The organism is Gordonia terrae, assembly GCF_051789125.1.
Classification (GTDB): domain Bacteria; phylum Actinomycetota; class Actinomycetes; order Mycobacteriales; family Mycobacteriaceae; genus Gordonia; species Gordonia terrae_A.
Genome location: NZ_CP196526.1, coordinates 3209345 through 3266525 on the forward strand (window position 1 = coordinate 3209345; position 57181 = coordinate 3266525).

Sequence of the window (57181 nt, forward strand, 5' to 3'; positions counted from 1 at the left end):
CGACCACCGTGCACCTCCGCAACACCGACGGAAGACGAACGGGATGACGGAAGCCCGAGATGGTCACCAGCAGGTCGTCGCCGCTGCGGCCCAGTGCGAACGAGTCCGGGTCGGGCAGACGCTGCGGCCAGGACAGGCGGAACGTCGGATCGGTGTCACCGGATCGCCCATCGTCGAATTCCTCATCGGTCCCGTTGCCCGGGTCCCCGGACACGACCGCGGCGGCAGCAGAGCCGCGCGGCACGCCGTGCGGCTCGGGAAGCGACACCGACAGTTTGCGCAGTCGGGCCACGCGGTCGATGGAGTCGGCCGACGCATCGACCACCTCGATCCGAACCGGCCCGTCACCGTCACCCGCGAGGTCCGCCTGCACCATGTCCACGATCGTCTCGGCGGATTCACGGCCGACACCGCCGTTGACCTGGATCGAGGCCAGCGGCAGACCCATCAGGTCGGCAGCGGCGAGATACTGCGGCGTGAGCCGCCGGGAACGGTCCTCGGCGGCGAGAACGAGGTGCACCGCCACCGCGTGCGGGTCCGCGAACAGCTCGGCGATGTCGAGGCAGTCTCGGTCGATGGCGTCGACCGCGGCGATGAGTTGTGCGATCACCGGCCGTTCGGAGGCCGTCGCCAACCGACGGTGCCGGGGCCAGAACCGATTGAGGGCCTGACTCAGCACCGCGCCACCACGCAGGAACTGCAACGGATCACCACAGCCGGAACAGTCGACGACGATGCGCTGCCAACGCCCGCTGACCGCCTCGTCGCGGATGCGCCGCAGCAGCAGGAAGTCGTCGATGCCGGGCAGGGAGGTGAGCTCGGCGGCATCGATCCCGGCCAGTGTCCCGACACCGGGCAGCGCCGTCTTGCTACGACTCACCGTGTGCTCGAGGACGTCGACGAAGGCCGACCACGTGCGCTCGGTGAGGTCGAGGCGGTCGAGGGTCAGCAGATGGAGATACCGCGACACCGCGACCGGTTCGTCGGGCTGCCGGTACACCCGCGCCCAGTCGTGCACCGGCGACCAGCGATCGACGGTGATCAGCAGGGTGTGGGCCTCGGTGCCGCCGATTCCCGACCTCGACGAGGTCGTGCGGGATCCTCGTGACACACCGGAGCGTTGCGTCGCGCCGGCCGCCGCGACCGTGGAGACGCCGGCACCACCGGGGCCGAGCACGACATGGATGGGTGTGAGATCGATCAGCCTTCGACCCTCTTCTTCAGGTCGAGCAGTGCGGCGTCGGTGATCGCCTTCTCCGCGCGGCGTTTGAGCTGCCCGATCATCGGGATCTGCAGGTCGACCATCAGCTCGTAGGTCACCTTGGTGGATCCCGGGACCTGCTGGGTCAACACATAGCGGCCCTGCTGATCTTTTTGCAGATCACTCGACACCAGTCGCCACGACACCGAGGTGCCGGACGGATCCCAGTCATAGGCAAGGACATACGTGTCCTGGAGTACGCCCGCGTCGAGGACGAACCGGACTTCGAGCGCGCGTCCGGCATCGTCGGTGCGCAGCACTTCGACCTCACGTGCCGCGGAGACCCACTCGGGGTAGTGGGCGAAGTCGGCGATCACGGCGAGGACCGCGTCGGCGTCGGCGCCGATGACGATGGACCGCTCGGTGTGATCGGCCATCACCGGGCCCCGGACCCGGCCGTGGCGGGATGTCCGGTGGCCGGCGCGCCGGCGGGCCGGCCGTCCTCGAGGAGTCGTTTGCATTCGAAGGACACGTCCTTGCCCGTCACGCGTCGTACCCGGTTCTCCTCGGCGAGGGCGTCGGCACGTGCACGCGGGTCCTCGGGCAGCCGGCCGGTGGGCTCGGCGTGCAGGAAGTAGTGCAGAACGAAACCGTCGAGGACCGCCTCGTTCCAGATCTCCATCGTCCCCGAGACCGGGCCGTCCACACGCCAGCGCACGCCCTGTTCCCCCCGGTCCTCGGTGACTGTCAGCCGCAGATCGGGCCACCACCGCCGCCAGTTGGCGGGATCGCCGATCACGGCGGCCGCCAACGGCGGTGCCGCCGCGACGAAGACCTCGTCGGCCACCTGGATGCTCGTCACGTCCACTAGCTTCACATACTCGCGTCGGCGCAGGGTAGTGCACCCGAAAGCGACGTCGCGAACAGGCGAATCCGGGGGCGGGGATACGATCTGCTCATTGTTGTCTACTGGAGGGTAACCACGATGGGCGAGTACAGCGTGCCCGCGACGTTCTCGATCGCCGACGACGAGAACTGCACGAACATCATCTTCGACCTGGCCCGGCGAACGCCCCAGCACATCGTGTTCCGCCAGAAGCAGGGCGACCAGTGGGCACCCGTCACCGCCGCCGACGCGGCGGCCCGCATCACCGCGATCGCCAAGGGTCTGATCGCCTCCGGGATCAATCCCGGTGACCGGGTGGCGTTGCTCTCCCGCACCCGGCTCGAATGGAACCTCTTCGACTTCGCGATCTGGTCCGCGGGCGCCATCACGGTGCCGATCTACGATTCGTCCTCCGCCGGGCAGATCGAGTGGATCATGCAGGATTCCGGCGCCGTGGCGATCGTCCTGGAAGACGACGGGCACCGCGCCGCGTTCGAGTCCATCGACTCCCTCACCGGACCGGTCACCGTGTTCCAGATCGACCGCACCGACGGCCCGGGCGCCGTCGACGAACTGGGCGCCGCGGGTGCCGATGTCCACGACGACGAGGTCGCCAAGCGCCGGGCCGGCGTCGGCGCGGCCGACGCCGCGACCCTGATCTACACCTCGGGCACCACCGGCCGCCCCAAGGGTTGCGAGCTCACCCATGCCAACATGCTGTCCGAGGTCCGCGCGGTCCTCGAAGGCGACATCCTCGACAAGGTCATCGCCCGCGACTCCAAGCGTCTGCTGATGTTCCTGCCCCTCGCCCACGTCCTCGCCCGGGCCATCACGCTCGTGGCGATCGAGGCCGGCGCCGAGGTCGGACACACCAGCGACATCCCCCATCTGGTGGACGAGTTCGCGGTCTTCAAACCATCACTCATCCTGTCGGTGCCGCGTGTCTTCGAGAAGGTCTACAACACCGCGCGCCAGAAGGCCCACGACGGCGGCAAGGGCAAGATCTTCGACGCCGCGGCCGACACCGCCATCGAATACTCCCAGGCGAGGGAGAAGGGACAGGTCGGTCTCGCGCTCAGGGTCAAGCACACGGTGTTCGACGCGCTGGTCTACAAGAAGCTGCGGGCCGCACTCGGCGGCGAGTGCCAGATGGCGATCTCGGGCGGGGCGCCGCTGGGTGCCCGCCTCGGCCACTTCTTCTCCGGCATCGGCGTCCCGGTCTTCGAGGGCTACGGCCTCACCGAGACGACCGCCGCGTTCAGCGTCAACACGCCGTCGGCGTCGCGCATTGGGACAGTCGGGAAGCCGTTGGCGGGCAATGCCGTACGCATCGGCGAGGACGGCGAGGTCCTGCTGCGCGGCGGCGTGGTGTTCCAGGAGTACTGGCAGAACCCCGAGGCCACCGCGACCGCGGTCGAGAACGGCTGGTTCCACACCGGCGACCTCGGCACCGTGGACGCCGACGGCTTCATCACCATCACCGGCCGCAAGAAGGAACTGATCGTGACCGCCGGCGGGAAGAACGTCTCCCCCGCCGGGCTCGAGGACGTCATCCGTGCCAGCGCGCTCATCTCGCAGGCAACGGTGGTCGGCGACGCCAAACCGTTCGTCGCCGCACTCATCACCATCGACCCGGAGGCATTCCCCGCATGGAAGGAGCGCACCGGCAAGCCCGAGTCGGCCACGGTTGCCGACCTCGTCGACGACGCCGACCTGCGCGCGGAGGTGCAGTCCGCGGTGGATCAGGCCAACAAGACGGTGTCGCACGCCGAGTCGATCAAGAAGTTCCGCATCCTCCCGACGGACTTCACCGAGGAGACCGGCGAGATGACACCGACCCTGAAGGTCAAGCGCAACGTGGTCGTCGAGAAGTTCGCCGGCGACATCGAGGCCATCTATCAGAGGTGACAATCCACCGGGAGTGACAGGGCGCCTGGTCCGACCCGGAACCGCCTGCGCCGGTTGAACGTCGCAGCTGTCGACATCACAGCAACTGACGCAGGCGGGCAGCCATCTGTCCCCACTGCCAATCGTCGACGACGTGGCGTCGACCGGCCCGGCCCATCTCCGCAGCCGCGGTCCGATCTCCGAGGATCGAGAGGATCGCCAGGGCGACCGCGTCGACGTCGGTGCCGTCGACCGCTGTACCCGTGACACCTTCCACGATCGTCTCCGGCGCACCGCCGGACAGGCCCGCCACCACCGGGACCCCGGTGGCCGACGCCTCCAGGTAGACGATGCCCAGCCCCTCGACGTCGAGCCCGCCACCGCGGGTCCGCGACGGCATCGCGAACACGTCCGCGATGTTGTGGTAGGCGGCCAGCTCGTCCGCGGGCACCGTTCCGGTGAAGATCACGTCCTCGGCGACGCCGGCGGACTCGGCGAGCTCCCGCAGCGTCTTGGCATACGGGCCGCCGCCGACGATGACCAGGGCCGCGTCGGGGATCGTGTTCCGGATCAACGGCAGGGCCCGGATGAGGGTGTCCTGCCCCTTGCGCGGCACCAACCGGGACAGGCACAGGATCGTCGGCCGCTCCCCCAGCGCGTGTCGCTCGCGAAACCGTAGGCGCAGTTCCGGATTCGGCGCGAAGCGCTCGGTGTCGACACCGGGCGGCAGGTACTCCAGCGAGGCGCCCGCGCCGAATGCCGCGGCGAACCGCCCGCGCGTGTATCGGCTGACGAAGGTGATGACATCGGTGTGCCGACCGATGTGACCGAGCACCTGACGGGACCCGGGCAGCATCGACCAGCCGACTTCGTGGCCGTGGGTGCTGGCGACGACCCGCCGGACGCCGGCGCTGCGCACGGCCGGGGCGAGCACCGCGAGCGGGGCGGCCGCACCGAACCAGACGGTCGAGATCTCCTCGCGCCGGATGATGTCGGCCGCGCGGCGCGCGACAGCAGGCGTGGGCAGCATCAGCGTCGTGGGGTGCCGGTACACCCGGTACGGGACGTCCGCGTCGAACTCACGATGGGAGTCGCCACGCCACCGCGGGGCGTAGACGACGATGTCCTCGGGCGGCAGACGGTCGACGAGGTTCTGCAGATACGACTGGATGCCGCCGGGACGGGGCGGAAAGTCGTTGGTGATCAGCAGTGTTCGCGACATCAGCGGGTCTGACCGACGAGCCATCGCTGCCAGCCCTCCAGCAGCTGAGCCCGACTCACGCCGAGGGCCGAGGTGATGGCGGCGTCCTGCGCGGCAGGCAGGGCCGAGGCCGCGACTCCGATGTACATCTTCTTCAACCGCGCTTCGTCGAACCGCTCTGCGACGTAGGCGGCCAGGGACCACGCGCTCTGATATGCCACCTGTGAAGTCTGACCGTCCATCGCGAAGTCGGCATCGGCGGGTGGCGCGGTCGGCCCCGCGCCGGAGCGTACGGCTTCGGCCAGATCGGGCGCCGCGTCGGCCAGTCGGGTGTAGGTGCCCTTGCGCCCGACGTACTCGGCGACGCCCTCGGTGATCCAGAGCGGCGCGTCGACGGAGGTGTCGGCCCGCGCGGCGACGTGGGTCAGCTCGTGACGCAGCACGACGGCCAGCGTGGGCTCGGCGAGCTCACGCGCCGCCCGCGTGAGAACGATCCGCTGTCCGGTCACCGACCGTTGCGCGCGATCGAGGCGGTTGAAAACAGTTGCGGCCGCGGCCGTCCCGATCGCCGCTCGGCCACCGGGCACGAGCTCGGCGAACTGCTCGTCCGTCGCCGTCGGCACCACCACGGCGCGCCGATCCCATCCCTCGCCCCAGAATTCGGTGACGGAGTCCACGGCGTCGGGAAGCAGGCGGCGGAGCGCAGCCACGGTCGTGGGTGTGTCGGGATAGTAGGCGATCACCGACGTCCCGCCTGCCGTGCCGACATCGGCGGCGCGCAGCCCCGGGATCTCCCACATCTGCGTCGGTGCCGGGTCCCCGCCCAAGGCCTCGGCGTCCGCCACGAGCCGCCAGTCGTCGCCGTGTCGGGCCACGACGAACTGCGTGGTCACGACGATCTCGGGTTCGGCGATCCCTGGCGCCTTCTGACCGCCCAGCGCGTATCGCAGTTCCACCGGCACGACCCATGAATCCGAGCTTCCGCCGGCGTCGAGCAGCTCCTGGAGATCGCGGGGTACGAGAACCTCCGCCTCCTCGGTGGGTGCGAGCTGGTAGCCGAACCGCTCGAATCGCAGTGGGCCGTCCCGGCCGCTTCGCGACGGGAACGTCGGGGCCCGGAAGTTGGCGGCCGCCGTGACGAACCGGTCCTTGAACACCGGGGTCGCGGAGACATCGAGCAGGGTGCCGATCGTCCGTACGTCGCCGGAGGACACGGCCTTCGTCAGCGCGTCGAGCAGTCGGGTCACACCTGCCGCGCGATCCCGCTCATAGACGTTGACCTCGGAACTCGTCGCTGACCCGCCGTCGGAGGAGCTCTGACCGGAGGGCACTCCGGGGCTGCATCCGGCGGCCACCGCGACGACCAGCACGGCAGCAGCCAACGCCGGGCAGGTCCGCCCGCGGAAGGAGAGCACCGTCTCCGACTAGAACCGGCGAGCCGAGTTGTACGGGCCGGCCTCGTCGAGGGGAACGACCTTCACCGGGACGCCGAAGGTTGAGGCGTGGATGACATAGCCGTCACCCACGTACATGCCGACGTGAGTCGCATCCGGGTAGTAGATGACCAGATCGCCCGGTTTGAGGTCGTCGCGTTCGACCGGTTGACCGCCGGCCCGCTGCGCCTCGCTCGAACGCGGCAGGGTCTTGCCCGCCTGACGGAACGCCCACACCATGAGCCCCGAGCAGTCGAACGAATCCGGCCCGGTGGCGCCCCAGACGTACGGGTCACCGATCCGGGTGAGTGCGGCCTGCACCGCGATCAGCCCGGCGGCGGTTCCCTTCGGCACCAGGCGCGGATCGAAATCGAAGGTCGGGCCACGCAGCGCGGCGAGCTGCTTGCCGGTCATCGACTTGTAGATGGCCCGGATCTGGATCGCCTGCAACTGCAGATCGGCCTGCTTGGTCTGGAGATCACCGCGCACGCGTTCGGCCCGCGACACCGCCTCGGAGGCCGCGACAGCGGTCTGCTCGGCGTTCTTCTTGGCGACGGCCGTGCGCGCACGGACCTTCTTGATGGCCGTGAGGTCTGCGGAGGCCTGCCGCGAGATCATGTCGAGCCCCGACATCTGGTCGAGCAGAGCCTGGGGCGAATCGCTGACCATCACGGCGTAGAGCCCGCTCACCCGTGCGCCCTGATAGCTGGCACGCACGATGGCGTCGACTCGGTTCTGATGGACCGCGAGCTGGGCGCGGCTGGCGTCGAGCTTCTGCTGGGCCTCGGCGGCGGCATGCTTGGCCGCCGTGACTATCCCCCGCTGCTTGTCGTACTCGATCTTGGCGTTGTGCATCGCCTCGGTGGTCTTCTCGGCGTCGATGCCCAGCTGCTTGTAGCGCTGGAGCAACTGATCCGCCGATCGCGCGGGGACCGCGCTCGCGTCCCCGACCCCGCCGGCCATCGTCGGAACGAGGGTCGCGAGCGCCGACAGGAGACAGATGGCAAGCATCAGCGGACCCGATCGCATGTGCGGCCGAGCCGCGCGAAGCCGCCCCTCCCCGGATACCACGGTCCTACTCACTCCCTCGTGCTCGTCGTCCCGAGCATGTCGTCGCGTGCTGAGCATGTCGTCCTGTGACCGCCGTCGGACCGGCGTCGTCGTCCTCATCCGTCCCGCGGACCTCCCCGATGCGGTTCGGTGGATGTGCCGACCACCCTAGGGCGCCGGCACTCCTCCAGGACTGGATCGGGCGGATCGCACCGTTGCGCGACCCGCCCGTCCAGACTCTCGTGCCCAGTCTGCTCGTCGTACTCAGTCTGTCGTGTTCAGTTGTGACTCAGTAGCGGCGGATACCGGTGAGCGTCCACTCCTTGACGGCGTCGCGCTTGACCGGGGTCCCGTAGTTGGACGAGTGGACGAACTGGCCGTTGCCGACGTAGATGCCGGCGTGTCCGCCCCCGTTGAAGATCATGACGTCGCCGGGCTTGGCGTCGGAGTACGACACCGCGCGTCCGCCGCCGAGCTGGCCGTAGCTGTCGCGGGGAATGGTCTTGCCTGCCTGCTTGTAGGACCAGTAGACGAGACCCGAGCAGTCGAATGCGTTGGGGCCGGCGGAACCGTACGAGTACGGCGAGCCGATCTTGCTCTCGGCCGCCTTGACGGCCTTCTGGCCGGCGGTCAGCTGAGGCGCGGCGAGCGGTCCGCCACCACCCGGGCGGAACTGCTGCGGAATCTGGTCCGGCGCGATACCCGGCACGGTGAACTGACCCAGATTGGGGATCTCGACCGTGGCGGCGGGCGACTTCGCGACAGGCTTGGCTTCGGGGGCCTGCTTGACCTGCGGGGCCTGCTGGCCGGGCAGAGCCGGGATCTCGAAAGTGCCCAGCGGGGTGTGGACCGGGGCGGCAAGCGCGGGGCCGGCTGCAGCGGCGAGCGAACCGAGCGTGATCGATCCGGCGATCACCGCCTTCTTGGCAACCTTGCTACCGCGATTGGGCTGTTCCAAACGATGTTTGGCCACGAAGCGAGTTCTCCTTCAATTTCTCCCTCTACCGCCGACCGAGTTAGCTGTCGGGTTCGGGCCGGAAGAGTGGCCCTACACGTCTTTCGCGCATGACGCATCCCATGGACACGTATGCGTGGCAACGCGATTCACCCCGATTCGGTACGAGATCCTCAGCCGCACATCAGTGGTGATGCGCTCCGACGATGCCGCCCGAAGGTTGTGGTTCCCCGGTTCGCCCGCGAGGGCGATTGAGCGGTGACTACTGCGGACCACTTCTGTTGAAGCGGGACGCTCCGCAAATGTCTCAGAAAGGTTACGAAATCGGATGCGCTCTGTCCACTAGGCGTCGGCGAGCCAAACCTCACCTGATTCTCAGCCCGCGCGCAGGACGGTCACAGATGCGGCCCGATTCCTGCCCTGAGCTGCCTTTTTCGACGATCTTGCAGATCGTGCAGCGCCACTCGTCACCATTGCAGCGTCCTCGAAAACGCCGATCGCGAGGTCGAGTTCGGCGTCGTCGTCGAGGCCGGTGGCCGTTACCGAAACTCCACCTTCGAAGGGCACATCGTCCCAGCTCGGGCCGCCAAACAGCACTGTCATCATGCACCCGTCACATGCGACGGGGCGGGCCGGGCAACGGGCGCAGTCGACGTACATGGTGTGATCTCCATCTCATCTGGTCGTCCGGGGCCGCGTCGGCTCCGGTGTCGGGCTGGCAGGTCGTGAGAGCACCGCTTTTCTCACGTCGAGGTGGAGACTAGGACCGGGCACCGACAAGTCCCTCGAACAGCGATCGACACACCCGTCACACCGGTCACACGGCGCCGCCGCCGGCCCTCGCGAGAACGGTGTCGGTGCGTCGAACTAGTGTTCGCCCCGTGACGCAGACCAGCGTGGCGGGTTCCACTGCGGGCCAGCTGACCTTCGCCGACCTCGAGGCCGCCGATCAGGGTGCCGCGGGCGACTCGTCGAACGAGTTCAGCGATCGATCCCTGTTCGACACCACACTCGTCGTCGTCGACCTGGAGACCACGGGGTCGGACCCCGCACGCGATCGGATCACCGAGATCGGCGCGGTCAAGATCCGTGGCGGAGAGGTCATCGGCGAGTTCGCCACACTGGTCGATCCAGGACGCCCGATACCTCCGCAGATCGTCACCCTCACCGGCATCACCACCGCGATGCTCACCGACGCACCACGCATCGAATCGGTGCTGCCCTCGTTCTTCGAGTTCGCACGGGGTTCGATCCTGGTGGCACACAATGCGCGCTTCGACATGGGATTCCTGCGCCAGAACGCGATTCGGTTACAGCTGCCCTGGACCTTCAGCCTGAGCCTGTGCACGGTGACGATGGCCCGTCGGATCCTGTCGCGCGACGAGGCCCCCACGGTCAAGCTCAGCGCCCTCGCCGACCTCTTCGACGTCTCGGTCCGGCCCACCCACCGCGCACTCGACGACGCTCGCGCCACCGTCGAGGTCTTTCATCGTCTACTCGAACGCGTCGGCAACCAGGGCATCGCCACGGTCGGCGAGCTGACGTCCTATCTGCCGCGCGCCAACCCCCGGCTGCGGGCCAAGCGCGCCCTCGCCGACCACGTTCCCGCCCGCCCCGGCGTCTACCTCTTCCGCGGGCCGTCGAACGAAGTCCTCTATGTGGGGACCGCCGTCGACCTCCGTCGCCGCGTCCGTTCCTATTTCACCGGGAACGACCCGCGCCGTCGGATCGCCGAGATGGTGTTGCTCGCCGAACGCGTCGACGTGGTCGAGTGCTCCCACGCACTCGAGGCCGCGGTGCGCGAATTGCGGCTGCTCGCCGCACACGCGCCCGCCTACAACCGCCGGTCCACTCAGCCGCACAGGGGCTGGTGGGTCACGCTGACAGAGGAACGCTTCCCGCGCCTCAAGGTCAGCCGCACACCCACCGACGAGTCCGTCGGGCCGGTCGGCAATCGCGCCGGGGCGGCGACGGTGGCCGACGTCATCGCGGCTGCCGCCGGACTGCGTACGTGCACCACACGATCCGGCGCCCGCGGGTATCACTGGTGCGCCACCGCCGACGGTGTCGGCCAACCGGGTTCGTGTCGCGCGTCGTCGGCGCAACCCCAGACCGTCCCCGACTACCTGCCACGCGTCACCGCCGTACGACGCCTCATGCGCGGTGAGGCCGACGATCTGCTCGACGGCCTCACCGAACGCCTCACCGACCTCGCCGAGGCGCACATGTTCGAGACCGCGGCCCGGCACCGCGACCGCCTGGCCCTCACCATCGACACCCTCGCGCGGTGTCAGCGCCTCGGCGCCCTGTGCTCGATCGCCGAGATCGTCATCGCCAGATCGGACGGCGAACACGGGTGGCAGTTCGCGGTCGTCCGCCACGGACGTCTCGCCGCCGCAGGACGGGCCCGACGCGGCGTCGCGCCGATGGCGGTCGTCGACGCCCTCATCGCCGCCGCCGAGACCGTCATCCCCGGCCCCGGGCCGCTGCGCGGTGCACCCGCGGAGGAGGTGGGCCTCATCTATCGCTGGATGACCGAACCGGGGGCGCGAATCGTGTCGACGACCGACCCGGTCGCACTGCCGGCCGGTTCGGCCGAGCGTCGGCTCTGCTGGTCGCAGTCCGCCCACGACGCCCGTTCGGTGCGCCCGCGGACACGACGGGCGAGCTGATCGCCGCCGACTAGGCTTGCGCCATGATCACCGCCATCGTCCTCATCCAGGCCGACATCCACCACATCCCGGAGACGGCACAGGCCGTCGCCGACATCACGGGTGTCGAAGAGGTGTACTCCTGCGCGGGCGATGTGGACCTCATCGCGAAGATCCGCGTCCGCGACCACGAGCAGATCGCCACGGTGGTCACGGGCAAGATCAACCGGCTGCCGGGTGTGCTGAAGAGTGCCACCCACATCGCATTCCGGAGCTACTCGAGCTCCGATGTCGAGGGCGGCTTCTCCATCGGCGAGAACTGACGCCGATCACGCTGCGCCCCTTGCATTTCGGCGCTCAGCGCCGTTCCACGGTCAGGCCGGCGCGGCGAGAGACTTGCTGAGCGCCGCCCACCGATCGAGCAGCGATGCCGCCGCGCCGCTGTCGATGGCCCGGGCCGCTCGTTCCTTCGCGATCCCGAGTGCGTCGGTCAACTGCGCCGAGTTCATCGGGGCCTCCTGTTCGAAGGCGACGATCGCTCCCGCGGAGTTCAGCAGCACCGCATCGCGGACCGGACCGGTGGTCCCCGCCAGCAGTTCCCGCGCGATGGCCGCGTTGGCGGTCGCATCGCCTCCCTGCAGCGCCGAGAGTTCGACGCGGGCGATCCCGAGTTCGGTCGGGTCGAGACTGAGCTCGGTGACCTCGCCCGCGACCACCTGCCACACCGTTGAGGTCGTGGTCGTCGTCAGCTCGTCGAGTCCGTCGTCACCGCGGACCACCAGCGCGGAGCTGCCGCGCTCCGCGAAAGCCCGGGCGAGGACCGGGGCGAGGTCGGCGAACGCGCATCCGATGAGGCCCCGCGACGGCGTCGCCGGGTTGGTCAGCGGCCCCAGCACGTTGAAGACCGTCGGGATCCCGATCTCCTTGCGCGGCGGTCCGGTGAAACGGAACGCGGGGTGGAAGACCGGCGCGAAACAGAACCCGATGCCGAGCTCGTCGACGCACCGCGCCACCGAGGCCGCGTCGAGCGAGATGTCCACGCCGAGCGCCTCGAGGACGTCGGCGCCGCCGCTCTTCGACGACGCGGCGCGGTTGCCGTGCTTGACCACCGCCACACCCGCCGCCGCGATGACGATCGCGGTCATGGTGGAGATGTTCACCGTGTGCGAGCGGTCCCCGCCGGTCCCGACGACGTCCACGGCCGGACGACCGACCTCGACGAGGGTCGCGTGGTCGAGCATCGCCCGCGACAGACCGATCAGTTCGGCGGGAGCCGCGCCCTTCATCTTCACCCCGACGCCGAATGCGGCGATCTGGGCACCGGTCGCGCTGTCGGTCATGATCTCGTTCATCGCCCACGCCGACTCCTCGGCGTCGAGGTCGAAGCGGTCGGTGATCTTGCCGAGGATCTGTGGCCAGGTGAAGGCGGACTGTGCGGTGCTCACAGCCAGAGAGCCTAGTGCCTGCTCAGCCCGGCGGACGTTGGAGGACGGCCCACCCGCGCGCGACCCCGCCGTGCCGCGAACCCAGGCTGGCCATCCGCGACCTCTCCTGCGACAGATGCATGGCGTCGACCAGTTGCACCCGGGCCACCACCAGTACGACCAGCCCGTCGGCGCGCGGGGCGGGCGCAGGCCCCCAGCGCTCGTCGTCGACCCGTTCGTACCCGTCGAGGGCGGCGACGCCGGCGGCCTCGATGACCCGTTCCGACGGGATCTCCAGGTGATGACGCAGGATCGCCTCGTCCTCGGGACGCCACGACGACGCGTCGAGCGCCGTGGAACTGGCCACGGCATCGTCCTCGGAACCGACCACCTCGACGACCTCGTCGTCCAGCGACAGCGGGCCCGGCTCGGTGCCCGCCCGCAGCCGTGAGCGCAACCGCGCCAGGCGCCCCTGCGCGACGACGCGCCCGTTCAGATCCCGACGCCCGGGAAAGGCCGAACTCGACATGAACACACCGTAGCCAGCGCGGCCCCACAGCGGCTTCGGAGGACACGCCGAGGACCCTCTGGCAGGCCCTGGACCTGCACCGGGAGAATTGATCGAGGTCAATTTCCGACCCGGGTGGCCACCGCTTACTACGAACCGTCATACTTCACTTGTGACAAGCGCTGTAGGTACCTCAGGAACAGCCATCACCTCGCGCGTGCACTCGCTGAACCGGCCCAACATGGTCAGCGTCGGCACGATTGTGTGGCTGTCCAGTGAGCTCATGTTCTTCGCTGGCCTCTTCGCGATGTATTTCGTCGCCCGTGCCAACTCCGCGGTGGGATGGCCGCCGCCACCGACCGAGCTGAATCTCGCCCTCGCCATCCCGGTGACGACGGTGCTGATCCTCTCGTCGGTGACGTGTCAGATGGGCGTCTTCGCCGCCGAGCGCGGTGACGTCTTCGGCCTGCGCCGCTGGTACGTACTCACCCTGGCCATGGGCACCTTCTTCGTGTGCGGCCAGGCGTACGAGTACTACCACCTGATCGAGCACGGCACGACGCTCGCGTCGAGCGCGTACGGCTCGGTCTTCTACATGACGACGGGCTTCCACGGCCTGCACGTCATCGGCGGTCTGATCGCGTTCGTGTACCTGCTCATCCGCACCAAGCTGTCGAAGTTCACCCCGGCGCAGGCAACCGCCGCAATCGTTGTCTCCTACTACTGGCATTTCGTCGACATCGTCTGGATCGGGCTGTTCGTCACGATCTACTTCATCCGATGACACCGGCGACAGCGCGAACCGCAACACCCGGCGCGGTCCGCTCCCCGAACACAGAGCGCAGCTCGCTCCGAACACCAGTCCGTCCCGCTTAGTAGAGAGTCACAGATGAGTTCATCTCCACCGCGTCCGTCGGATAGCGGCACCGAGGTCGGACCCGATGCATCGGCCCGACACTCCTCGGCAAGTGACGCCGGCCGCCGCGCCAAGGCACGACGCAAGCTCCGCCGACGCGCAGGCGGCACCATCGTGCTGCTGGCCGGCCTCGTCATGGCAGGCGTGCTCGCCTCGGTACTGACCCCCGAGCCCCAGGTGGCGGTCGCCGACGAGAGCAACGCCGCGATGATCGACGACGGGCGCAAGCTCTACGAGACCTCGTGCATCACCTGCCACGGCTCCAACCTGCAGGGTGTTCCCGACCGCGGTCCCGCACTGCTCGGCGTGGGCGACGCCGCCGTCTACTTCCAGGTGTCGACCGGTCGTATGCCCGCGGCACGAGGCGAGGCACAGGCACAGCGCAAGCCCGCCAAGTTCACCACCGAGCAGATCGACCAGCTCGGCGCCTACATCCAGGCCGAGGGCGGCGGACCCCAGGTCCCGCGCAACGCCGACGGCACCATCGCGCAGGGCGAACTGCGCGGCGAGAGCATCGGACGAGGCAGCGAGCTGTTCCGTCTGAACTGCGCGTCGTGCCACAACTTCACCGGCCGTGGCGGCGCCCTGTCCTCGGGTAAGTACGCGCCCAACCTCGACGGTGTCAGTGAGGCGCAGATCTACACCGCGATGCTGACCGGTCCGCAGAACATGCCCAAGTTCTCGAACCGTCAGCTGGATCCGGAAGAAAAAAGAGACGTGATCGCCTACGTCAAGTACGCCACCGAGGCAAAGCCCAGTGGCGGACTGGGACTGGGCGGCTTCGGCCCGGTCAGCGAGGGCATGGTCATGTGGTTCGTGGGCGTCATCGCCATCGTCGCAGGCGCCATGTGGATGGGATCTCGAGCATGAGCGCCAGTGATAAGAACGACGGCCCGTCGCGGGACGAACTCGAGGCGATGAGCACCGAGGAGCTCGTCAAACTCGGTACCAATCTCGACGGCGTCGAGATCATCCACCGCAGTGAGCGCTACACCGTGCCCGGCACCAAGGTCGAGAAGCGTGCCGAGCGTCAGGTCGCCGTCTGGTTCACCATCGCCGGCATCTCCGCACTCGCCTGCCTCGGCATCTTCCTGTTCAACCACTGGGAATTCGCCCTGCCGGACGATCCGGACTACTGGTGGTACACCTTCAACACGCCGCTGCTCGGCGTGACATTCGGTCTGTCGGTGCTGTCGATCGGCATCGCGATGATCCTCATCACCAAGAAATTCATCCCGGCCGAGATCTCCGTGCAGGACCGGCACGACGGCGGTTCGGCCGAGGTCGACAAGAAGACCATCGTCGGTCTCCTGCAGGACACGGGCACCACCTCGACCCTCGGTCGTCGCAAGATGATCATCGGTTCGGCCGGCTTCGGCCTCGGCGCGTTCGCCGTCACCGGCCTGGTCGCCTTCCTCGGCGGCTTCATCAAGAACCCGTGGGCCGAGGGCCCCGACTCGCCGCTGTGGCACTCGGGCTGGTCGCCGATCTACAACCCGAAGGACGCGCCCAACGAGACCATCTACCTGCGTCGTGACACCGGAAACCCGTACCAGGTCGCCCTGGTCCGGCCGGAGGATCTCGACGCCGGCGGTATGGAAACCGTCTTCCCGTGGCGTCGCTCGGACGGCTTCGGTGAGAGCGAGCACTCCCGGCACAAGCTGATGGAGGGCCTCCACGAGGTCCGCAACCCCGTCATGCTCATCCGCCTGCGTCCCGAGGACGCGGCCCGCGCGGTCAAGCGCAAGGGTCAGGAGAGCTTCAACTACGGTGACTACTTCGCCTTCACCAAGGTGTGCAGCCACCTCGGTTGCCCCGCCTCGCTGTACGAACAGCGGAGCAACCGCATCCTGTGTCCCTGCCATCAGTCGCAGTTCGACGCACTCGAGTACGCCAAGCCGATCTTCGGTCCGGCCGCCCGTGCACTCGCACAGCTGCCGATCACGGTGAACAGCGAGGGTTACCTCGTTGCGGCAGGCGACTTCATCGAGCCCGTCGGACCGGCATTCTGGGAGCGTAAGTCATGACCATCGCCGAACGGATCGGCACGCAAGCCGAAGAAATGGACTCGCGGTATCACCTCGCCGCGGGTATGCGTCGCCAGATCAACAAGGTGTTCCCCACCCACTGGTCGTTCATGCTGGGTGAGATCGCGCTGTACAGCTTCATCATCCTGCTCATCTCGGGCGTCTACCTGTCGCTGTTCTTCGACCCGTCGATGACCCACGTGGTCTACGACGGTGCGTACCAGCCGCTCAACGGCGTCCTGATGACCAAGGCGTACGAGACGACGCTGGATCTGTCCTTCGAGATCCGCGGTGGCCTGTTCGTCCGCCAGATCCACCACTGGGCGGCTCTGCTGTTCGCGGCGTCGATCATCATCCACATGGCGCGCATCTTCTTCACCGGTGCGTTCCGTCGTCCCCGCGAAGCCAACTGGATCATCGGCTGCCTGCTGCTGATCCTGGCGATGTTCGAGGGCTTCTTCGGCTACTCGCTCCCCGACGACCTGCTGTCGGGCACCGGCGTCCGCGCCGCCATGAGTGGCATCGTGCTCGGTATCCCCGTGGTCGGTACCTGGATTCACTGGGCGCTGTTCGGCGGAGACTTCCCCGGCGACATCATCATTCCGCGCCTGTACGTGCTGCACATCCTGCTGTTCCCGGGCATCATCCTGGCACTGATCGGCGCGCACCTCGCGCTCGTCTGGTACCAGAAGCACACGCAGTTCCCCGGCCCCGGCCGCACGGAGAAGAACGTCGTCGGCGTCCGCATCATGCCGGTGTTCGCCGCCAAGGCCGGCGCCATGTTCGCCTTCGTCACCGGTGTCCTGGCCGTCATGGCGGGCGTCTTCCAGATCAACCCGGTCTGGAACATCGGCCCGTACAACCCGGCTCAGGTGTCCGCGGGATCGCAGCCGGACATCTACATGATGTGGACAGACGGCCTGATACGTCTGTTCCCCGCATGGGAGCTGTACCTCGGCAACTACACGGTCCCGATGTCGAACTGGGTCGTGCTGATCATGACGATCATCTTCGGCGTGATGTTCGCCTACCCGTGGATCGAGAAGAGGCTCACCGGCGACGATGCGCACCACAACCTGCTGCAGCGTCCGCGTGACACCCCGGTGCGCACGGCGATCGGTGCGATGGCGTTCTCGTTCTACATCCTGCTGACGATCGCGTGTATGAACGACATCATCGCGTTCAAGTTCCACATCTCGCTGAACGCGACCACGTGGATCGGCCGCATCGGATTGATCATCCTGCCGCCGCTGGTCTACTTCATCGCGTACCGCTGGGCGGTCTCGTTGCAGCGCAGCGACCGTGAGGTCCTGGCACACGGTATCGAGACCGGCATCATCAAGCGTCTCCCGCAGGGTGAGTACATCGAGGTCCACCAGCCTCTCGGCCCGCTCGACTCGCACGGACACCCGATCCCGCTCCCCTACGAGGGTGCGGCACTGCCGAAGCGGATGAACAAGCTCGGCTCCGCGGGTGCACCGGGTACCGGTTCGATCCTCACGGCCGACCCGCTCGACGAGCAGCTGCGCAATGTCGAACTCGAGCACGAGATCGAGGCCGGCGAGCGCAAGGCACTCCGCGAGTTGCAGGCCAAGGGCGGTAATCCCTTCACCGAGTAGGTCTCTCGGCACGAGTTCCACGTACGACCCACAGCGGGCCGTCGAGCACCATCCGGTGCACGACGGCCCGCTGTGTTCGTGGCGGGTGCGTTCACGACGCCGGGTTCGGCGCTCCCCTCCCCCGCCCCGCTCGGCCGCCGTCGATGTGGCACCGTGGACGCCATGCGCCCGTTTCGCCCCCGAAGTTCCGGTCTGTCCCAGATCACCCGTGGGATGGGCACTCTCGACGCCGAGGTCTACGACTCGATCGCCCGCTCGCCCAGTCCACTCCTCGACGCGTCGATGCCCGCGCTGTCCCGCGCCGCCGACCATTCGAAGCTCTGGATGGCCATCGCCGCGGGTCTCGCTCTGTCGGGGCGGCCCTCGCTGCAACGCGGGGCGGCCCGGGGGATCTCATCGCTCGCGGTGACGAGTGTCGTGGTGAACCAGGGCGCCAAGCGCATTCGACGCCGAAGCCGCCCCGCCACCGCACTGATCCCCGGCCCTCGGCTCGGTCATCGCAGCCCGACGTCCAACTCGCTGCCGTCCGGACACTCGGCCAGCGCGGCGGCGTTCGCGGTCGGCGTCGCGGTCGAGAGCGCCCCCGCAGGGTTGCTGCTGTCGGCACTGGCCGGACTCGTAGGCCTGTCGCGCGTGGCCACGGGCGCCCACTACCCCGGCGATGTCGCCGCGGGACTCGGCATCGGCGCTGCGGTCGCCACTCTCGGCGCCCGCGTCGTACCACCCATCAGCGAACCCTTCCTGTCGCCCGCCGCGCCCAGCGTCGTCGAGGTGGCTCCCGATCCCGACGGCGCGGGTCTGGTCGTCGTGGTGAACCCGGGGTCCGCGGACGGGCGGGGCAGACGTGTGCTCGACGCCATCCGCGAGGCCCTCCCCGCCGCGGAGATCGTGGAACTCGACGACGGCGACGACATGGCGTCGGTGTTCGAGAACGCCGCGGGCAGGGCCCGGATCCTGGGCGTTGCGGGCGGTGACGGCACCGTGGCCTGCGCCGCGGGCGCCGCCATCGCCGCCGACGTTCCGATCGCGGTCTTCCCCGCCGGCACCTTCAACCACTTCGCACGCGACATCGGCTGTACCTCGGTGCATTCGACGATCGACGCGATCAAGGCGGGTTCGGCGTCCCGCGTCGACGCGGTGTGGCTCAACGACACCCGGCTCATCCTGAACACCGCGAGCATCGGTGCGCACCCGCACTTCGTCCGCGTCCGCCGCCGTCTGCAGAGCCGCATCAGCCGTCCGCTCGCGACGGTCGCGGCGGTGCTGCAGGTGCTGCGTAACGACCCGCATGTGCGGATCGAGGTTGCGGGGCGGGTGTTCGATGCCTCGCTGTTCCTCGTGGGCAACTCGCTGTACCAGCCGAGCGGCTTCTTGCCGTCGCGTCGCGCCCGCATCGACGACGGCCTCCTCGATGTACGGATCCTCGAGACGAGCCACCGCTGGGCCACGGTCCGCCTGCTCGGTTCCCTGGCCGCGGGCAGGCTGCAGCGGTCGCATCTGTACCACGAGATGCAGGTGCCCGAGTTCAGCTTCCGTGCCGTCGACGGGCCGGTCGCCGTGTCGCACGACGGCGAGGTCGAACAGTCGTACTCGCGGGCGGACTTCCGTGTCGCCTACCGCATCCTGAAGGTCTACCGCCCGGTCGCCGCCGGTCGTCGGTGATCTCGGGTACGCCGTTCGGACCACGCCACAGACGGAAACGCCCCACCGGGCTTCCGGTGGGGCGCTTCTCGCAGATCTGAGAGGTCGTCGACCTCAGTGCTTCTCGGGTCCGACGTGGTACTCGAAGACCAGTCCGGCCGCGGTGCCCATGATGACGAACGCCGCGAAGATCGCCAGCCAGAAGTTGCCGGTGGCGAAGCCGACCGCGAAGGTCGAGGCGCCGAGGGCGATCAGGATGGGCCACCACGAGTGCGGGCTGAAGAAGCCCAGTTCGCCTGCGCCGTCCTCGATCTCGGCATCCTCATAGTCCTCCGGACGGATCTCGACCCGTCGGGCGACGAAGCGGAAGAAGGTGCCGGCGATGAGGGTCAGGCCCGCCGCGAAGAACAGGCCGACGACGCCGACCCACTCGATGCCCTTGCTGGTGAAGCCGGTGAACAGTGTGTACGCGACGCCCGTCAGAAAGAAGAAGGCGGTCAGCATCTCGAAGAGGCGTGCCTCGATCTTCATCGTCAGCTCACTTTCTTGGTGCAGTTGGCGAGGGTCGGATCGTCCGGGTTGCCCGTTGCGCCGACGGAGCCGTCAGTGGCGCGACGCGTGTCGAACGGCACCGTGGTGACCGACTCCGGCGCCTGGCAGATCGAGGCGAGTGCCTCGGCGTTGGTCGCCGTCGGGTTGGCCTCACGGAAGCGGATGTAGCTGTCGAAGTCCTCCGGGGCGACCGCACGGACCTCGAAGTTCATCATCGAGTGGTAGGTACCGCACATCTCCGCACAGCGACCGACGAAGGCACCGGTCCGGTCGATCGACTTGATCTGGAAGATCGGGTCGGTCGCGTTCTGCGCCGGGAACGGGAAGACGTCACGCTTGAACAGGAACTCCGGAACCCAGAACGAGTGGATGACGTCGGCCGAGGCGATGTTGAACTCGATCTGCTTGCCGGTCGGCAAGACCAGCACGGGGATCTCCGACGAGGAGCCGACGGTCTCGATCTTGTCGAACTTGAGGTAGTCGCGGATGTCGTCGTCGCGACCGCCGGCCGGGCCGGGGAGTTCGCCGTGCTCGCCACCGTGGTCGCCACCGCCGGCGTGCTCGCTCTCGGCGCCGCTACCGGTCTGGGCCTGGACCTCGAACGGGTTGCCGTTCTGCTCGAAGCCGTTGTAGGTGGTGCCGTCGGAGAACTCGACCTGGTTGTAGCCGAACTTCCAGTTCCACTGGAACGCAGTCACATCGATGACGACCTTGGAGTCGTCGTTCTTGCTCTCGACGTTGTTCTGCACGATGACCGTGAAGTAGAAGAGAACGGCGATGATCACGAACGGGATCGCGGTGTAGGTGAGCTCGAGCGGCACGTTGTACGCGGTCTGGCGCGGGAACACGCCCTTCTTCGCGTCGTTCGCGCGGTGGAACGTGATCGTCCAGAAGATCAGCGCCCACACCAGAATGCCCATGACCAGCGCCGCGATGACCGACCAGGTCCACAGGTCGACCATCTCCTTGCCGTCGGGCGTGACGCCCTCGGGCCAACCGAAACGCATCGCCTCACTGGCGTCGCAACCCGACATCAGCAGTGCGCCGAGGCCGAGAGCTGCGACGAATCCCAGCCGCTTCATCGTCCGCGACGCTGATGAGACACGCCTCGCTCGGGGCCGTCCACCGTGTGCCAATTTCACGCCTTCCTGCTCGCTCACCGGCACCTTCGCGCCGAGGTGAGTGCATGCCACATGACCTGCACGGGGCAAGGTCCTGCCGTGGATACACAGCAATTCTTGCACCTAGTACTACGCAGCGTAGACCAACCCGCGGAACCTTTCGTGATCGGGGTTTGATCCGGCCGTGTCCGCCTCCGCGGGCCGGTGTCGACGGCCCGTTCACACCCGCCGACAGCCCTCCTGTCGCCGCGTAGTTCAGGTCACCACGCCAGGTGGGAGAACACCGCGGGACTTCAGGCATACTCGGTCCCGACCCCGGCGAGCCGGGATGTGTGCGTGGACGGCAACTGAACGGAGAGAACAAGACGTGTGTGGTCTGCTCGGCCTGCTGACTTCCGACGGAACGGCCTCGGATGTCGTCGACGCGGTGGCGGTGGCCTCACACTGCATGCGGCACCGTGGCCCCGACGAGCCCGGCACGTGGCACGACGACGACATCGTCTTCGGCTTCAACCGCCTGTCCATCATCGACATCGAGCACTCGCACCAGCCGTTGCGCTGGGGACCGCCGGAGAATCCCGACCGTTACGCGCTCGTCTTCAACGGTGAGATCTACAACTACCTCGAGATCCGCGCCGAGCTCGCGCGCGACGAAGGGGTGCTGTTCCGCACCGAGGGCGACAGCGAGGCGATCGTCGCGGCATTCCACCACTGGGGCCCCGACGCCGTCCGGCGCCTGCGCGGCATGTTCGCGTTCGCCATCTGGGACACCGAGAACCGGTCGCTGTTCCTGGCGCGCGACCCGTTCGGCATCAAGCCGCTCTTCGTGGCCTCCGGCCCGGGCGGACTGGTCTTCGGCAGCGAGAAGAAGAGCCTTCTCGAGGTGATCGAGCGCGTCGGGTTGTCCACCGAACTCGATCCCCGGGCGATCGAGCACTACACCGTCCTGCAGTACGTCCCCGAACCCGAGACGATCCACGCCGACATCCGGCGGCTCGAGTCGGGCTGCCACGCCACGGCGACACCGGGCAGCCCTCTCGCGACGCGTCGTTATTTCACCCCGCAGTTCGGCGTCCGCCCCGTCACCGACGCCACCCGCCAGAAGCGCTACGACGAGATAGCCGATGCGCTGGCGGATTCGGTCGCCAAGCACATGCGCGCCGATGTGACGGTCGGATCGTTCCTGTCCGGCGGCATCGACTCCACCGCGATCGCCGCACTGGCGATCCGGCACAACCCCGACCTCATCACCTTCACCACCGGTTTCGAACGGGACGGGTATTCCGAGGTCGACGTCGCCGCCGAGTCCGCCGAGGCCATCGGCGCCCGCCACGTCGTGAAGGTCGTCGGCCCGTCGGAGTTCATCGAGTCCATCCCGTCGATCGTCTGGTACCTCGACGACCCGGTCGCCGATCCGGCTCTCGTCCCCCTGTACTTCGTGGCTGCCGAGGCACGCAAGCACGTGAAGGTCGTGCTCTCCGGCGAGGGTGCCGACGAACTCTTCGGCGGTTACACGATCTACAAGGAGCCGCTGTCGCTGGCGGCTTTCGACCGGCTACCGCGCCCCCTGCGACGGGCCGCGGGCAAGATCTCCGACCGGATTCCCGAGGGCACCCGGGGCAAGAGTCTTCTGCACCGAGGGTCACTGACCCTCGAAGAGCGCTACTACGGCAACGCCCGCAGCTTCGACGACGCGCGGTTGCGTGCGGTGCTGCGGGATTACCGCCCCGAGTGGACCCACACGGACGTGACCGCGCCGATCTACGCGATGAGCGAGGGGTGGGATCCGGTGGCGCGCATGCAACACCTGGACCTGTTCACCTGGCTGCGCGGAGACATCCTGGTGAAGGCCGACAAGATCACGATGGCCAACTCCCTCGAACTGCGCGTGCCGTTCCTCGACCCCGAGGTCTTCGCGATCGCCGAGGGACTCCCCCACGACGAGAAGATCGCCCACGGGACAACGAAGTACGCGTTGCGTAAGGCGCTCGAGCAGATCGTCCCGGCGCATGTGCTGCACCGCAAGAAGCTCGGTTTCCCGGTGCCGATTCGGCACTGGCTGGCCGGCACCGAGATGTTCGACTGGGCGCACGAGACCATCGCGAACTCGCAGACCGACCACATCTTCGACAAGAACGCGGTGATCGCGATGCTCAACGAGCACCGGGAAGGTGTGGTGGACAACAGCCGTCGCCTCTGGACCGTGCTCATCTTCATGGTCTGGCACGGCATCTTCGTCGAGGGCACGATCGTCCCCGACATCGTCGACCACACCTACCCGGTCCGCGTCTAGATCGGCACCGAGGAACTTCTTCTCCCGACGACGCGGCCTCAGTTCGCGAGCTTGAGGCCGATCACGCCGCCGACGATCATGAGCAAGAAGAACACCCGTAGCACCGATATCGGCTGACCGCCGGTGGCCATGGCGTACACGACCGTGAGCACGGCGCCGATGCCGACCCACACGGCGTAGGCGGTGCCCACCGGCAGATCGCGCATCGCGTAGGCCAGGCCGGCCATGCTGATGGCCAGCGCCACGACGAACAGCGACGTGGGTCCGGGCTTGGTGAATCCGTCGGATCTACCCAGAGCGGTTGCCCAGACGGCTTCGAAGACACCTGACAGAACCAAGATCAACCATGACATGACGGCCTCCCATGGGCCGTCTTGTCGCACACCGGGTACAGCACCCCTCGTCCGGGGCCCGCGATTCGCGGGCTCCGTTCCACGGTGTCACGCCGGTTTCGGGGTGGCAACGTCAGACTCGTCACCACGCCGCCACCCCGGGTCGATGTGTCGTCAGTTCGCGAACGCGGCCTTGATCTCCGCAACGGCCTGGGCACCGTAGGCGCCCTCGATGCGAACGAGCGCGGAGTCGGTGTCCCACGACCAGTCCTGGGTGGACACGGTCTCGAGCACCAGCACGGCCACCATCGAACCGACCTGGGCGGCCCGCTCGAAACCGAGGCCCTTGGACAGGGCCGACAGGAAACCTGCGCGGAATCCGTCGCCGACCCCGGTCGGGTCGACCTTGGCGGTCTCGGGCACGACGGGCACATGGATGCGCGTGCCGTCGCGGTCGACGATCTCGACGCCGTCCTTGCCGAGGGTCGTGACACGGACACCGACCATCTCGGCGACCTGGGCCTCGGACAGTCCGGCCTTCTGGCGGAGCAGACCCCACTCGTATTCGTTGGTGAACAGGTAGTCCGCGCCGTCGATCAGCGTGCGCGCCTGCTCACCGTCGAGCCGCGCGAGCTGCTGCGACGGGTCGGCCGCGAAGGGGATCCCGGCGGTGCGGCATTCCTCGGTGTGCCGGATCATCCCGTCCGGATCGTCGGCGCCGATGAGCACCAGCTCCGGAGTACCGACCTCGGCGATCACCTGGGCGAGTTCGATGTCGCGACTCTCGCTCATGGCGCCGGCGTAGAAGGTCGCCAGCTGGGCCATGGTCTCGTCGGTGGTGCACATGAACCGAGCGGTGTGATGGTGCTCCGAGACGCGGACGCCCCGGCAGTCGACCCCGTTGGACTCCAGCCACTTGCGGTAGTCGTGGAAATCGGACCCGACGGCGCCAACGAGGACGGGGCTACCGCCCAGCTGGCCCATCGCGTAGCAGATGTTCCCGCCCACCCCGCCGCGGCGGACGACGAGATCCTCCACGAGGAAGCTGAGCGAGATGTGTTCGAGGTGGTCGCCGAGGATCTGTTCGGAGAACTTGCCCGCGAACTTCATCAGATGGTCGGTTGCAATGGACCCGCATACAACGATTGCCACTAGCGTTTACAGCCCTTCGTGTGGTTACCCGGTCAGTTCACGGACAGGTGTCCACGCTACCCACCGGCCGGAAACACGACACCGGCCGCACCCCTGGAGGGTGCGGCCGGTGTGTTGACAGATGTTCGACGCGGGTCGCGCGTCAGTTGAACGAGTCGCCGCAGGCGCAGCTGCCGGTGGCGTTCGGGTTGTCGATGGTGAAACCCTGCTTCTCGATGGTGTCGACGAAGTCGATGGTGGCGCCCTGCACGTAGGGAGCGCTCATGCGGTCGACCGCCAGGGTCACGCCGCCGAAGTCGCTGGTGATGTCGCCGTCGAGGGTGCGGTCGTCGAAGAAGAGCTGGTAGCGCAGGCCGGCGCAGCCTCCCGGCTGTACGGCGATGCGCAGCGCCAGATCGTCGCGACCTTCCTGGTCGAGCAGCGCTTTGGCCTTCGATGCGGCAGCGTCGCTGAGGACGACGCCGGTGCTCGTGGCTGTGCCCGTTTCGTTCTGCACGGTCATGGATGCTCCTGTAGGTGGTGTGGTCCCGGTGGGACGTGGCCCGATGTCGTCGCGGGGTCGGCACCCCGCCCGCAGTCGGGATTCACCCCGCTCGCCGAGAGGTCGACCGGTTGTGCCCGTGCGTACAACCGTACTCCTCCCCGTGCTATTCCCGTCGAGTAGCACCGGCGTTTTCCCGACTGTCGCAGGCCCCGGGATCGGCCCTCGGGATCGGCCGTCGGGATCGGCAGTCGGGCCATGGCCGGTGTCAGCGCGCGGTCAACCGGCCCTGAAGTCGCACGCGACCCTGCGCGCGAGTTCGGTGAGCTGGTTCTCGGCATCGTTCATGGCCACCTCGACCGACCCCGCGACGTCGACGATCGCGTGCGCACCGGCGATGCCCGCGGCGTCGATCTCGGCATCGCTGAGCGACACCTGACCCGCGAGCACCAGCGTCGACGCCCCGGCTCCGTGGGCGCCCAGCGTCGACGCCCGACCGTGTAGCGCGGACACGACTTTCCCGCGCAGCGTCTGGGCGTCGAATCTGCCCTCGCCGGTGACGACGACGTCGGCCGCGGTGATATCGTCCTCGAGGCCGGTGGCCTCGGCCACCACCGAGGCACCGGACACGCGCCTGCCGCCGAGAGCGAGCAGTGCCGCGCCGAGTCCGCCGGCCGCCCCGGCGCCCGGTGCGGCGGTGACATCGCGTCCCGCGAGTGCGTTCAGCGTGACCGACCACTCGGCGAGATGCCGCTCCAGCACTTCGACGGTCTCGGGGTCGGCACCCTTCTGCGGACCGAAGACGGCAGCTGCCCCCGTCGGCCCGAGGAGCGGATTCTCCACGTCGGAGGCCACGATCAGCTCCACACCGCGGAGCCGCTCGCGTGCACGCTCACCCCCGCCGAGTGCCCCGACGAGACCCGCGCCGCCGTCGGTGGTGGCGCTGCCGCCGAGTCCGACGACGATCCTGCTCACCCCGTGCCGCAAGGCCGCGTCCAGGAGTTCGCCGACGCCGAAGGTGTCCGCCCGGGTCGCGGTACGGGGGGTGGGAGAACCACCGAGCTGGTGCAGTCCGCACGCCTGAGCGCATTCGACATAGGCGGTCGACGTCGCGTCGTCGAGGAGCCACTGCGCCGAGATCCCGGCGCCGAGCGGGCCGTGGACGGATTCTGTGAGCCGGGTGCCGAGTCGTGCGGCGAGTACGTCCACGAAACCCGGCCCGCCATCGGACTGGGGTGCGACGACGACCTCGTCGTGCGGCCTCGCGGCTGTCCAGCCCGTCTCGATCGCACGAGCCGCGACGACCGCGGACATCGTGTCGCCGAACGAGTCCGGTGCGATCAGGATGCGCATTCGGGTTCCTCCCACCGGCTCGGCCGACCCCGGTCGTGGCGCACGGTCCCGGGTCTCGGTCTCGAGCACGAAGTATAGGGACGGTCCCGTGACCGGGCAGTGCGACGAACGCCGCCGTCGGCGCCCCCGGAAAGCGACCACCACGCGTTTGCCCCGCGCCACCGATCACCTAGGCTCTACAGGCGTGAAGCTGCCATGGAAAAAGGACGACACGGAGGCGGAATCCGGCGAGAGCCCGGTGTCCACCTACACCGCCGACGAGTCCGGCGCCGACGTCGCACAGACCGCCAAGGGCAGCAAGTACACCCCGGGCAAGGGCCGCCCGACGCCGTCCCGGCGTCAGGCCGAGAACAAGCGCCGCGGGCCCGTCGCACCTCCCCCGACGAACCGGTCCGAGGCGCGGGCCCGCAAGAAAGAACTGAAGTCCACGCTCACCAAAGACGAGAAGCGCGCGCTCTCCGCGGAGCGCCGGGAGAAGCGACTCCAGCAGCGCGAGCGGATGATGGCCGGCGACGAGGCCTATCTGATGCCCCGCGACAAGGGCCCCGCGCGTCGCTACGTGCGCGACATCGTCGACGCCCGCCGCAACTTCGCCGGGCTGTTCATGCCGTTCGCCATCCTGCTGATCGTGCTGATGTTCCTGGTTCCGCAGGCGGCGGCACTGACGAACCTGATCCTGGTCGCGTTCGTCGTCCTGATGGCGATCGACGGTGTCATCCTGGGCCGCATGGTCAACCGCCGCGTCGCCGAACGCTTCCCCGAGTCCGGCGACGGCGGCTTCAAGCTGGGCTGGTACGCCTTCACACGCGCCATGCAGCTACGCAAGATGCGCGCACCCAAGCCGATGGTCACCCACGGCGACGAAGTCTGATCGATGACCGATCGCGCAATGCGCACCCTGGTCCTGGGCGGTGTGCGTTCGGGTAAGTCGGCGCACGGCGAATCGCTGCTCGGCGGCCACCGTCAGATCCGCTACCTGGCCACCGGCCCACTCACCTCCTCCGACGGCGAGTGGATGGAGCGGGTCCGCACCCACCGCGAGCGGCGCGACGACCGGTACACCACGATCGAGACCACCGACCTCGGTCAGGCCCTGCGGGCCGCACCCGACATCCCCGCTCTCGTCGACGATCTCGGCAGCTGGCTCACCGCGCAGATCGACGCCGTCCACGGGTGGACCGCCGGCACCGAGATCGACCTCGACGAGCAGATCACCGACCTGTGCGACGCCCTCGCCGCGATGACCGCCGACGTGGTGCTGATCAGTCCCGAGGTCGGACTGTCATTGGTGCCGCCCACCCCCGCCGGCCGCGTCTTCCAGGACCTCCTGGGCACTCTCAACACACGGGTCGCCGACGCGTGCGATCGAGTCCGGCTCGTCGTGGCCGGACGGGTTCTCGAGCTGCCGCGTCCCGGCGCCACCGCGAGCCCCGCAGCATCGGACGACGCCGTGCCCGGCCAGGCGCAGTCACCCGCGCGGGCTGCGGTTCCGATCCCGGCCGCGACGGTCGACGGCGCTGAGACCCACGCGGGCGAGACCGCTGCCACCGAAGCCGCTGCGAACGGGACCGACACCGCGCGCCCTGACGCTGCCGCACCGAGATCGCACGATCTTCCCGATCCGACCGATGCCGAGGTCTTCGCACCCGTCACGCCGCCCGACGAAGGCGTCGCCCGGGCAGCCCGCGAACGTCAGGCGATCCTCACCAAGCCGCCGGGGTCGCTCGGCCGTGTCGAGGAGATCGGGGTGTGGATCGCCGCGTGCCAGGGCCAGTGTCCGCCCACCGCGCTCACCTCCCCCACCGTCGTCGTGTTCGCCGGAGACCACGGTGTGGCCGGGGGCGGGGTATCGGCGTTCCCGCCCGAGGTGACCGCGCAGATGGTCGCGAACATCGCGGCCGGCGGCGCCGCGGTGAATGTCCTCGCCGAACGTGCCGGAGCAACGGTGCAGGTCGTCGACATGTCCGTCGACGCCGACACCGAACCCCACCTGTCGCGGTACAAGGTCCGCCGTGGCAGCGACGACCTGCGCAGCTCCGACGCCATCTCCCTGGAACAGGCTCGCATGGCCCTGGCCGCCGGCCGGGCGATCGCCGACGAACTCGTCGACTCGGGCAGCGACGTGCTCATAGCGGGAGACATGGGCATCGGGAACACGACCCCGGCGACGGTGCTCGTGGGTGCACTCACCCGTCACGAGCCGGTGGAGATCGTCGGCCGCGGCACCGGGATCGACGACGCGGGCTGGATGCGTAAGACGGCGGCCATCCGTGACGGGATGCGCCGCGCGCGCAAGGTGGTCCACGATCCGCTGGCACTGCTGGCGGCTGTCGGCGGAGCCGACCTCACCGCGACAGCCGGCTTCCTCGCCCAGGCCGCGCTGCGTCGGACACCCGTCATCCTCGACGGTGTCGTGGTCACCGCGGCCGCCATGGTCGCCAACGAACTCGCGCCCGGCGCCATGCGGTGGTGGATCGCGGGCCACCGGTCGGTCGAGCCCGCCCATCAGATCGCGCTCGACCACCTCGACCTCGAACCCGTCCTCGACCTCTCGATGCGTCTCGGCGAAGGCAGCGGCGCGGTGCTCGCGCTCCCCATCGTGCAGTCCGCCACCGATCTGTTGATCTCGATGGCGACGTTCGACGAGGCAGGCGTGAGCGAAAAGGCGGCGTCGGACGCCGCGGTCGCCGAGACCGTCGAGGCCGGGAAATCCTGACTCGCACCGTGTTCCGATGATCTCGGCGGTTCGTGCGGTCCGGACCGCATTCACCTGGCTGACGGTGCTCCCCGTCGCCGGGCGGGATGTGAGTGAGGCGCCTGATCGCGCACTCGGCGGCGCCGTGATGGCCTCGGTGCCCGTGATCGGCGTGGCCCTCGGTGCCGCGGTCGCCGGCCTGGCTCTGGCGTTGTCGTACACCGGATTTTCGATGGTGCTCATCGGCGTGCTGCTCGTCGCCACGCTCGCCGCGCTCACACGGGGAATGCACCTCGACGGTCTCGCCGACACCGCCGACGGTCTGGGCTGTTACGGACCGCCCGAACGGGTCACCGAGGTGATGCGCAGCGGGACGGTCGGGCCGTTCGGCGTGGCGACACTGGTCCTCACCCTGGGTGTCCAGGCGGCCGGCTTCGCCGGACTGACCGACGAGAGTCGTTGGTACGCCATCGCATTCGCCATCGCAGTCGGAAGGCTCGGGGCGGTCGTCGCGACCCGCCGCTCACTGACGCCGGCCCACCCCGACGGTTTCGGCGCGCTGGTGGCCGGAACCCAACGTGTCTCGGTCGCCGTGTGGTGCGGCGTCGCCCTGCTCGCGGCGCTGCCACTCGGCCTGGGCGGCAACGGCTTCGACGCCGTACCGGTCGTGCAGGGTGCGGGGTCGGTCGTCGCGGTCGTCGTGTTCGCGTGGCTGTTCACCCGGCACTGCGCGCGGCGGATGGGTGGGGTGACCGGCGACGTCCTGGGCGCGACCATCGAGCTCGGCGTCGCGATCGCCCTCCTCGGCCTGCTGCTCTGACCCGGCGACCCGGCCGCGAGGCGGGGCCGCCGGCGCACGTCAGCGGCGGTAGAGCTCTGTCATCCACCCGTGGGTGTCGGCGAACGTCCCACGCTGGATGCCCGTGAGGGTGTCCCGCAGCGCCTGCGTGACCTCGCCGGTCTCACCGTTGTTGATGGTGTAGTCCTCACCCTCGCCCTTGACGCGGCCGACGGGGGTGATCACGGCGGCGGTGCCGCACGCGAAGACCTCGGTGATGTCGCCGGAGGCCACACCCTTGCGCAGCTCCTCGGTGGTGATCTTGCGCTCCTCGACCTCGAATCCGGCATCGGTCGCCAGCGTCAGCAACGACGAACGGGTGATGCCCGGGAGGAGCGAACCCGAGAGTTCGGGGGTCACCAGCCGCGCGTCGGCACCGGAGCCGAACACGAAGAACAGGTTCATGCCGCCCATCTCTTCGATGTAGCGGCGTTCCACGGCGTCGAGCCAGACGACCTGGTCGCAGCCCTGCTCGGTGGCCTGGCGCTGCGCGAGGAACGCGGCAGCGTAATTGCCGCCGCACTTGGCGAATCCGGTTCCGCCGGGAGCGGCACGGACGTACTCGGTCGACAGCCAGACGCTCACCGGCTTGATGCCGCCGGCGAAGTAGGCCCCGGCCGGGGAGGCGATGACGGCGTAGATGTACTGGGTCGACGGCGCGTTCACGCCGAGGCTGGCCTGCGAGGCGAACATGAACGGGCGCAGGTAGAGCGACTCCTCACCCCCGGCGGCGGGAACCCATTCGTTGTCGGCCTCGAGCAGGGCCTCGAGTGAGGCGAGGAAGTCCTCGACCGGGAGCGCGGGCATGGCGAGCCGCTCGGCGCTGCGCTGGAGTCGCTCGGCGTTGGCCTCGGGCCGGAACGCGGCGATCGAACCGTCGGGCTGACGGTAGGCCTTGAGACCTTCGAAGACCTCCTGGCCGTAGTGCAGGACCGTGGCCGCCGGATCGAGCGCGATCGGACCGTACGGCTTGACCTTGGCGTTGTGCCAACCCACCTCGGCGTCATAGTCGATCATCACCATGTTGTCGGTGAAATGACGTCCGAATCCGGGTGCGGACAAGATCTCCGCGCGCCGGCCCTCAGACACCGGATGCGGGTGCTCGGTACGGTTGAACTCCAAGGTCATGGCGTCATCGTACCGCTGGCCGCAAAAGCATTACCGCGCCCCGTCAGCAGGGCCGACGGCGTACACGAGCGCCCCGCGGGTGCGCGCAGGTCACACGTGCGAGGGCACGAACGGCGGGATCACGACCTCACAGAGCAGGTCCCGACCACGGACGTCGACGACCACCTCGTCGCCCTTGCGCACCCCCGACGCGGTGTCGAGGAGCGCCAGTGCGATGCCCTGCTTCAGCGTCGGCGAGAACGTTCCGGAGGTACAGGTCCCGATCTGCTCGGCGCCCTGGGGGTCTCCCGCGAGTCGAACCGCGCATCCGGCCCGGGGGACCCCGCGGCCGGTCGCCCGCAACCCGTACAGCCGGCGGGCGGGTCCGGCCTCCTTCTCGGCGAGCAGCGCGTCGCGGCCGAAGAACGACGGCTTGTCCCAGCCGACCGCCCAGCTCGACCGCGCCTGTACCGGCGTGATGTCCGGACCGAGTTCGTGACCGTGCAGCGCGTAACCCATCTCGGTGCGAAGGGTGTCACGTGCGCCCAGACCCGCCGGGAGGCCACCGGCCTCGGTGATCGACTCCACGAGGACGTCGAAGACCGCTCCGGCATCGGCCCATCGCGGCAGGATCTCGTAACCCCGTTCGCCGGTGTACCCCGTGCGGCACACCCGCACCGGCGCCACGCCCGCTGCGGTTGTCAGCTCGGCGTCGGCGAACGCCATGTAGTCGATGTCGGCGGGCAGCCCGAGCCCGGCGAGGATCTCCGGCGACTTCGGTCCCTGTACGGCCAGCACCGCGAGGTCACGATGCCGATCGACGACCGAGATACCTTCCGGCGCAATGGCACTCAACTTCTGGACAACAGCGGCGGTGTTGGCCGCATTGGGCACCAGGAACACCTCGTCATCGCTCACGAGGTAAGCGATGAGATCGTCGACGACGCCACCGGAGTCGTTGCAGCACAACGTGTACTGCGCTTTCCCCGGGCCGATCTTGCCCAGGTCGTTGGTCAGTGTCGAATTGACGAAGGCCGCCGCGCCGGGACCGGACACGAGCGCCTTGCCGAGATGACTCACGTCGAAGATGCCCACCGTCTCCCGCACGGCGGCGTGCTCGGCGACGGTCCCCGAGTACGACACCGGCATGTTCCAACCGCCGAACTCGGCGAAGGTCGCCCCCAGTGCGGCATGACGGTCGGCGATGGGTCCGGCGAGGAGTTCAGTCATGACCTCCACGCTATCGGGCCGCCGTGCTGTTGCTGTCAGGGCCACGTCCGCACACGCGGCGACCGCCGAGCCGCGTTCGCGGGCTGCTTCGTCCGTCACGAGTCGGCACCGCCCGCGCTGTGGCAGAGTTGTCCGGGTGAGCAAGAACGACACCGTCGACCGCGTGCGCGGCCCCGAACTCGAACTGTCCACCTCGATCGGCAAGGACGATTCCGCCCTGGTCATCGGCCTGATCAGCGCGTCGCCCCCCGACGCCGAGGGCTCCGACGACGCCGCCGAACCGACACTCGCCATCGGTGACGGCATCCTGGACGACGCCCAGGCCGCCGCGATCACCGCCGCGCTGACGGCCCTCGGGGCGACCGGCTCGCACGGTGAGGTCACCCGCACCGCAGCCCCCGAGACCCTGCCCGTCGACATCGTCGTCGCGGTCGGCCTGGGAGACGCCGACAACCTCGACGACCCCGACCAGATCCGTCAGGCTGCGGGCATCGTCGCCCGCGAACTCGACGGTCTCGAGTCGGTGGCGACCACCCTCTCCGCGGTCGACCTCGTCGCCGCCGCGGAGGGCCTGTTCCTCGGCGCGTACCGGTTCGACGAGTTCCGGTCGGAGAAGTCGCGCCCCAAGAAGACTCCGCCGCAACACATCACACTGCTGGTCGAATCGAAGTCCAAGGACGCCAAGGCCGGCCTGGAACGCGCGATCGCGGTCGCCGACTCCGTGGCCATCGCCCGCGATTTCGTCAACACCCCGCCCAGCCACCTCTACCCGGAGGAGTTCGCGGCACGCGCCCGCACCCTGGGCAGCAAGGCGGGCCTGAAGGTCGAGATCCTCGACGACACGCAGCTCGCCGCACAGGGCTACGGCGGCATCATCGGCGTCGGCAAGGGATCGTCGCGCCTGCCGCGCCTCGTCCGGCTGTCCCACACGGCCAAGAAGTCGACCAAGAAGGTCGCTCTCGTCGGCAAGGGCATCACCTTCGACACCGGCGGCATCTCCATCAAACCGGCCGCGAACATGGATGCCATGACCTCGGACATGGGCGGCGCGGCGGCCGTGATCGCCGCGACCATCCTGGCCGCCCGACTCGACATCGACGTCTCGGTCACCGCGACCGTTCCGATGGCCGAGAACATGCCGTCGTCGACCGCCCAGCGTCCCGGCGACGTGCTGACCCAGTACGGCGGACGCACTGTCGAGGTCCTCAACACCGACGCGGAGGGACGCCTCATCCTCGCCGACGCGATCGTGCGGGCCTGCGAGGACGACCCGGACTACCTCATCGACACCGCGACCCTGACCGGCGCGCAGATGGTGGCGCTCGCCACCCGCACCCCCGGCGTCATGGGCACCGACGAGTTCCGCGACCGCGTCGCGGCCCGCTCCGCCGACGTCGGTGAGAACGCCTGGGCCATGCCACTGCCCGCGGAACTGCGCGCCGATCTCAAGTCACGCGTCGCCGACCTCGCCAACGTGACGCCCCACCGCTGGGGCGGGATGCTCGCCGCCGGCATCTTCCTGAAGGAGTTCGTGCCCGAGGACGTCCAGTGGGCACACATCGACATCGCCGGACCGGCCTTCAACACGGGCGGTCCGTGGGGTTACACCACCAAAGGCGGTACGGGAGTGCCCGTCCGGACCATCGCGGCGGTGCTCGAGGACATCGCCGCGAACGGCTGACGTCGTGTCTCGGACAGCCTCCCGATGATCACCCCGACCCCGGATGAGAATCGTTACCCACGAGTACGAGCCGAATCGAGTCGGCGTCTCGCTGTGCGGGTAGGGTTGGCCGCGGGGATGAGCGGCTGACCCGCCTCTCATCCGCGCGGTTCCTCACCGCCCCCCCGACCCCGTGCCCGCGGCGCACACACCACTGGGCATCACCTACAGACCACCACGTCGAGTTCAGGAGTTCACAACGATGGCCTTCTCCGTCCAGATGCCCGCCCTTGGTGAAAGTGTCACCGAGGGGACAGTCACCCGGTGGCTGAAGGAGGAGGGCGACACCGTCGAGGCCGACGAGCCCTTGCTCGAGGTCTCGACCGACAAGGTGGACACCGAGATTCCCGCCCCGACGTCGGGCGTGCTGACGAAGATCATCGCCCAGGAGGATGACGTCGTCGAGGTCGGCGGCGACCTCGCCCTGATCGGCGACGCCGACGAGGCCGAGTCCGGTTCCGACGACTCCGACAGCGATTCCGGCGGCGGCGACGAGCCGACCGAGGCCGCCCCTGAGCCCGAACCCGAGCAGGCCGCCGAGGAGCCTTCGGTCGACGAGGACGCACCGGCCGAGAAGCCCACTGCCGACACCGGTTCCGGCTCGGCGGAGGGCACCGACGTGCTCATGCCCGAACTCGGTGAGTCCGTCACCGAGGGCACCGTGACCAACTGGCTCAAGGCGGTTGGCGACGAGGTGGCCGCCGACGAACCGCTTCTCGAGGTCTCGACCGACAAGGTCGACACCGAGATTCCCTCCCCCGTCGCGGGCACCCTGCTCGAGATCCTCGCACAGGAGGATGACGTCATCGAGGTCGGCGGCAAGCTGGCCGTCATCGGCGACGCCTCCGCCGCACCGGCGAAGAAGGAGACCACGCCGGAACCCGAACCCGAGCCCGAGCCGGAACCCGAGCCCGAGGCGGAACAGAAGCCCGAGCCCGAGCAGGCGCCTGCCCCCGAGGAGGAGCAGAAGCCCAAGGCCGAGCAGAAGCCCGAACCCGAGGCCGAGCCTGCGCAGAAGTCCGATCCGCCGACCGTCGAGTCGACGCCGTATGTGACCCCGCTGGTGCGCAAGCTGGCCGCGGAGAACAACATCGACCTCAACGCGATCAAGGGCACCGGTGTCGGCGGCCGGATCCGCAAGCAGGACGTACTCGCCGCGGCCGAGGAGGCCAAGGCACCTGCTCCCGAGCAGAAGCCCGCCGCGGCCGCCGCTCCGTCGGCACCCGCGGCATCGGCCGGGAAATCCGCATCGCCGGAGATCCGTCCCGAGCTGGCCGAGTTGCGCGGCACCACCCAGAAGATCAACCGCATCCGGCAGATCACGGCGAAGAAGACCCGCGAATCCCTGCAGCAGAGCGCACAGCTGACGCAGGTCTTCGAGGTCGACATGACCCGCATCGCCGGGCTGCGCAAGGCCGCCAAGGAGAGCTTCAAGGCGTCCGAGGGCGTCAACCTCACGTTCCTGCCGTTCATCGCGAAGGCCGTCGTCGAGGCGCTGAAGGCGCACCCGAACGTCAACGCGTCGATCGACGAGGACAAGAAGGAGATCACCTACTACGACAAGGTCCACCTGGGCATCGCCGTCGACACCCCGCAGGGACTGCTGTCGCCGGTCATCCACAACGCGGACGACCTGTCGATCGCCGGTCTGGCCCGGGCCATCGCCGACATCGCGTCACGTGCGCGCTCCAACGGCCTGAAGCCCGACGAGCTCGCCGGCGGCACCTTCACCATCACCAACATCGGCAGCCAGGGCGCGCTGTTCGACACCCCGATCCTGGTCCCGCCGCAGGCGGCCATGCTCGGTACCGGTGCCATCGTCAAGCGTCCGGTCGTCATCACCGGCGAAGACGGCTCCGAATCGATCGCGGTGCGGTCGATGTCGTACCTGCCCCTGACCTACGATCACCGCCTCATCGACGGCGCGGACGCGGGCCGCTTCCTCACCACGGTGAAGAAGCGTCTCGAAGAAGCGGCCTTCGCCGCGGACCTGGGCCTCTAGCCCGGATACGTCGGAACCGGTCACAGAGGACTCCCGATGCGTATCGCCGTCGCAGGTTCACAAGGCCTCATCGGCAACGCCCTGGTCAACTCGCTGCGCGCGGCGGGCCACACGGTCACCCGTCTGGTCCGCCGCGAGGCACGCGCCGACGACGAGTTCAGTTGGGACCCCGAGACCATTGGCGTCCCTCCGGAGAGTCTCGCCGGGGTCGACGCGGTGGTGTCGCTGGGCGGCGTCGGCGTGGGCAACGGACGGTGGACGGGCAGGTTCAAACAGGAACTGCGCGACTCCCGCATCGCGCCGACCGAGGTGCTCGCCGAGGCGGTCCGCGATCTGGGTATCCAGACCTTCGTGAGCGCGAGTGCGACCGGGTACTACGGCGACACCGGTTCGCGGCCGGCGACGGAGTCCGACGGTCCGGGCGAGGGTTTTCTCGCCGACCTGGTCGTCGACTGGGAACGCGCGGCAACCTCGACCGTGGGTACCGACACCCGTCTCGTCCTGCTGCGCACCGCGCCCGTCCTGAGTGCGCAGGGCGGTCTGCTGGGCAAGCTCCGGCCGCTGTTCAAGTTGGGCCTCGGCGGCCCGATCGGCGACGGCAAGCAGTACTTCTCCTGGATCAGCCTCATCGACGAGGTGCGTGCCATCGAGTTCCTGCTCGACTCCGACGTCTCCGGGCCGGTGAACCTGAGTTCGCCGGGCGCCGTGCCATTCGGTGAGTTCGCGTCGGCTCTGGGCCGTGCCGTACACCGTCCCACGGTGCTGCAGGTCCCGGCCTTCGCGGCGCGCGGAGTGGGCGGCGAGATGGCCGAGGAAATGATTTTGTTCAGTCAGCGCGTTGCACCTGGAGTGCTGACCGATCACGGATTCACCTTCACCCATCCCGGCATCGACGAGGCCCTGGCCTACGCGACCGGGTCCGGCCGTTCATGACCCCCGGGCAACGGATTCGCGCCTCGTCCGACCCGGTGGAGATCCGCGACCTCGGCGTCGTCGAGTACCAGGCCGCCTACGACATGCAGCACGGTCTGGCCACCGACAGGGCAGACGGGACGCTGGACCACGACACGCTGCTCCTGCTCGAGCACCCCTCGACGTACACCGCGGGCAAGCGCACCGAAGACGCCGACCGACCGACCAACGGCGCACCGGTGATCGACGTCGACCGCGGCGGCCGCATCACCTGGCACGGCCCGGGACAGCTCGTCGGTTACCCGATCGTCAAACTCGCCGAGCCGCTCGACGTCGTCGAGTACGTCCGCAGGCTGGAGGCCGCGCTCATCGCCGTGTGCGCCGACCTCGGCGTCCGGACAGGCCGCGTCGAAGGACGTTCAGGCGTCTGGATTCGTGACGACGCCGGGGAACGCAAGCTCGGCCAGATCGGCATCCGGGTGGCGCGCGGTGTCGCATTGCACGGGTTCGCCCTCAACGTCGACCCCGACATGTCGGCATTCGACGCGATCGTCCCGTGCGGCATCCCCGACGCCGGTGTCACCTCACTGGCCAGGGAAAGCGGCCGGGCGATCTCGGTGTCCGACGTCCGGGAATCGGTCGCGCAGGCCGTTCTCGCCGCCCTCGATGGCACATCCGGCGCCGCACCGGCGTCCCCCCATGACCACACTTCAGCGAGCGTAGGATCGATTCAGTGACCGCGTCCCCCCTCACCCCCGGACCCGGTGCCCCCGATGTCACACCCTCGACACCGGCATCCGCACCGCAGACTCCCACCCCGGCCCCCGAAGGCCGCAAGCTGCTGCGCCTCGAAGTGCGCAACGCGCAGACCCCCATCGAGCGCAAGCCGGAATGGATTCGCACCCGCGCGACGATGGGTCCCGAGTTCACCGAACTCAAGGGTCTCGTCAAGCGCGAAGGCCTCCACACCGTCTGCGAAGAAGCCGGGTGTCCCAACATCTACGAGTGCTGGGAAGACCGCGAGGCGACCTTCCTCATCGGCGGCGAACAATGCACCCGCCGCTGTGACTTCTGCCAGATCGACACCGGCAAACCCGCTCCCCTGGACCGCGACGAGCCCCGTCGCGTCGCCGAGAGCGTCCAGGCGATGGGCCTGCGCTACTCCACCATCACCGGCGTCGCCCGCGACGATCTACCCGACGAGGGTGCCTGGCTCTACGCCGAGACCGTCCGCGCCATCCACCGGTTGAATCCCGGCACCGGCGTGGAGAACCTCATCCCCGACTTCCACGCCAAGCCCGACCTGCTGGCCGAGGTCTTCGACGCCCGCCCCGAGGTGCTCGCGCACAACCTCGAGACGGTCCCCCGCATCTTCAAGCGCATCCGTCCGGCATTCCGCTACGAGCGGTCCCTCGAGGTCATCACCGCCGCACGCGATTTCGGCCTGGTGACCAAGTCGAACCTGATCCTCGGAATGGGCGAGACCCCGCAAGAGGTGCAGTCGGCCATCGTCGACCTGCACGAGGCGGGATGCGACATCCTGACGATCACGCAGTACCTGCGTCCCTCCCCGCGGCACCACCCCGTCGAGCGCTGGGTCAAGCCCGAGGAGTTCGTCGACCACTCCGAGTTCGCCGAAGAGGTCGGTTTCGCCGGCGTCATGGCCGGACCGCTGGTGCGTTCGTCCTACCGTGCCGGCCGCCTGTACGCCCAGGCGATGGCTCACCACGGCCGTGACATCTCGCCGGCACTCGCTCACCTGGCAGCCGAGGGATCGGCCAGCCAGGAGGCCTCGAGCCTGATGGCGCGCCTCGCCCGCTGACGCTTTCGTGCGTCCGGTGACCTTTCGGACGGTCGCCGGGTGCACGGACGTAAACTGGCCTCATGGCAAAGGCGCAGGTGAGCAAAGAGGCTAAGGCCGAGAAGAAGAAGGCCCGCAAGGCGGCATCCAAGGAACGGCGCCAGCAGCTGTGGCAGGCCTTCCAGATGCAGCGCAAGGAAGACAAGCGACTCATCCCGTACATGGCGGGTGTGATCGTGCTGTCGATCGCGGTCTTCACCGCGCTCGGTTTCGTCCTCGGCTCGCCGTGGCTGCTGATCCCGCTCGGAGTCGTGCTCGGCGTCCTGGGCGCCTTCATCCTGTTCGGTCGCCGCGTGCAGAAGAACGTCTACACCAAGGCCGAGGGTCAGCCGGGAGCCGCGGGCTGGGCTCTGGGGAACATGCGCGGACAGTGGCGGGTGAAGCAGGCCGTCGCCGGCACCTCGCACCTCGACGCCGTACACCGGGTCATCGGCAAACCGGGCGTCATCCTCGTGGGTGAGGGCTCACCTACCCGCATCAAGACGCTGCTCGGCCAGGAGAAGAAGAAGGTCGCCCGCGTCGTCGGCGACACCCCGATCTACGAGATCGTCGTCGGCAACGACGACGGCCAGGTCCCGCTGTCGAAGCTCGAGCGGCACCTGAACAAGCTGCCCAACAACATCGACCGCAAGCGCATGGAGACCCTCGAGGGTCGCCTCGCCGCACTCGGCAGCAAGGCCCCCGGTCCCGGTATGCCCAAGGGTCCGCTCCCCGGGAACGCCAAGATGCGCAGCATGCAGCGCACCGCGCGTCGCCGCGGCTGACGCCCGCTCGCAGATCCACCACGAATGGACGAACCCGCCACCGAATCGGTGGCGGGTTCGTCCATTCGTGGTGGGTTTACGGTCTCGGTCAGCGGGTGCGGACGAGCGCCGTGCCCGTGGCCCGATCATGCAGAGCACGACCGTTGTAGTCGTTGATCAGGGCCGGGACCAGGAAGACCATCAGCAGCTGACGGAAGAACGCGCGCACGATCCCGACGGCCGCCGGACTCTCTTCTCCGGTGGCCTCGGCGGTGTTGCGGTCGGCGCCGAAGTCCACCCGCGCGACCCGCATCCCGATGACGAGCTGACCGGGGGTGAACCCGAAGAGGGTCACCGCGAAGATCCCGATGACGAACCAGATACCGAGCTGGGTCGTGCCCAGATGGGGAGAACCGAAGCCGACGAACAGCATCGCCAGCCCGCCGGCGATCAGCCAGTCCACGAGCAGGCCCGCGACGCGCGGCCATCCGGTGGCCAATGACCCGGGGCCGCTCGCCGGGAGCCCGAGGTCTTGTCCCCGGTGATCGTTCTCGACGCCGTCGGCGGGACCGATCTGTGGTCCCGACAGCCAGGAACCGGTGACTCGTCCCATCGGTGATGACTCCTCTCACGCGACCGCGCAACCCCCTCGGTCCGCGTCGTCGCCGCACTCGTGAACCATCGTAGTCGCTGGTTGGCGCGACCCTCCCCGCCCGTTCGGGCCTGCCGCTAGGGTTGGGGTGCGCCGAGTGCTTGCGCCCCGGACATGCCGCGTAGCGAACACCACTGCGCGTGTAACACGGGGGAAACACGGACTTGACGCATGGGCAACTTCGCCTCCATACGGTTGCCGCTGAGATCCGCTGCTGTTTCTCAGTGGCGGATGTGGCGTGTCCCCATACACGGACCACCGATCACGAAGGAGTCACCGCACGGTGTACAGCAGTAAAGAAGAACTACTCGAGGGCATCAAGAAGGAAGGTGTCGAGTACGTCGACATCCGATTCTGCGACCTGCCCGGTGTCATGCAGCACTTCTCGATCCCGGCCTCGGCATTCGACGAGGACGTGTTCGAGGACGGGCTGGCATTCGACGGCTCGTCGGTGCGTGGCTTCCAGTCGATCAACGAGTCGGACATGATGCTGCTGCCCGACCCCGCCACCGCGCGGATCGACCCGTTCCGCAAGGCGAAGACGATGAACGTCAGCTTCTTCGTCCACGATCCGTTCACCCGCGAGGCCTACAGCCGCGACCCGCGCAACGTCGCCCGCAAGGCCGAGGACTACCTCGCCTCGACCGGCGTCGCCGACACCTGCTTCTTCGGCGCCGAGGCCGAGTTCTACATCTTCGACTCGGTGTCCTTCGGTTCGGAGATGAACGGCACCTTCTACGAGGTCGAGTCCGAGTCCGGCTGGTGGAACACCGCATCGCCCAGCGATCCCGACGGCAGCCCCAACCTGGGCTACAAAGTCCGCCCCAAGGGTGGCTACTTCCCGGTGGCGCCGTACGACCACTACGTCGACCTGCGCGACGAGATGTCGACCAACCTGCAGAACTCGGGCTTCGAGCTCGAGCGCGGCCACCACGAGGTCGGCACCGCGGGTCAGGCGGAGATCAACTACAAGTTCAACACGCTGCTCCACGCGGCCGATGACGTGCAGTTGTTCAAGTACATCATCAAGAACACCGCGTGGCAGAACGGCAAGTCCGTCACCTTCATGCCGAAGCCCCTGTTCGGCGACAACGGCTCGGGCATGCACGCCCACCAGTCGCTGTGGAAGGACGGCAAGCCGCTGTTCCACGACGAGGCCGGCTACGCGGGTCTGTCGGATCTGGCGCGCTATTACATCGGCGGCATCCTGCACCACGCGCCGTCGCTGCTGGCGTTCACCAACCCGACGGTGAACTCCTACAAGCGTCTGGTCCCGGGCTACGAGGCCCCGATCAACCTGGTCTACAGCCAGCGCAACCGTTCGGCCTGTGTGCGTATCCCGATCACCGGCAACAACCCGAAGGCCAAGCGCCTCGAGTTCCGTTGCCCGGACAGCTCGGGCAACCCGTACCTGGCGTTCGCGGCGATGATGATGGCCGGCCTGGACGGCATCAAGAACAAGATCGAGCCGCACGAGCCGGTCGACAAGGACCTCTACGAGCTCCCGCCGGAGGAGGCCAAGAGCATCCCGCAGGCTCCGACCTCGCTGGCCGCGGTCATCGACCGCCTCGAAGAGGATCACGACTACCTCACCGCCGGTGGCGTGTTCACCGAGGACCTCATCGAGACCTGGATCGCACTCAAGCGCGAGAACGAGATCGAGCCGGTGCAGATCCGTCCGCACCCGTACGAGTTCTCGCTGTACTACGACTGCTGATCTGTTTAGGGTTGCTGACCTGCGTCGATCCCCTCGACTGGGTCAGTCAGCCCGCAGATAGCCGCAGTAGGTTTCATCGAGTCCACCCGCTCATTGATCACAGCGCTGATCGCCGAGCGGGTGGACTCGTCTGCATCCGGCCACAGGTGCCCGTAGACGTCGAGCGTGGTTTTCGCCGAGTTGTGCCGCAGGCGGGCCTGGACAGTCTTGATGTCGGCACCCGAAGCGATGAGCAGAGACGCGAGATAGTGCCGCAGGGCGTGGAAATGGAAGTCATCGGGGCGCCGTCGACTTGCCCGCGCACCTCACGGATTGCTCGGTCGATCAGCCAGCAGCCACGGTCCGATGCTTCCACCGGCGCCGTTTGTCACGAGGGTCTGCTCGGGCCATTTCTGGACCGGCGACGACAGCAGTAGCGTCAGTTCGCGCGCACCGGTATCGGCGCTTCCGAGCCTTCAGTCTTGAGTGGCAGCACCCTGTCGATTCCCCAATGCGCATGCGGGTGGACTACTCCCCTGGTGAAGTCGACGTCGTCGAGTCGCAGCGCGACGGCCTCGGAGATCCGGAGGCCGGCGAACACGCCCAGGAGTACCGACACCCGTAGGTGCTCGGGCATGAGGTCGTAGAGCTGCCAGACTTGTTCGGTCGATGGGCAGACACGCGCTGTTTCGCCGCTGGCGGTGGGATTCGTTTCAGCACGGATTCTTGCCGAAGTATCCGTCGTAGACCGCGTCATCGAGAATGTGCCGCAGCCGCGAGTAGAGCGCTCGCACGGTGCCCGGTGCGAGGTCCTCGACCTTGTCGAGCTTCGCGAGCCACACCTTGACCGTCGACGGCTTGATGGGACGCAGCGCCATCTGCCGAACTCGGCGTTGAGTCGCTTGATGTGGCGACCGGGCCATCCGCACGGTGCTCGTCCGGTTGGCCTCGTACCCGGCGATCCACAGCGCAGCCCAGTCCTCGAACGTCATCGCGGCGCGCCTCGGCGCGACGTGGTTACCGCCGACCACGGACGCCGTTTGACCGTCAATCCAGCTCTGCGCGTCAGCTTTTCGGGCGAACAAACGTTCGTGTTCCTGGCCGCTTTCGTCGACATATCGGGCACGCCAGCGGCTGCCGACACCGGCTTTCGCGCTGGGTGTTCCATCGGCCTTCTTCCAGCGGTCCTCGACGCCGGCGCGTCGGTTAAGTCTCTGAGTCACGGGCTCGACGCTCACTCTCGTAGCAGAACTTTCCGAGCTTGGCCGAGGCTTCCGGAGTTCGTTTGTCGAGCATCTTCAACGCAACCGCCAGTTCGTCGGCGACACTCACCGGAACTATCGACATGTCCTCGTCCTCGAAGGGTGGCGTCGGCTCAACCCCAGCCGAAGGAGATCGTTGCGCTCATCGTGGGGAAGGCCGCCGAACTGGACGCAGCAGCAGGCGCCGGAGACAGCGGCACGAGCGGCGAGAGCAACAAGGCCGGCGACGCTGTGGCCGCAGCCCGCATGCCAGGCATGGTCGCCCTAGCCATCGGCACCCTCCAAGAGCTGCGCGCCGACGCCGAACGCGGCCGCACCCTCGTTGCAGCAGCAGTCGCAATAGACCAAATAATCGTTGTTGATGCTGGCCTACTGTACGTCGCGGCGCCATCCAGCAGCGCGACGCCAAGTCCTGGGTTGCTATGGCCAGCCGAGGCTTCGACGGCCCCCGACGCGTCCTCGCATCGATCACCGATTGCGCGGCGGACCCCTGAACGAGATCGGCACCGCCCAAGCCGCCGCAGAGAACGCAGACACCACCAACATCCGGTTCTGACCCAACAGCATCAGGCGGCCGCCGAACCCCTTCAGGGCGGCGTGCAGCAGAACACCAGGCCCCCCACCACGCGAGGGGGTCTTCGTGTGCCACCCCGGTCCAATCATTCGACCCGCAGCCGCCTGACCCCTTCGGTCGAGAGTCAGGTCTTTCTTGCGCGGAGCCCGAAACCTACGCGCGAAACCGGGTCTGGCCAGGTCAAGACCGCGAAACCGGTATATTTCGCTGGTGACCGTTTACGACGAGGCTGCGCGACCACGAGTGCTCTATTACAAGGGACCAACGCGCTATCGGGTCGATTCCGGACCCGTCGACTTCGAAGAGATTATTGGCCGTCATGTTGGCACGGTGACAACCTTTGACTCCAAGGGCCAGTTCGGAATTCCGCAGGTTCGATGGGAGAGCTGGGACGCAGTCATTGCGATCGGGACCACACCCCAGGGTGTCGCCGATCACTTGCGCGTCATCCAGATCGGTGGCCACCCGCTGGGGATGCGGTCCCAAGGAGAAGCGACTTCGTATTCCCTCCAATCGCGCCAATCCCTGGGCACCGAGATTGAACTTGGCAAGGACCTCACACCAGAGGAGCGCTCGCTCGTAAAGTCGACAGTCCTCCCGGCGCTCCGCGCGCTGAGCTTGCCGCGTCAGAGTTGGGATCTGGGCGATTGGCAAGGCGACGCCAACTGGACCCGAGTCTTCGCATCCGATTTAGATGGCCTCGTGTTCGCGGCCGACTACCGGCCCGACGTAGGACCGAACAACGTTGTCTACCTACCCGACTCTCTGGCATCCGACCCCGCTGCTGTCGAGGCATGGATCATCTGGGCGCTCACAGAGTGGTCGAAATATGACAGCGCTCGGTTCCCCGCGCCCCCGGACTGGCGCTCTGAGCCCGCATGGATGACCGATGCCGAGCGATCAGCGAGCGCCCGCGTTGAGGAAGCCGAGGACGCACTCGAGGCCGCGATCGAACATCACGAGACCGAACTCCATAGCGAGCGCGAAACCCTGGCCTCGATTCGTGAGGAAGCAGACGGCACGCTGCGACGACTGCTCACGGGAACTGGTGACCCGTTGTCGGACGCCGTCGCCGACGCGCTCAAGACAATGGGCTTCGACGTCACCGATACTGACGAGGGCCGACGCGAGAAGCGCGACGACCTACGAGTTCGGGACGGGGACTGGGTGGCTGTCACCGAGGTGAAGGGCTACTCGAAGGGAGGTTCCACCCGCGACCTCCTGACACTCAGCAGATGGGTCGAGTTGTACATCAAGGAGACGGGTAACGAACCAGACGCACGGTGGTACATCTGCAACCAGTTTCGGAACACACACCCCGACCAACGCAGAGAACTCTTGCGCGGCCAGGACGACGATGTCGACGTGTTCGCAGAGTCCAACGGGCTGGCCATCGATACGCGCAACTTGTTTCGGCTGGTGCGTGACGTCGAGGCTCGGGTGATCGAACAGGACGCTGCCCGTGAGCTACTCCGGCAGTCGGTCGGGCGCTTCTCCTATCCGTCGTAACCGCGCAAGCACCCGCGAAAGTCACGAACCCAGGGCCGCCACGGGCTGCAGATCTGCAAGCTTCGCTCGGATATGTCAGTTGTCGCGGCTACATTCCCGGCATGAGATTCCCAAGCAAGGACCAGTGGATGGCCCTGCAGCAGCATGTCGGCACGACCAGGCATTACCCACCAACCGACTTCTATCTCGCGGTCACTGCTCTGATTCCGGAGCCGACCACGATTTCGGCCGCAGTAACCACCGCGAGCATGGACGGCCCAACCGTCTGGACGTCGTATATTGCGACCGATCGCGCTTTCGTACACGTGATTGCATCGTTTGACGCTGACCTCTTCGACCTGGAATCAGCCGAGGAAGAGTACAACAGACGCAATCCACCAGAGGTCAAGCTGCTGGAGGCGTGGACGCGACCGTTGTCATCGATCACTCGAATCAGCTTTGCGAGTGTCGGCCGACGGGCGACTGCTCGTGCCGAATTCGTTCCAGTTGGTGCATCAACTGTGACGTTCGCTGATGGCGGTTCCGTCGAGATCCCGGGCCACGCAAACAATTACGACGAGACTGCGCGCGAACAGCTGGATGCGCTGCACACCGCGCTCAACCGTGCGCTGATCGCGTAGCCCGCAGTAGCTCAGAAGCCCACCCCATCGAGCAAACTGCACGAACGTAGCAGACCTGCAGAAATCGCCCACAGTTCACGTCAGCTCGCGCTCACCATCGCTCGAGTAGTCGTTCTCGCTGTACTACGACTGCTGATCTCTGCTGTCGCACGACGACGCCCCGTCCGTTCGCGGACGGGGCGTCGTCGCTTTCAAGGATGTCGACGTCGGCGCGACCACCTCAGCGTCGTACACACCTTGATGTACGCGGTGTCAACGCACGCCGAACGGACGTCCGTCGAACCGGAAGTGAACACACTCACATGTGATCCATATCACTTTGCGTACTTGTTGCTCTGCCGACTCACACGGTTCGACCGTAGTTTGGACGCATGACCAGAGATGTGTATGTGGAAGACCTCGTACCGGGTGATCGCATCAGCCTCGAGGGCACTCCGCGCGTCGTCCGCACCACCACCCGGCTCGACGACAATCAGTTGCGGATCGAGCTCGTGAAGGGCCGGGACGACCTCGCCGAGGTCATCCTCGATCGCACCGTCAAGCTGCAGGTCAACTAGTCGTTGCACTGACACGAGACGCCGGGTGCACCCGGCGGGACCTCAGGCCGCCCGTGCGCCGTCCAGGTCGTCGAAGACCGCCTGATTGTGGTCGAACGCGGCGACCGCCTCGTCGATCATCCGCTCCACGGCCTCCTCGTCGAGCGGTAGCGCGTCCACGCGCGCCCGGTAGGCGTCCTTGTAGCGCTTGAGCTTGTCGATACCGTCGAAGGAGTAGAAGCTCAGTCCCGTGTTCTCGACGCCGTAGTGCTCCCGCATGCGATGGGCGACGACCTGTCCGCCACTGAGGTCGCCGAGATACCTCGTGTAGTGGTGTGCGACGTACCGCGCCGGGTCGGTGCGCGTGGATTCGATGGCCGCGACATAGCGCGCAACCGCCGGCAGCGGTGTCGCCGATCGCGGATCGATGCCGAACGAGGCGAGGTCGGCAGCAAGTCGCGGGACACGCAACAGCTTCTCGTCGAGCACCGCGTCGGCGACCGGGTGGCCCGCGAGTTGTGCGCCGACCTCCTCGAGCGCCTCGTAGACGAAGTAGAGCTGTACCGCGAGCCGCTGGTACTCGGAGGTGTCGAGTCGCCCCGACATGAGGTCGTCGATGAAGGGCGCGTGTTCTGCCCGTTCGTGTGCCGCCGCCGTCGCCGACCGGAGTCGGGCGGAGATGGTCGGCCGCTCGACATTGTGGCCTGCAGGTGGTGTGGCGTTCTGGGGTTCGGCGCTCATGATGCCACCAGTGTTACCACCAGTGTCCGATGATCGGAACCCGGCAGATGATGGGTGTCCATCGTCGTGGCCACGAATCCGCGCAGGATCACCCGGTCGATCGCGACGAGGGGACGGTTGCCCAGCCGTGAGTCGGTCGGGTAACTCGGCAGGAAGCCAGCACCGGCGACGTCGGTGCCGTCGACGAGCCCGTTGGTGAGGAGGTTGCGGTACTTCGCGTGATTCCACGTCGAGTTGTAGTCACCGACCGCGATGACGCGTCCCTGCGGCAGCTGTTCGAAATGCGCTGCAAGGGTGTCCATGTCCGCGAAATAACCGTCCTTGTCGCCCCATAGAGGCGCGGCCGGGTGCGCGGCGATCACCGCGGTGTCCGCGGCCCCCGGGAGGTCGGTGCGGGCCTGCAGGTTGTGCAGCACCGTGCCCGGGATGTTGTAGCGGTCGCGCAGTGGCTGTTTGCTGAACATCGCCGTGCCTGCCGCATAGGTGTACGGGATCGCGAACTCGTGGGGCAGCGACCGGCCGATTCCGCTGAGCCTCACCTTGTCCAGCGCCTCCGGGGTCACCTCCTGCAGGGAGACGAGGTCGGGATCGGCGTCGGCGACGATCTTCTCCAGCGCCGCGATGTCGGCGCCGCCGAAGAGCAGGTTGGCCGAGACCACCGTGAACCGCTCCCCTGCGGGCGCGTCCGCGCTGATGACGAGCGGCACCTGCGTGTAGGTGAGGGCACCGGCGGCGATGATCGCCGCGGCCAGCATGAACCAGCGTCGCAACGCCGCGAAGACGACGATCGCGAGTACGGCGGGGATGAGTGCGAACTGCACGGCACTCGTCAGGTACAGGGCGGCATCACCCCGTGAGGGGTAGTAATGCAGCCATACCCCCAGCAGCACACCGGCGAGCATCGCCCATCCCAGGACGTAGGCCGCCGCCCACAGAAATCTCGTCATCTCTCCCCCGTGTGCCCGTCTTCCCCGCTACCCCGACTTGCCGGCCGCCCCGCGTCGCCCCCGAGACGCGGTCAGGAGCCGAAGACCTTGAGCACCACGGCCTTCGCGCGCCGGGTGACCCTGAGGTAGTTCTCCAGGAACTCCTGGGCCTGGTCTTCCGGCCAGCCCGCGGCGAAGGCGATCTGACGCAGTTGGGTGCCCGGGCCGGGCAACTGGTCGATCGGCTTGCCGCGCACCAGGACCAGGGCGTTGCGTGCCTTGGTGGCGGTCATCCAGGCGTTCTTCAGCAGGGCGACGTCGTTCTCGGACAACAACTCTGCTGCACCGATCGCGTCGAGTGCCTCCAGGGTCGAGGTGTTGTGCAGGCTGCGGTACCGGTGTGCGTACCTGAGCTGCAGCAGTTGTACCGTCCACTCGATGTCGGCGAGTCCACCGCGGCCCAGTTTGGTGTGGGTCGCCGGGTCGGCGCCGCGTGGCAACCGCTCGGCGTCCACGCGCGCCTTGATCCGCCGGATCTCCTTGACGGCCTCGTTGCTGACGCCGCCCGCCGGATAGCGTACGTGGTCGATCATGTGCAGGAAGTCGATGCCGAGTGGTTCGTCGCCCGCGACCTGGTGCGCTCGGAGCAGTGCCTGGACCTCCCACGGCTGCGCCCACTGCGCGTAGTAGGCCGCATACGACGCGAGGGTGCGCACAATGGGTCCGTTCCGGCCCTCGGGACGCAGTCCGGTGTCGACCTCCAGCGGCGGATCCGCGCTCGGACTCCCGAGCATCGATCGCACGTTCTCGGCGATGGTCTGCGCCCATTTGAGGGCCTCGGACTCGTCGGATTCGCGATTGGGCTGACACACGAACATGACGTCGGCGTCGGAGCCGTAGCCGAGCTCGCCGCCGCCGAGACGCCCCATACCGATCACCGCGATACGCGCCGGCGCCCGACTGCCCCGGTCCCGCTCGGAGATGTTGATCGCCACCGTCAGCGCCGCGTTCAGCACCGCGGCCCACACGCTCGACAGCGCCTTGCACACCGCCGGGACATCCAGCAGTCCGAGCACGTCCGCCGACGCGATACGGACGAGTTCTGCCCGACGATGCGACCGGGCCACGGCCACAGCGCGTTTCATGTCGGTCTGGCGGACCGTCGACGCGATCAGTCCCTTCGCGACGTCCTCGGGCCGGACATTGCACAGCTTGGGGCCGTCGGGCCCGTCGGAGTACTGGTGGATCACCTCGGGCGACCGCATCAGCATGTTCGCGATGTACTCCGAGGTGCCGAGGACCTTCATCAGCCGTGCGGCCACCACGCCGTCGTCGCGCAGCAGACGCAGGAACCAGTCGGTGTCTTCCATGACGTCGCACAACCGGCGGTAGTTCAACAGTCCCGCATCGGGATCCGGCGTGTCCCCGATGTGTTCGAGCAGCTGCGGCAAGATGAGGAGCTGGATCTGGCCGCGACGCCCGGGCGCGTTCGACAGCGCCCGGATGTGACTCAGCGCGCGATCGGGTTTCGCATAACCCAGTGCGGCGAGACGCCTTTCGGCCGAGGTGTCGGTCAGGGTCAGCTCATCGGTCTTGAAACGGGTGACCGCTTCGAGCAGCGGACGGTAGAACAGCTTCTGGTGGAGCCGGCGCACCCGGAGACTCTGGTGTTTGATCTGTTCGCGCAACACCCCGGTGGCGTCGAGTTCGCCTTCACGCCGGATGTGCGCGGCGCGGGCGAGCCAGCGCAGTCCTTCGTGGTCATCGGGTTGCGGGAGCAGGTGGGTGCGCGACATCCGCTGCATCTGCAGACGATGCTCCAGCAGGCGCAGGAACTGGTACGACGCACTGAGGTTGGCGCCGTCGTCACGACCGACGTAACCGCCTGCGGTGAGCGCGGCCAGCGCATCGACCGTCGGCATCACCCGCAGGTGCTCGTCGACCCGACCGTGCACCATCTGCAGCAGCTGCACCGCGAACTCGACGTCTCGCAGACTCCCCTGTCCCAGTTTGAGATTGCGCTCGCGCTCGTCCTCGGGCACCAGCGATTCGACGCGGCGCCTCATCTTCTGGACCTCGGGCACGAAGTCGGGCCGTTCGGCGGCCTTCCAGACCATGGGCTTGACCGCCGCGATGTATTCGTCGGCGAGTTGCATGTCGCCGGTCATCGCACGCGCCTTGAGCAGCGCCTGGAACTCCCAGGTCTTCGCCCAACGCTCGTAATAGGCGACATGCGACTCGAGGGTGCGGGTCAGCGCGCCCGACTTGCCCTCGGGTCGCAGCGCGGCGTCCACCTCGAAGAAGGCGAGCGATCCGACCCTCATCATCTCGCCGGCGATGCGCGCGGCGGTGCCGTCGGCGGGATCACTGACGAAGATCACGTCGACGTCGCTGACGTAGTTCAGTTCGCGCGCACCGCATTTGCCCATCGCCACCACCGCGATGCGCACCGGGATGGGACCGTCGCCGCACACCTCGGCGAACGCGACCGCCAATGCGGCCGTCAGCGCGGCATCGGCCAGATCGGACAGGTAGGCCCCGACCTCGGGCAGCCACATGACCGGTTCGTCCTCGACGGTCGAGGCGACGTCGTGCGCCGCGAGCTGCAGGATGAGGTTCCGATACGCCAGGCGCAGCGCCACCACCGACTTCGGGCCGGTGAGCTTCGCGCGGTAGACCCGGTTGCCCTTCTCCTCTTCACCGGGGACGGCCTCGGCCTCGACGGCGGCCAGCATCAGACGGTCCACTTCCGTCCGGTCAGGCAACTCGTCGGCGAGCAGCAAGCGCCAGCTGGAGGGTTCGGCGACGAGGTGATCGGCGAGAGCGTCCGAGGACCCGATGACCCCGAACAACCGGCCACGGAAGGACCGTTCGGAGCGAAGCGCGGCGTCGATGTCCGACCACTCGTCGCCTGCGGCCCCGCGCAACCGCACGAGCGTACGCAACGCGAGATCGGCGTCCGGGGACCGGGACAGCGCCCACAACACGTCAACGGACTCAGGCGTGTTCCACCCCAGATCAGCCAGGTCCCTCGGGGCGGAGTCGTCGAGGAGACCCAGCCGACCCGCACTGGGGACCGCGCTGCGGCCGGATCGCGCCTGGGGTCCGGATCGCGCGGGGGGTCCCGATCGTGTTGTCACACCATAAAAGTAGCGACCGGGGCCACCGATTACGACACCGCGGTCCCCGATGAGCAGGGTGCGGGCGCTACAGCGGCAGGTAGTTCTGCAACTCGAACGGGGTGACGAGACTGCGGTAGTTCGTCCACTCGGTCCATTTGTTGCGCAAGAAGTAGTCGAACACGTGCTCGCCGAGCGCCTCGGCGACGAGCTCCGAGGTCTCCATCTCCTTGAGCGCGTCGGCCAGGCTGCCCGGGAGTTCCTTGTAGCCCATGGCCCGGCGCTCGGCGGGGGTGAGCGCCCAGACGTCGTCCTCGGCCTCGTCGGGCAGCTCGTAGTCCTCCGCGATGCCCTTGAGCCCCGCGGCGAGCAACACGGCGAAGGTGAGGTACGGGTTGCATGCCGAGTCCGGGCTGCGGACCTCGACGCGTCGCGACGAGGCCTTGTTCGGCGTGTAGAGCGGCAGCCGGATGAGAGCGGAACGGTTGGCGCCGCCCCAGGTGGCCGCGGTCGGGGCCTCGCCGCCGTGGATGAGTCGCTTGTAGCTGTTGACCCACTGGTTGGTGACAGCGCTGATCTCCGACGCGTGGTGCAGGATGCCGGCGATGAACTTCTTGCCCGTGGCCGACAGCTGCATCGGGTCGTCGGGGTTGTGGAAGGCGTTGATGTCACCCTCGAACAGGCTCAGGTGCGTGTGCATCGCCGACCCGGGATGCTCGCTGAAGGGCTTGGGCATGAAGGTCGCCCACACGCCTTCGTTGATCGCGACCTCCTTGATGAGGTAGCGGAAGGTCATGACGTTGTCGGCCATGGACAGCGCATCGGCGTAACGCAGGTCGATCTCCTGCTGCCCGGGGGCGCCTTCGTGGTGGGAGAACTCCACCGAGATGCCCATCGACTCCAACGCCTCGATGGCGTGGCGACGGAAGTTCGGGGCGGCGTCGTGGACTGCCTGGTCGAAGTACCCGCCGGAGTCGGCCGGCGTCGGCACCGAACCGTCGAGCGGTGCCTCCTTGAGGAGGAAGAACTCGATCTCGGGATGGACGTAGCAGCTGAAGCCGAGGTCGGCGGCCTTGTTCAGCTGGCGACGCAGCACGTGGCGCGAGTCGGCCCAGCTGGGGGTGCCGTCGGGCATCGCGATGTCGCAGAACATGCGTGCCGAATGGTGGCGGCCGGCTGACGTCGTCCAGGGCAGCACCTGGAAGGTCGACGGATCGGGCTTGGCGACGGTGTCGGCCTCCGACACCCGCGAGAACCCCTCGATCGCCGAGCCGTCGAATCCGATTCCCTCGGCGAAAGCACCTTCGAGTTCGGCCGGGGCGATCGCGACGGACTTGAGATAGCCCAGGACGTCGGTGAACCACAATCGAACGAACCGGATGTCGCGCTCTTCGAGGGTCCGCAGCACGAATTCCTTTTGGCGATCCATGGTCGCCGACCTTAGAAGTATGCTGTTAAATCCGTGTTACACGCGCGAGTCCAACTCGCTGTGCAGGCACTTTGCACAACCCGTCTCACCATCCGAGACAACGGACCATCCTTTGGGAACCCGTTCCGGTCGTGCCGCCGACCGCACGGGCCCGTCCACATTCGCACATCGACCGGCAGCACCCAACTCGCGCCTGTGACCAATTGCATAGCCACGCCCGGTCACAACGTCGTGGCGTGGTGAAATAATGGTTGACGTCCGTGTTCAACCCGGGTACCCGCCGCGTCGCTCTGCCGACCAGCCGGGACTCGAGGCAGAAAAGAGACAACGATGTCCGATTCCTCGGTTTATGGCGCACCCGCTTCCGGGCCGACCGCCAAGCGCCGCGTCACCCGCGTCCATCACCTCGCCCAGATGAAATCCGAGGGCGAGAAGTGGTCGATGCTCACCGCCTACGATTACTCGTCGGCCCGCATCTTCGATGCCGCCGAGATCCCGGTCCTTCTCGTCGGCGACTCCGCCGCGAACGTGGTCCTCGGCTACGACACGACGATCCCGGTCACCGTCGACGAGATGATCCCGCTCATCCGCGCCGTCGTACGCGGCGCACCCCACGCGCTGGTCGTCGCCGACATGCCGTTCGGCAGCTACGAGATCGGTCCCCAGCACGCACTGGAGAACGCCTTCCGGATCTTCAAGGAGACCGGCGCCCACGCGGTGAAGCTCGAAGGCGGCGAACGGGTGGCACCGCAGATCGCGGCGTTGACCGCGGCCGGCATCCCCGTCATGGCACACATCGGCTTCACTCCGCAGAGCGTCAACGGCCTCGGCGGATTCCGCGTACAGGGGCGCGGGGACGGGGCCGACCAGCTCGTCGCCGACGCCATCGCCGTCCAGGAGGCCGGGGCGTTCTCCGTCGTCATGGAGATGGTGCCCGCCGACCTCGCCGGACAGATCACGCGCAAGCTCACGATCCCCACGGTCGGCATCGGGGCGGGCAACGAGACCGACGCGCAGGTCCTGGTGTGGCAGGACATGGCCGGCCTCACCCACGGCAAAACCGCGAAGTTCGTGAAGCGCTTTGCCGACGTCGGCTCCGAATTGCGTTCGGCCGCCGAACAGTACGCCGACGAGGTGCGGCGTGGGGTCTTCCCGGGCCCCGAGCACAGCTACTGATCCGACGGCCGCCGAGCCGGTGATCGGACGGGTCCGAGAATGTGCCCGGCTCCCCGGTCACCGGCATCGGAACGCCTACGCTGGCCTGCATGCGGAACTTCTACCCGGAGATCGAGCCCTACGATTCGGGCCACCTCGACGTCGGTGACGGTCAACAGATCTACTGGGAGACATCCGGCAATCCCGATGGCAAGCCCGCGGTGTTCGTGCACGGCGGGCCCGGCGGCGGGACCGCACCGACACAACGCCGTTTCTTCGATCCGGCGAAGTACCGAATCGTCCTGTTCGACCAGCGCGGATGCGGGCAGTCCCGGCCGCACATCGCCGACGGCGCCGACCTGAGCGTGAACACCACCGCTCACCTCATCGCCGACATGGAGCGTCTCCGTACACATCTCGGCATCGACCGTTGGCAGGTCTTCGGCGGCTCCTGGGGTTCGACACTCGGCCTGGCGTACGCACAAACGCACCCCGACCGGGTCACCGAACTCGTCCTGCGCGGCATATTCCTGCTGCGGCGCAGCGAGATCGATTGGTACTACAACGGCGGTGCCGCCCACATCTATCCGGACCTGTGGGAGAGCTACCTCGAACCGATCCCCGAGTCCGAGCGCGATGGGGACCTCGTCGAGGCCTATCATCGCCTGCTCACGTCGGACGATCCCGCTGTCGCCGGCGCCGCCGCGCGGGCATGGACCGGGTGGGAGCAGGCCACCAGTTACCTGCTCCCGCGCCCGGATGAGAACACCGGCGCGGGCTCGGATTCCGCACCTGAGGTCGACGACGCCCACCGCTTCGACCTCGCGTTCGCCACCATCGAGAATCACTACTTCGTCCATCACGGCTTCCTCAACGACGGGCAACTGCTCGCCGACATCGGTGCGATCGCGCACATCCCCGGCGTGATCGTGCAGGGACGCTACGACGTGGTGTGTCCCACCCGCAGCGCGTGGGACCTCCACCGTGCGTGGCCGTCGGCCGAATTGCACATCGTCGCCGACGCCGGGCACGCGTCCTACGAACCGGGTATCCGGCACCACCTCATCGAGGCGACCGACCGCTTCGCGGGGTAGCCGCGCGCCCTGCGACACCTCGCCCGGCGGGCAACGCCTGCGGGTGTCGCGACCCGCACCGGCGCACGCTCACTAGACTCGACGGACAGGCGTCGAACTCCAGGAGGAACAGGTGGCCGCATCCGAGCAGCTCGAGGTGGAACTGAAGTTCGACGTGGACGCCGGGCACGTGGCCCCCGACCTGCGGACGCTGCCGGGTGTCGTCTCGGCGTCGGAGCCGCAGACGTTCGCGCTCGACGCCACTTACTTCGACACCGAGAACCTCGATCTCGCCGGCAACCGGATCACCATGCGCCGACGCACCGGTGGCACCGATCAGGGCTGGCATCTCAAGCGCCCCACCGACATTCCCGGCGCCCGTCGCGAGCTGCACGTGGGTTTCGACGAGGCCCCGGCCGACGGTGACGCCCCCGACGCCCTGGTCACACCGGTGCTCGCACTCACCCGCGAGCGCCCACTGATCCCGGTCGCGGTGATCTCGACCACGCGCACCGTCACGCGTCTGCTGGGCGCCGGCGACGAGCCCCTCGCCGAACTGGCCGAGGATCTCGTCACCGCTCAGTCGCTGCTCCCCGGCGGTCACTGCCGACAGTGGGCGGAGTGGGAATTCGAACTTCTCGCCGGAGGGACCGGCAAGCTGCTGAAGGCCGCCGACAAGGCGTTGCGTGCCGGTGGCGCCCGCGAGGCGTCGAGCGCTTCGAAACTCGCCCGCGCGATCGGCGCGACCCCCACGGTCCACGAGCCGAAGCTGTCCAAGCGGCCCACGGCACTCGAACTCGTCGTCACCGACATCGCGCTGCACCGCAACTCCCTGATCGCCTACGACCCCCTGGTGCGGATCGACGCCCCCGACGCCGTGCATCAGATGCGGGTCGCCTGCCGCCGCCTGCGCAGCATCCTGTCGGGATTCCCCACCGTCCTGGACGCGGAGCGGACTGCTCATGTCGCGGCCGAACTCAAACTGCTCGCCCAGATCTTGGGCGACGCACGCGATTCCGAGGTCCAACTGGAGATGAACCAGGCAGTTCTCCGCGGTGAGAACGCGTCTGCGGAACTGCTGGCCGAGCTCGCCGGCACCGAGGTCGTCGCCCACGACCGCGCACTGCGGGCCGCACATGCGGCGATGACCTCGAAGCGGTACTTCGCGCTGCTCGACAGCGTCGACGGTCTCATCGCTTCTCCCCCGCCCGGACCCGACGCCGACGTACCGGCGACGGTCATCGTCGACAAGGCGATCGCGCGGAGCCGCAAGCACATTCACAAGGCCCAAGACCGGCTCGCCGCGTTCGCCGAGGGTTCCGACGAGTGGGAAGAGCAGTTGCACACCATCCGCAAACGCGCGAAGCGCCTGCGGTACAGCATCGACGCGACCGAACCCCTCGGCAAGAAGAAGTACCGCGCGGTCGGTTCCGTGGCCAAGAAGATCCAGTCGGCCCTCGGCGACTTCAACGACACCCGGATCAACCGGACGCGCATCGCCGACATCGCCGCCACCGGAAAGCTCGGTGGCGCCGACATGTTCGTGCTCGGACGGGTCGACGCGCGGCTGGAGGCGGACGGGCATCGGGCCATCGCCGCCTACCGCAAGGTCGCCAAGGAGTTGTGATCAGCTCAGCGGCCGGAACTCCACCGAGCGGCTGACCTCGTCGGCCTTCACCAGTTCGACACCGATCCGGTCCCCGGGTCGAAGGTCGCCCACACATCGTGCGACGACGGGCGGGTCCGCGATGAAGATCTGCGCCGGTCTGCGCTCGCTGGCCGTCCTCATGACCACCGCGTCGAAACGCTCGCCGATCCGGTCCCGCAGGATCACGGCTTCGGCGAGGTCGACGCTCGCCCGATCCGCGGTCGCACCGAGAGAGTCCGCGGATCGGAGGATCTTCGGCAGCGTCGGAAGTGCGCGCATCACCCACTCCGGAGTCGGCGTACCGGCGGTGACCGCGAGGCACACCTCGGTCGCGAACCGGTCGCCGAGCCGGCGCAGCGGCGCCGTGACGTGCGCATAGAGTCCGCCGATGGCGGCGTGCCGCTTGCTGTCGTCATCGATGGCGGCGGCGGTGGCGGTTCCGTCGAGCGC

Annotated in this window: 52 protein-coding genes and 2 riboswitches (2 of these 54 cut by a window edge); of the genes, 25 read left to right on the forward strand and 27 right to left on the reverse strand. The window is 67.9% G+C overall.

Annotated features, from left to right (window positions below; translation table 11 throughout):
- The 3 genes in view from ACSUZC_RS14475 to ACSUZC_RS14485 are tightly spaced (at most 14 nt apart) and all read right to left on the reverse strand, a layout consistent with a single transcriptional unit that may run on beyond the window.
- Positions 1-1186, reverse strand: the 5' portion of a protein-coding gene (locus ACSUZC_RS14475) for an ArsA-related P-loop ATPase (RefSeq protein WP_439033132.1). It extends 71 nt beyond the left edge of the window; the window shows 1186 of its 1257 coding nt (coding positions 1-1186); it begins with the start codon at positions 1184-1186; its stop codon lies beyond the left edge, outside the window.
- Positions 1187-1200: 14 nt separating this feature from the next.
- On the reverse strand, positions 1201-1638 hold the full coding sequence (locus tag ACSUZC_RS14480) for an SRPBCC family protein (RefSeq protein WP_439029222.1): 438 nt from the start codon (positions 1636-1638) through the stop codon (positions 1201-1203).
- Positions 1638-2078, reverse strand: coding sequence for a hypothetical protein (locus ACSUZC_RS14485; protein ID WP_439029223.1), 441 nt, complete (start codon positions 2076-2078; stop codon positions 1638-1640). The genes ACSUZC_RS14480 and ACSUZC_RS14485 overlap by 1 nt, the downstream gene beginning before the upstream one ends.
- A 108-nt stretch (positions 2079-2186) precedes the next feature.
- Here ACSUZC_RS14485 and ACSUZC_RS14490 point away from each other — a divergent pair, with 108 nt between their 5' ends.
- A complete protein-coding gene (locus tag ACSUZC_RS14490) occupies positions 2187-3995 on the forward strand; it encodes an AMP-dependent synthetase/ligase (protein WP_439029224.1) in 1809 nt (602 codons plus the stop codon).
- Positions 3996-4071: 76 nt separating this feature from the next.
- Here ACSUZC_RS14490 and ACSUZC_RS14495 read toward each other — a convergent pair whose 3' ends face one another.
- The 5 genes from ACSUZC_RS14495 to ACSUZC_RS14515 form a co-directional block, all read right to left on the reverse strand.
- Positions 4072-5196 (reverse strand): glycosyltransferase family 4 protein, encoded by a 1125-nt coding sequence (locus ACSUZC_RS14495; RefSeq protein WP_439033133.1) that lies wholly within the window; start codon positions 5194-5196, stop codon positions 4072-4074.
- On the reverse strand, positions 5196-6590 hold the full coding sequence (locus tag ACSUZC_RS14500) for a hypothetical protein (protein ID WP_439029225.1): 1395 nt from the start codon (positions 6588-6590) through the stop codon (positions 5196-5198). The genes ACSUZC_RS14495 and ACSUZC_RS14500 overlap by 1 nt, the downstream gene beginning before the upstream one ends.
- 9 nt (positions 6591-6599) lie before the next feature.
- Positions 6600-7637: an NlpC/P60 family protein gene (locus ACSUZC_RS14505; RefSeq protein WP_439033134.1), complete on the reverse strand. Its 1038-nt coding sequence runs from the start codon at positions 7635-7637 to the stop codon at positions 6600-6602.
- 310 nt (positions 7638-7947) lie between these two features.
- Positions 7948-8631, reverse strand: a complete 684-nt coding sequence (locus tag ACSUZC_RS14510) for a C40 family peptidase (protein ID WP_439029226.1) — start codon at positions 8629-8631, stop codon at positions 7948-7950.
- 17 nt (positions 8632-8648) lie between these two features.
- Positions 8649-8881: riboswitch (cyclic di-AMP (ydaO/yuaA leader) on the reverse strand.
- A 107-nt stretch (positions 8882-8988) separates the two neighbouring features.
- On the reverse strand, positions 8989-9219 hold the full coding sequence (locus ACSUZC_RS14515; protein WP_439029227.1) for a hypothetical protein: 231 nt from the start codon (positions 9217-9219) through the stop codon (positions 8989-8991).
- A gap of 275 nt (positions 9220-9494) precedes the next feature.
- Here ACSUZC_RS14515 and ACSUZC_RS14520 point away from each other — a divergent pair, with 275 nt between their 5' ends.
- Both ACSUZC_RS14520 and ACSUZC_RS14525 read left to right on the forward strand, forming a co-directional pair.
- A complete protein-coding gene (locus tag ACSUZC_RS14520) occupies positions 9495-11285 on the forward strand; it encodes a DEDD exonuclease domain-containing protein (protein ID WP_439029228.1) in 1791 nt (596 codons plus the stop codon).
- Between the two features lie 23 nt (positions 11286-11308).
- On the forward strand, positions 11309-11587 hold the full coding sequence (locus ACSUZC_RS14525; RefSeq protein ID WP_439029229.1) for an Lrp/AsnC family transcriptional regulator: 279 nt from the start codon (positions 11309-11311) through the stop codon (positions 11585-11587).
- A gap of 51 nt (positions 11588-11638) precedes the next feature.
- On the opposite strand, the gene trpD is transcribed toward ACSUZC_RS14525, so the two are convergent.
- Both trpD and ACSUZC_RS14535 read right to left on the reverse strand, forming a co-directional pair.
- A complete protein-coding gene (gene trpD, locus ACSUZC_RS14530; RefSeq protein ID WP_439029230.1) occupies positions 11639-12709 on the reverse strand; it encodes an anthranilate phosphoribosyltransferase in 1071 nt (356 codons plus the stop codon).
- Between the two features lie 22 nt (positions 12710-12731).
- Positions 12732-13217 carry a hypothetical protein gene (locus ACSUZC_RS14535; RefSeq protein ID WP_439029231.1) on the reverse strand — a complete coding sequence of 162 codons (486 nt, stop codon included), beginning with the start codon at positions 13215-13217 and terminating at the stop codon, positions 12732-12734.
- 151 nt (positions 13218-13368) lie between these two features.
- Between ACSUZC_RS14535 and ctaE the strand changes: the two genes are divergently transcribed.
- The 5 genes from ctaE (at position 13369) to ACSUZC_RS14560 (ending at position 19420) form a co-directional block, all read left to right on the forward strand.
- Positions 13369-13980: an aa3-type cytochrome oxidase subunit III gene (gene ctaE, locus ACSUZC_RS14540; protein WP_439029232.1), complete on the forward strand. Its 612-nt coding sequence runs from the start codon at positions 13369-13371 to the stop codon at positions 13978-13980.
- A 105-nt stretch (positions 13981-14085) separates the two neighbouring features.
- Positions 14086-14982, forward strand: a complete 897-nt coding sequence (gene qcrC / locus ACSUZC_RS14545) for a cytochrome bc1 complex diheme cytochrome c subunit (protein ID WP_439029233.1) — start codon at positions 14086-14088, stop codon at positions 14980-14982.
- The gene (gene qcrA / locus ACSUZC_RS14550) at positions 14979-16139 is read left to right on the forward strand and encodes a cytochrome bc1 complex Rieske iron-sulfur subunit (protein WP_439029234.1); all 1161 of its coding nucleotides are present in this window, start codon (positions 14979-14981) and stop codon (positions 16137-16139) included. The genes qcrC and qcrA overlap by 4 nt, the downstream gene beginning before the upstream one ends.
- A complete protein-coding gene (gene qcrB, locus ACSUZC_RS14555; RefSeq protein WP_439029235.1) occupies positions 16136-17758 on the forward strand; it encodes a cytochrome bc1 complex cytochrome b subunit in 1623 nt (540 codons plus the stop codon). Before qcrA ends, qcrB begins: the two co-directional genes overlap by 4 nt.
- Positions 17759-17920: 162 nt before the next feature.
- A complete protein-coding gene (locus tag ACSUZC_RS14560) occupies positions 17921-19420 on the forward strand; it encodes a diacylglycerol kinase family protein (RefSeq protein WP_439029236.1) in 1500 nt (499 codons plus the stop codon).
- 93 nt (positions 19421-19513) lie between these two features.
- Here ACSUZC_RS14560 and ACSUZC_RS14565 read toward each other — a convergent pair whose 3' ends face one another.
- Both ACSUZC_RS14565 and ctaC read right to left on the reverse strand, forming a co-directional pair.
- The gene (locus ACSUZC_RS14565; RefSeq protein WP_238423401.1) at positions 19514-19930 is read right to left on the reverse strand and encodes a cytochrome c oxidase subunit 4; all 417 of its coding nucleotides are present in this window, start codon (positions 19928-19930) and stop codon (positions 19514-19516) included.
- 2 nt (positions 19931-19932) lie between these two features.
- Positions 19933-21033: an aa3-type cytochrome oxidase subunit II gene (ctaC, locus tag ACSUZC_RS14570; RefSeq protein WP_439029237.1), complete on the reverse strand. Its 1101-nt coding sequence runs from the start codon at positions 21031-21033 to the stop codon at positions 19933-19935.
- 406 nt (positions 21034-21439) lie between these two features.
- On the opposite strand from ctaC, the gene asnB reads away from it, so the two are divergent.
- Positions 21440-23365 carry an asparagine synthase (glutamine-hydrolyzing) gene (asnB, locus tag ACSUZC_RS14575; RefSeq protein WP_439029238.1) on the forward strand — a complete coding sequence of 642 codons (1926 nt, stop codon included), beginning with the start codon at positions 21440-21442 and terminating at the stop codon, positions 23363-23365.
- A gap of 38 nt (positions 23366-23403) precedes the next feature.
- On the opposite strand, the gene ACSUZC_RS14580 is transcribed toward asnB, so the two are convergent.
- From ACSUZC_RS14580 to ACSUZC_RS14595, 4 genes are all read right to left on the reverse strand, one after another.
- Positions 23404-23718 carry a DMT family transporter gene (locus tag ACSUZC_RS14580; RefSeq protein ID WP_439029239.1) on the reverse strand — a complete coding sequence of 105 codons (315 nt, stop codon included), beginning with the start codon at positions 23716-23718 and terminating at the stop codon, positions 23404-23406.
- 10 nt (positions 23719-23728) lie between these two features.
- Positions 23729-23795: riboswitch (guanidine-III (ykkC-III) riboswitch) on the reverse strand.
- A 76-nt stretch (positions 23796-23871) separates the two neighbouring features.
- The gene (locus ACSUZC_RS14585; protein WP_439029240.1) at positions 23872-24849 is read right to left on the reverse strand and encodes a carbohydrate kinase family protein; all 978 of its coding nucleotides are present in this window, start codon (positions 24847-24849) and stop codon (positions 23872-23874) included.
- A gap of 142 nt (positions 24850-24991) precedes the next feature.
- Complete coding sequence (locus tag ACSUZC_RS14590; protein WP_439029241.1) at positions 24992-25351, reverse strand: HesB/IscA family protein; 360 nt, start codon at positions 25349-25351, stop codon at positions 24992-24994.
- Positions 25352-25609: 258 nt separating this feature from the next.
- Complete coding sequence (locus ACSUZC_RS14595; RefSeq protein ID WP_439029242.1) at positions 25610-26683, reverse strand: glycerate kinase family protein; 1074 nt, start codon at positions 26681-26683, stop codon at positions 25610-25612.
- Positions 26684-26867: 184 nt separating this feature from the next.
- Between ACSUZC_RS14595 and ACSUZC_RS14600 the strand changes: the two genes are divergently transcribed.
- Genes ACSUZC_RS14600 through ACSUZC_RS14610 form a run of 3 tightly spaced genes read left to right on the forward strand, consistent with a single transcriptional unit; the run spans position 26868 to position 30198 of the window.
- Positions 26868-27554 (forward strand): DUF3043 domain-containing protein, encoded by a 687-nt coding sequence (locus tag ACSUZC_RS14600; RefSeq protein WP_439029243.1) that lies wholly within the window; start codon positions 26868-26870, stop codon positions 27552-27554.
- A 3-nt stretch (positions 27555-27557) separates the two neighbouring features.
- On the forward strand, positions 27558-29399 hold the full coding sequence (gene cobT / locus ACSUZC_RS14605; RefSeq protein ID WP_439029244.1) for a nicotinate-nucleotide--dimethylbenzimidazole phosphoribosyltransferase: 1842 nt from the start codon (positions 27558-27560) through the stop codon (positions 29397-29399).
- 16 nt (positions 29400-29415) lie between these two features.
- Positions 29416-30198, forward strand: a complete 783-nt coding sequence (locus ACSUZC_RS14610; RefSeq protein ID WP_439029245.1) for an adenosylcobinamide-GDP ribazoletransferase — start codon at positions 29416-29418, stop codon at positions 30196-30198.
- A gap of 39 nt (positions 30199-30237) precedes the next feature.
- On the opposite strand, the gene ACSUZC_RS14615 is transcribed toward ACSUZC_RS14610, so the two are convergent.
- On the reverse strand, positions 30238-31344 hold the full coding sequence (locus tag ACSUZC_RS14615; protein ID WP_439029246.1) for a branched-chain amino acid aminotransferase: 1107 nt from the start codon (positions 31342-31344) through the stop codon (positions 30238-30240).
- Between the two features lie 90 nt (positions 31345-31434).
- Positions 31435-32553, reverse strand: coding sequence for a glycine cleavage system aminomethyltransferase GcvT (gene gcvT, locus ACSUZC_RS14620; RefSeq protein WP_439029247.1), 1119 nt, complete (start codon positions 32551-32553; stop codon positions 31435-31437).
- 136 nt (positions 32554-32689) lie between these two features.
- On the opposite strand from gcvT, the gene ACSUZC_RS14625 reads away from it, so the two are divergent.
- The 6 genes from ACSUZC_RS14625 to ACSUZC_RS14650 all read left to right on the forward strand — a co-directional run bounded on the left by ACSUZC_RS14625 (position 32690) and on the right by ACSUZC_RS14650 (position 39812).
- Positions 32690-34234, forward strand: a complete 1545-nt coding sequence (locus ACSUZC_RS14625) for a leucyl aminopeptidase (RefSeq protein WP_439029248.1) — start codon at positions 32690-32692, stop codon at positions 34232-34234.
- Between the two features lie 241 nt (positions 34235-34475).
- Positions 34476-36275 carry a 2-oxoglutarate dehydrogenase, E2 component, dihydrolipoamide succinyltransferase gene (gene sucB, locus ACSUZC_RS14630; protein WP_439029249.1) on the forward strand — a complete coding sequence of 600 codons (1800 nt, stop codon included), beginning with the start codon at positions 34476-34478 and terminating at the stop codon, positions 36273-36275.
- Between the two features lie 36 nt (positions 36276-36311).
- Complete coding sequence (locus ACSUZC_RS14635) at positions 36312-37208, forward strand: TIGR01777 family oxidoreductase (protein ID WP_439029250.1); 897 nt, start codon at positions 36312-36314, stop codon at positions 37206-37208.
- Positions 37205-37924: a lipoyl(octanoyl) transferase LipB gene (gene lipB, locus ACSUZC_RS14640; RefSeq protein ID WP_439029251.1), complete on the forward strand. Its 720-nt coding sequence runs from the start codon at positions 37205-37207 to the stop codon at positions 37922-37924. The genes ACSUZC_RS14635 and lipB overlap by 4 nt, the downstream gene beginning before the upstream one ends.
- Positions 37921-39009, forward strand: coding sequence for a lipoyl synthase (gene lipA, locus ACSUZC_RS14645; protein WP_439029252.1), 1089 nt, complete (start codon positions 37921-37923; stop codon positions 39007-39009). The genes lipB and lipA overlap by 4 nt, the downstream gene beginning before the upstream one ends.
- 62 nt (positions 39010-39071) lie before the next feature.
- Positions 39072-39812, forward strand: a complete 741-nt coding sequence (locus ACSUZC_RS14650) for a DUF4191 domain-containing protein (RefSeq protein WP_439029253.1) — start codon at positions 39072-39074, stop codon at positions 39810-39812.
- 88 nt (positions 39813-39900) lie between these two features.
- Here ACSUZC_RS14650 and ACSUZC_RS14655 read toward each other — a convergent pair whose 3' ends face one another.
- Positions 39901-40404, reverse strand: coding sequence for an RDD family protein (locus ACSUZC_RS14655; RefSeq protein ID WP_439029254.1), 504 nt, complete (start codon positions 40402-40404; stop codon positions 39901-39903).
- Between the two features lie 322 nt (positions 40405-40726).
- On the opposite strand from ACSUZC_RS14655, the gene glnA (ACSUZC_RS14660) reads away from it, so the two are divergent.
- Positions 40727-42160, forward strand: coding sequence for a type I glutamate--ammonia ligase (gene glnA / locus ACSUZC_RS14660; protein ID WP_439029255.1), 1434 nt, complete (start codon positions 40727-40729; stop codon positions 42158-42160).
- Positions 42161-42165: 5 nt separating this feature from the next.
- Here the strand turns inward: glnA (ACSUZC_RS14660) and ACSUZC_RS14665 are convergent, their stop codons facing one another.
- The 3 genes from ACSUZC_RS14665 to ACSUZC_RS14675 form a co-directional block, all read right to left on the reverse strand.
- On the reverse strand, positions 42166-42417 hold the full coding sequence (locus ACSUZC_RS14665; protein WP_439033135.1) for a hypothetical protein: 252 nt from the start codon (positions 42415-42417) through the stop codon (positions 42166-42168).
- A 161-nt stretch (positions 42418-42578) separates the two neighbouring features.
- A complete protein-coding gene (locus tag ACSUZC_RS14670) occupies positions 42579-42776 on the reverse strand; it encodes a hypothetical protein (RefSeq protein ID WP_439029256.1) in 198 nt (65 codons plus the stop codon).
- A gap of 76 nt (positions 42777-42852) precedes the next feature.
- Positions 42853-43362, reverse strand: a complete 510-nt coding sequence (locus ACSUZC_RS14675) for a hypothetical protein (protein WP_439029257.1) — start codon at positions 43360-43362, stop codon at positions 42853-42855.
- Positions 43363-44185: 823 nt separating this feature from the next.
- Here ACSUZC_RS14675 and ACSUZC_RS14680 point away from each other — a divergent pair.
- The 3 genes from ACSUZC_RS14680 (at position 44186) to ACSUZC_RS14690 (ending at position 46661) form a co-directional block, all read left to right on the forward strand.
- A complete protein-coding gene (locus ACSUZC_RS14680) occupies positions 44186-45484 on the forward strand; it encodes a hypothetical protein (protein ID WP_439029258.1) in 1299 nt (432 codons plus the stop codon).
- Between the two features lie 128 nt (positions 45485-45612).
- The gene (locus ACSUZC_RS14685; RefSeq protein ID WP_439029259.1) at positions 45613-46104 is read left to right on the forward strand and encodes a hypothetical protein; all 492 of its coding nucleotides are present in this window, start codon (positions 45613-45615) and stop codon (positions 46102-46104) included.
- 371 nt (positions 46105-46475) lie between these two features.
- The gene (locus ACSUZC_RS14690; protein WP_238419842.1) at positions 46476-46661 is read left to right on the forward strand and encodes a hypothetical protein; all 186 of its coding nucleotides are present in this window, start codon (positions 46476-46478) and stop codon (positions 46659-46661) included.
- Between the two features lie 42 nt (positions 46662-46703).
- On the opposite strand, the gene ACSUZC_RS14695 is transcribed toward ACSUZC_RS14690, so the two are convergent.
- From ACSUZC_RS14695 to glnA (ACSUZC_RS14710), 4 genes are all read right to left on the reverse strand, one after another.
- Positions 46704-47381 (reverse strand): heme oxygenase (biliverdin-producing), encoded by a 678-nt coding sequence (locus tag ACSUZC_RS14695; RefSeq protein ID WP_439029260.1) that lies wholly within the window; start codon positions 47379-47381, stop codon positions 46704-46706.
- A complete protein-coding gene (locus ACSUZC_RS14700) occupies positions 47378-48328 on the reverse strand; it encodes an endonuclease/exonuclease/phosphatase family protein (RefSeq protein ID WP_439029261.1) in 951 nt (316 codons plus the stop codon). Before ACSUZC_RS14700 ends, ACSUZC_RS14695 begins: the two co-directional genes overlap by 4 nt.
- Positions 48329-48399: 71 nt before the next feature.
- On the reverse strand, positions 48400-51447 hold the full coding sequence (locus ACSUZC_RS14705; RefSeq protein WP_439029262.1) for a bifunctional [glutamine synthetase] adenylyltransferase/[glutamine synthetase]-adenylyl-L-tyrosine phosphorylase: 3048 nt from the start codon (positions 51445-51447) through the stop codon (positions 48400-48402).
- Positions 51448-51514: 67 nt separating this feature from the next.
- A complete protein-coding gene (gene glnA, locus ACSUZC_RS14710) occupies positions 51515-52855 on the reverse strand; it encodes a type I glutamate--ammonia ligase (RefSeq protein WP_439029263.1) in 1341 nt (446 codons plus the stop codon).
- A 330-nt stretch (positions 52856-53185) separates the two neighbouring features.
- Between glnA (ACSUZC_RS14710) and panB the strand changes: the two genes are divergently transcribed.
- The 3 genes from panB to ACSUZC_RS14725 all read left to right on the forward strand — a co-directional run bounded on the left by panB (position 53186) and on the right by ACSUZC_RS14725 (position 56710).
- Positions 53186-54031 (forward strand): 3-methyl-2-oxobutanoate hydroxymethyltransferase, encoded by an 846-nt coding sequence (gene panB, locus ACSUZC_RS14715; protein ID WP_439029264.1) that lies wholly within the window; start codon positions 53186-53188, stop codon positions 54029-54031.
- An 89-nt stretch (positions 54032-54120) separates the two neighbouring features.
- Positions 54121-55104, forward strand: a complete 984-nt coding sequence (pip, locus tag ACSUZC_RS14720) for a prolyl aminopeptidase (protein WP_439029265.1) — start codon at positions 54121-54123, stop codon at positions 55102-55104.
- 112 nt (positions 55105-55216) lie between these two features.
- Complete coding sequence (locus tag ACSUZC_RS14725; RefSeq protein ID WP_439029266.1) at positions 55217-56710, forward strand: CYTH and CHAD domain-containing protein; 1494 nt, start codon at positions 55217-55219, stop codon at positions 56708-56710.
- Here ACSUZC_RS14725 and ACSUZC_RS14730 read toward each other — a convergent pair whose 3' ends face one another.
- On the reverse strand, positions 56711-57181 hold the 3' portion of the coding sequence (locus tag ACSUZC_RS14730; protein WP_439029267.1) for an RNB domain-containing ribonuclease. Its footprint extends 951 nt past the window's final position; only the last 471 of its 1422 coding nucleotides appear in the window; the start codon falls outside the window, past its right edge; it ends in the stop codon at positions 56711-56713.

What these genes read in the sequence shown, in the direction of transcription:
- ACSUZC_RS14480 (WP_439029222.1), bottom strand. Translation starts at nt 1,638, where the DNA reads ATGGCCGATCACACCGAGCGGTCCATCGTCATCGGCGCCGACGCCGAC.
- ACSUZC_RS14490 (WP_439029224.1), top strand. Translation starts at nt 2,187, where the DNA reads ATGGGCGAGTACAGCGTGCCCGCGACGTTCTCGATCGCCGACGACGAG.
- ACSUZC_RS14495 (WP_439033133.1), bottom strand. Translation starts at nt 5,196, where the DNA reads ATGTCGCGAACACTGCTGATCACCAACGACTTTCCGCCCCGTCCCGGC.
- ACSUZC_RS14505 (WP_439033134.1), bottom strand. Translation starts at nt 7,637, where the DNA reads ATGCGATCGGGTCCGCTGATGCTTGCCATCTGTCTCCTGTCGGCGCTC.
- ACSUZC_RS14515 (WP_439029227.1), bottom strand. Translation starts at nt 9,219, where the DNA reads ATGATGACAGTGCTGTTTGGCGGCCCGAGCTGGGACGATGTGCCCTTC.
- ACSUZC_RS14525 (WP_439029229.1), top strand. Translation starts at nt 11,309, where the DNA reads ATGATCACCGCCATCGTCCTCATCCAGGCCGACATCCACCACATCCCG.
- ACSUZC_RS14535 (WP_439029231.1), bottom strand. Translation starts at nt 13,217, where the DNA reads ATGTCGAGTTCGGCCTTTCCCGGGCGTCGGGATCTGAACGGGCGCGTC.
- qcrC (WP_439029233.1), top strand. Translation starts at nt 14,086, where the DNA reads ATGAGTTCATCTCCACCGCGTCCGTCGGATAGCGGCACCGAGGTCGGA.
- qcrA (WP_439029234.1), top strand. Translation starts at nt 14,979, where the DNA reads ATGAGCGCCAGTGATAAGAACGACGGCCCGTCGCGGGACGAACTCGAG.
- qcrB (WP_439029235.1), top strand. Translation starts at nt 16,136, where the DNA reads ATGACCATCGCCGAACGGATCGGCACGCAAGCCGAAGAAATGGACTCG.
- ACSUZC_RS14560 (WP_439029236.1), top strand. Translation starts at nt 17,921, where the DNA reads ATGCGCCCGTTTCGCCCCCGAAGTTCCGGTCTGTCCCAGATCACCCGT.
- ACSUZC_RS14565 (WP_238423401.1), bottom strand. Translation starts at nt 19,930, where the DNA reads ATGAAGATCGAGGCACGCCTCTTCGAGATGCTGACCGCCTTCTTCTTT.
- ctaC (WP_439029237.1), bottom strand. Translation starts at nt 21,033, where the DNA reads ATGAAGCGGCTGGGATTCGTCGCAGCTCTCGGCCTCGGCGCACTGCTG.
- ACSUZC_RS14580 (WP_439029239.1), bottom strand. Translation starts at nt 23,718, where the DNA reads ATGTCATGGTTGATCTTGGTTCTGTCAGGTGTCTTCGAAGCCGTCTGG.
- ACSUZC_RS14590 (WP_439029241.1), bottom strand. Translation starts at nt 25,351, where the DNA reads ATGACCGTGCAGAACGAAACGGGCACAGCCACGAGCACCGGCGTCGTC.
- ACSUZC_RS14595 (WP_439029242.1), bottom strand. Translation starts at nt 26,683, where the DNA reads ATGCGCATCCTGATCGCACCGGACTCGTTCGGCGACACGATGTCCGCG.
- cobT (WP_439029244.1), top strand. Translation starts at nt 27,558, where the DNA reads ATGACCGATCGCGCAATGCGCACCCTGGTCCTGGGCGGTGTGCGTTCG.
- ACSUZC_RS14610 (WP_439029245.1), top strand. Translation starts at nt 29,416, where the DNA reads ATGATCTCGGCGGTTCGTGCGGTCCGGACCGCATTCACCTGGCTGACG.
- ACSUZC_RS14615 (WP_439029246.1), bottom strand. Translation starts at nt 31,344, where the DNA reads ATGACCTTGGAGTTCAACCGTACCGAGCACCCGCATCCGGTGTCTGAG.
- gcvT (WP_439029247.1), bottom strand. Translation starts at nt 32,553, where the DNA reads ATGACTGAACTCCTCGCCGGACCCATCGCCGACCGTCATGCCGCACTG.
- sucB (WP_439029249.1), top strand. Translation starts at nt 34,476, where the DNA reads ATGGCCTTCTCCGTCCAGATGCCCGCCCTTGGTGAAAGTGTCACCGAG.
- ACSUZC_RS14635 (WP_439029250.1), top strand. Translation starts at nt 36,312, where the DNA reads ATGCGTATCGCCGTCGCAGGTTCACAAGGCCTCATCGGCAACGCCCTG.
- lipB (WP_439029251.1), top strand. Translation starts at nt 37,205, where the DNA reads ATGACCCCCGGGCAACGGATTCGCGCCTCGTCCGACCCGGTGGAGATC.
- ACSUZC_RS14650 (WP_439029253.1), top strand. Translation starts at nt 39,072, where the DNA reads ATGGCAAAGGCGCAGGTGAGCAAAGAGGCTAAGGCCGAGAAGAAGAAG.
- ACSUZC_RS14655 (WP_439029254.1), bottom strand. Translation starts at nt 40,404, where the DNA reads ATGGGACGAGTCACCGGTTCCTGGCTGTCGGGACCACAGATCGGTCCC.
- ACSUZC_RS14670 (WP_439029256.1), bottom strand. Translation starts at nt 42,776, where the DNA reads ATGCCCGAGCACCTACGGGTGTCGGTACTCCTGGGCGTGTTCGCCGGC.
- ACSUZC_RS14685 (WP_439029259.1), top strand. Translation starts at nt 45,613, where the DNA reads ATGGCCCTGCAGCAGCATGTCGGCACGACCAGGCATTACCCACCAACC.
- ACSUZC_RS14690 (WP_238419842.1), top strand. Translation starts at nt 46,476, where the DNA reads ATGACCAGAGATGTGTATGTGGAAGACCTCGTACCGGGTGATCGCATC.
- ACSUZC_RS14695 (WP_439029260.1), bottom strand. Translation starts at nt 47,381, where the DNA reads ATGAGCGCCGAACCCCAGAACGCCACACCACCTGCAGGCCACAATGTC.
- ACSUZC_RS14700 (WP_439029261.1), bottom strand. Translation starts at nt 48,328, where the DNA reads ATGACGAGATTTCTGTGGGCGGCGGCCTACGTCCTGGGATGGGCGATG.
- glnA (WP_439029263.1), bottom strand. Translation starts at nt 52,855, where the DNA reads ATGGATCGCCAAAAGGAATTCGTGCTGCGGACCCTCGAAGAGCGCGAC.
- panB (WP_439029264.1), top strand. Translation starts at nt 53,186, where the DNA reads ATGTCCGATTCCTCGGTTTATGGCGCACCCGCTTCCGGGCCGACCGCC.
- pip (WP_439029265.1), top strand. Translation starts at nt 54,121, where the DNA reads ATGCGGAACTTCTACCCGGAGATCGAGCCCTACGATTCGGGCCACCTC.